Origin of the sequence: Micromonospora arborensis, from assembly GCF_003205615.1 — a bacterium.
GTDB classification, from domain to species: domain Bacteria; phylum Actinomycetota; class Actinomycetes; order Mycobacteriales; family Micromonosporaceae; genus Micromonospora; species Micromonospora arborensis.
The window spans coordinates 1-41,881 of sequence record NZ_PYBV01000047.1; the positions used below are offsets into that span (position 1 = coordinate 1).

Here is a 41,881-nt window from a genome sequence, read left to right on the forward strand (position 1 = left end):
GGAATCGACACACCCGAACCCGCACCACCCAGACCCGGGAACGAACCACCCGACCCCGCACCACCCAGACCCGGGATCGACACACCCCCACCACCCAGACCCGGGAACGACCCGCCGGCACCCGGTAGGCCATCGATCGGTGACGGAATCTCGTCGAAGTCACCGGCCCCGGGAAGCCCGATCGGCGGCTTGGCCGCCTGATTGCCATCACCAGGCCGACCGTTCAGACCACCCAAACCAGGAAGACCACCCAGACCACCACCGAGACCAACCCCGCTATCCCCACCGGGCAACTCGACACCACCACCACCGGTCAGGCCACCAAGGTCGACACCACCGCCTGGCAGCCCACCGGCGCCGACACCACCCCCGGTCAGACCACCGGCGCCGGCACCACCGCCGAGGTCGAGACCAGACGGCAGTCCTCCGGTTGATCCACCGACACCGCCCTCCAGACCACCGCCACCGACAAGGTCCTCCAGACTGGGACTGCCACCACCACCAACGCCGCCACCACCAATGTCGGCCAACCCGGAACTGCCACCACCACCGAGAGCGTCGGCCAGGCTGCCACCACCACCGCCAACGTCGGCCAACCTGGAACTGCCACCATCAATGCCACCGCCACCGAGAACGTCGGCCAGGCCGGAGCTACCACCACCACCACCACCACCACCGGCAACGTCGCTCAGCTTCGGGCCACCACCACCGCCGCCACCGAGCTTGCCGAGAATGTCGTTCAGGTTGGCACCACCACCGTTACCGCCAGCACCCGCGGTCGGCGGCGGAATCGGCACGTACGTCTGCAGATCGACCATATTCGTATAGGAACGCTCAAAGCTTTCCCGCAACTCCTTGAACCGCTCAGCCATCGCAAGATGCAAAGTGGCCGCAGCCTTGGTGAAGGCCGCATGCATCCTCGCGTCAAGCTCCTGCAACGCCGTAGCCGGCTGCTTGAAGTCGTAATCCCTCGACCCAAGACCATCGCCGATATCGATCGGAATATACCAGTTCTGGAGGTTGTCCCAAATGGTCAGATCGCCATTCTTCGCGGCGCTCAGGTTCCAGCCGTCGGTCTTCCTGCTGAGGTCGTCAATAGACGACTCAATATCCTTCATCGCCCGCGCGACCATCGTGTTCGGCTGGTTTTCCGGCCGACTCGCGAAATCTGCCCACACCTGGCGGATCTGCGTCCAGAAACGCTGCGCGGCATCACCGTTGTCATGCAGCATCCGCACCCAGTCGTCGGAGGTCTGAAGATCCTGCCGCAACAGCTTCATCTCGCCGTGCAGATTCTTCAACGCATCAGAAAGCGCCTGCGACGAAGAACCCTGAAACCCCGAACCGTCGGAACCGAGACTGTCAATCTCGGCCTGGATGCGCTGCGCCGAACCGTCCAACCACATCGACAGGTTGTAGAACGACTCCGCCGCCGTGTGGAAACTCTGCGGATCCAACGGCAACGGAGTGGGCGGAGCGTCCAAAATGTCCCGCGAATGGGTCCAGAACTCATTCCAGAAATATTCGTGCGGCGAATAGCCGCCACCCGACTTCGAGAACCAGTCGACCCGCCCCTTGATAATCCAGAACGCCTCATGCTTGACGCCGCCCGTGTTCGACACCGAAGCAGCGGTCTTCCGGTAGAGGGTGAACTCGTTCGCGCCCGGCGTGCCCATCGAGTCGTTCCACGGCTTGTTGCTGGCCTTGATGTAGGTGCCGGCCAGGGTCAAGCTGAGCCAGGCGGGCCGGGTGAACCGCCGACTGTCCATGTCGCCGGCGCCGAGAACCTCGATGAGACCCTGCTCCCAGGCCGGCAGACCCAACGGGTCGGTGCCGGGCAGAGTACTGGGATTCGGCTGAGTCATCGAGGTTCTCCACTCAACGCAATGACATCCGCGTCGCCGTCATGAATGAGGTGCGCCGGATCTCGCTCAGGTAGTGGAGCCGCCCTTACCGCCCGCGCCACCCGCACCGGCGCCACCCGTGCCACCGGTGCCACCCGGGGCACCGGTGGCACCCGGCGCACCTGGGGCACCCGGCGTACCCGGCGCACCCGGCGTACCCGGCGCACCCGGAACCGAGGTCGGACCGCCGAAATACGAGTTGAACGCGGCGTACGAGCCGTTCGCTCGCTCGACGTCGTCGCTCGACGCGATGATGTGGGCAATGCCCTGGGCGTGGCTCGACAACCTCTGGTCGAAGGTGGTCAACTTCTGGTCGGCTTGGCCGCCGACCGTGGTGATCCTCGTCTTCACGTTGTTGCCGGCCGTGAACTTGTCCGAGCCAGCCCGGATCTGCAGGAGGCTGAAGCGCTCGCCGTGCGGATGGCCCGGGTCGAGCGGATTCACGCCGGCCCTGACCTGGGTAACCTGGTTACGAATCGTCATCAGCTTCTCCGCCAGAGCCCGGAGGTAAGGCTCATCGACTTTGATCTTGTCTGGCACGGCAACAGGTCCTTTCGGAGATCCAAGGCGGTATTCGTTGGAGAAGATCGATCGGGCGGCACGAGCGCATCGTCCCGTGCCGCCCGCCGGATGCGCGTCGCGCGCTCATCCTTGATCAAACAGCCAGCCGAGGGGCGGACATTGGACGACCGCTGTCCGCCCCGAAGGTGACAACTCAGCGCTGGAAAAGGCCCGCGCCCCGCTGGTCGGTGTCAATGTAGTTGTTGTTGATCTTGACCAGGTTGCTGGCGTGACCCCGAAGCGCGTTCTGCATCTCCGTCATGCCCTGGCTCCACAACTGCTGGGCCTGGTCGTAACCGTCGATCGCCAGACCGCTGTTCGCGTTCTTGAAGACCGAAGCCCGCTGCTCAAGCTGCTCCAGCGACGCCGCCAGCTTCTCGGTGATGCTCTGGAGGCTGGTTGCGCCGTCATCCATTGATGAGGTACGAACCGAATAGTTAGCCATTACGCTTTCCTCCTCGAATTCCGGGTGAGAATCAGGTCCAGCTCGCGGCCACGGTGGAGACCGGCTGAAGCTGAGCGTGCATGATGTTGTCGTCTTCGGTGCTCTGGGTCAGGTTGGCAAACTCGTTCATGCTGTCCCGAATCGACTCGAGCGCGGCCGACACCTTCTGCAGACCGGCCTTCCACTCGTCGAGGCCGGCGCTGTAGGTGTTCGACGCCTTGCCCTGCCAGCCACTGGCGAGGTCGCCCTGCGTCGCGTTCGCCTGGTTCAGCGCGGTGGCCTGGTCGGAATAAGCGGTACCGAACGCCCTGATGAGCTCGACGGTGGTCGCCTCATCGGTAATCTGCAATCCTGCTGGCATGACACACTCCTAACTGACCGGAAATCACATCAAGCTGAATATGGGATGACTCATTTCCTGGACGGACGGGCATCTGCCTGTCAATCACCCCCTCGCCGAGGACGGATCGAGCAGCGGCCCGGTCGGCAGCATCTCCAACAGCCGACGCGGCACCGGGCGGGCCACCGTGGTTGGAAAGCCGAGCTGGGCCGCCACCGCCGCCGAACCCACCGGATACTTCACCCCGGTGTCCGTCAGCAGGTAGAGACCGGAGCCGGCCGCCTGGCTGGCCCGACCGGCCAGCACGAGACCGCCGAGGCCCGGCGCCACGGCCACCGCGTTGACGGTGCGCGAGTTGAAGGTGACCCCCGCACCGGCCTCCACGTTGCGGGTGGGTGGCACCGGTAGGTCCACCGTCACCTCCACCTGCCCATCCGCGATGGACTGCCGCACGCACCAGGTGCCTTGATCCGGGGTGGCCGCCACCCGCGGCGGGGTCGTCGGGAGGTCCGCCGCGAGCGCGGGTCGGCGGGAGACCGGCAGCGTGGCCAGCGCGCCAGGGCTGAGCTCGCTCGGCTGCACCGGCCGCCCGGCGTACGCCTTCGCGGTCTCGGGATCGGCGGCAGCGACCGTGAACGCGAATGGGGTCAGCTCGGCCAGCCCGTCCTGCTGGAGCAGGTAGTGCCGCTCCGGGTTCCCCGGGGTGTGCGCGGTGAACAGCTCACCGACAAGGGTTTGTCGACCGTCGACCATCGGCCCCGGCTTACCCCGCCCCGGTACGTCAGGTGGCCCGATGTCCGGCCCCACCGGGACCGATTCCAGCCAACCAGCCCAGACCGGGAACGCGCCTCCGTCGAAGCCGAGCACCCGGGTCAGCCAGGGCTGGGTCAGCCGCAGTCGCCGCCCCTGCCACACCAGGAAGGTCTGCTCCTCCGATTTGACCAGGATCGCCTGATTCGAGGTGAGCGGCCGATCGTCGCGCGGCCCGTCACTCGACTCGATGTGCAACGTGGCTACCGAGTAGACGGTGCCGGCCTGGTCCGGTTCGACCACCGCGCAGACCGTCCACACCTGCTGATCGACGGTGCCGGCGGTCGGCAACGCGTCCGGCGCGCCGACGATCCCGAGCGGCTGACCGTGCGCCACCTCCCGCATCGACTTGCGGGACACCGTGACAACCTTCGGCTCCTTGCCGAACAGCATTCGAGCCGAGGTGTAGTTGAGCACCGGCCGGAGCAGCCCGTCGACGTAGACGTACCGGGTGCCGGTCTCCTTCTCCACCACCAGAACGCCGGGCTGTCGCCACGAGCTGGCCCCACCCGGAAACAGCGCGCCGACGACAGTGAAGCCCACCACGACGAGCGCGGCGACCAGCACCCCGACGATCGTGCCCAGCACCATCCGGCGGTTCGGGTTCTCCAGGCCGTCCGGCTCGGCACCGACCAGGGCACCAGTCAACCTGCCCAGCACGTACGTCTGGGCCTCCACCTGGTCACGACGCGACTGCACGGCTCAGCCCGCCAGCGCCCGGACGGCCTCGTACACGCCGAGGGCGGCGAGCAGCACCGGGACCAGGGCTACCGTGGAGACAAGTTGCAGTATGTCGCCGATCCGTCCCCAGTACGGCATGAGCCGACGCTCCGGCAGCCAGCGGCCCAGGGCGAAGAGCACCAGGCCGCCCAGCAGCGGCACCGCGACGGACAGAGCCAGCCGAACGGGTGTAGCGGCCGACGCCACGCTGATCAGAGCCAACACCACCAGCCCGGTGACCGCCGGCAGGGCGTGCGCGAGGCGGTGCCATCCGCTGGTCATCGGCCGCAGGGCCAGCAGCCGGATCAGGCAGACCAGGGCGAGCACGGTCCACGGCGCCCAGCCGCCGCTGCGGGCGAGCACCACCAGACAGACCCCGACGACCAGCGCCATCCCGGCGTACAGGCCACTCATGTAGCGGTCAGCCACCGCGGTCCGCGCCAGCAACTGCTCGCTCGGCTCCGGGTCGATGTCCTCCTGCAGGTGTTCCGGCTCCGTCGGCAACGGCGGCAGGTAGATGCGGGCGAGTCGGAAGGCGAGCAGCGGCACCCGGATCGTCGCCACGGTGGCGACCACCGCGATCACCGCCGCGGCCTGCCCCGCGTTGAGCGAGACGAACGCCGCCAGGGCCGACCCGAGAGCGCTGAGGAGCCCGGCCGAGATGATCGCGGCAAAGAACGGTCCCGCCCAGCCGACCAGCATCGCGGTCAGCGCAGCCGTGGTCACCACGGCCACCGAGGCGCTGAACAACTGCGGCGAACCGACGACCAGGGCCGAGCTGTCCCGGGTCAGATCGGGAACGATCATGCCGGCCAGCCCCGCGTACCCGATCGCGCCCACCGCCGCCACGATGCCGAACGCCCGGTCCGCCCCGGCCCGGGTGAGCCCGAAGGCGCCGCCCATGCAGAGCAACAGGACGACACCGGCGCAGATCGCCCGGCCCAGGGGCGGGCCGGACAGGGCCAGCACGATGGCGCCGAGCGCCAACACGATCGCGAACAACCCCAGGGCGCTCCAGCGGATCATCTCCGGCCGCCACAGGGCGGAACGGCCGCGTACTCCGGTGGCGAGGCCGTCGGCGAGGTCATCGAAGTCCACCGGCGGAATCTGGTCCGAGCGAGGACGCAGGTAGACGGTCTCGCCGTCCTGAAGCCCGAGCAGGGCAGCCGTGCTCTCCTCGTCCAGCGGTGGACCGCCCAGCCGTTGCAGCACCCAGCCGCCATGATCGAGCCCCGCGTCGGCGAGGTTGCCACCGAGGTGGTGCAGCAGGGCGGGAAGCAGGTCGGCGACCAGCACGTTCGTTGGTACGGCGACATCGATCTGCCGACCCGGTCCAGATACGACGAGTCGGCACATCTCCACAGGCGCGGCGACGCTCACGCCCCCCTGACGGCCCGCACCCGCCGCCGGTTCAAATTTTCCTTCATCAGCTTTCGGAACACTTTGACCCGATCGGGTCTCCGGTACGTCGTAGCAGGGGTGGGCTGGTCAGATCTGACGGCCCGACGTGAGCAGAGGATGCGGGCGTCACACCCGCTACGTGGAAGGCTGCCCCTTGAGTACGGTGCTGTTCCGACGCCCCGCACGACGCAGCGGCCCGGAGATGCCCTCCGGTGAGATCAGTCTCCAGGAGCCCCCGGTCCTACCCGAACCGCAGGGCGGTGGGATGCGGCAGGCGATGATGGTGCTGCCCATGGCCTTGATGTCCGGGGTCATGGTGCTGATGTTCATCAACCGCAGCGGCGGGGCGTTCACCTGGATCATCCTGGGCCTGATGGCCGTGGCGATGCTTGGCATGGTGCTGGCGCAGTTCGCCGTCGGAGGCGTCGAACGCAAGGCGAAGCTGGGCGGTGACCGTCGCGACTACCTGCGGTACCTCGCCCAGAACCGCAAGCGGGTTCGTCAGCACGTGCTGCGCCAACGGGAGGCCACCGGCTGGCAGCACCCGGACCCGCGCTCGCTGTGGTCGCTGGCGATGACGTCGCGGCGGTGGGAGCGGCGGCCCACCCACCCCGACTTCCTCGAAGTCCGGGTCGGCACCGGCGACCAGCGGCTCGCGGTACGGATCACCCCTATGCAGACCAAGCCGATCGAGGACCTGGAGCCGTTGGCGGCGAAGTCGCTACGCCGGTTCATCCGCGCCTACACGACCATCCAGGAGCAGCCGATCGCGCTCTTCCTGCGCGGGTTCGCCCAGATCCGGCTGGCCGGAGAGAAGACGCAGACCCGTCCGGTGGTCCGGGCGCTGATCGCGCAGCTGGTGACCTTCCACGCCCCGGAGGAGGTCCGCCTGGTGCTCTGCGTCGCCGACGACGGGTTGGCCGCCTGGGAGTGGACAAAGTGGTTGCCGCACCTGCAGCATCCCACCAATCAGGACGCCGCGGGTGCCGCACGGCTCGTCGCGGCCACCGTCGAGCAGGTGGAACAGTTGCTCGGCGAGAGCTTCACCACCCGCCCCCGGTACGAGACGGGTGCCACGCCAAGCCGCGACGAGCCGTTCGTGGTCGTACTGCGCGACGGCGGGCGGCTGGGCAACGGCAGCCGGATGGCGACCGCCGGTTACCGCAACACCGTCCTCATCGACCTGGACGACCCGACCCCGGCTGCCGGCAAGGGCGCGCTCTGCCTGGAGGTCGACGGCGACAACCTGCTCATGGTGCGTCAGGACCGGGTCGGCAACGAGGTGCGCAACCGCTTCGCGGCGCCAGACCGAATCGGATCGGCCCACACCACGGTGCTGGCGCGGCTGCTGTCGCCGTACCGATTGGGTGTGGTCACCGAGACCGCCGCCGACAACCTCAAGTCGGACTTCGACCTCAGCGCGATGCTGAGCATTCCCGATCTGCGCCATATCGACCTGGACCGGCTCTGGGCGCCCCGGCCGGTCGCCCAGCGGCTGCGGGTGCCGATCGGCATCAACGCCGAAGGCACCCCCGTCGAGCTGGACCTCAAGGAGTCCGCCCTCGGTGGCATGGGGCCACACGGGATGCTCATCGGCGCCACCGGGTCCGGCAAGAGCGAGTTGCTGCGTACGTTGGTGCTCGCCCTGGCCACCACCCACTCCTCGGAGACGCTGAACTTCGTCCTGGTCGACTTCAAGGGCGGCGCCACCTTCCTCGGTCTCGACCGGCTACCGCACACCTCCGCGGTGATCACCAATCTCGCCGACGAGGCCGCGTTGGTCGGCCGAATGCAGGACGCGCTCCACGGCGAGCTGGTCCGACGCCAGGAACTGCTCCGCCAGGCGGGTGGGTTCAGTTCGGTGCTGGAGTACGAGCGTGCCCGGCTGCAGGGCGCGGTCCTGGACCCGTTGCCCACCCTCTGCGTCGTCGTCGACGAGTTCAGCGAACTGCTCGCCGCCCACCGCGACTTCATGGACCTGTTCGTGATGATCGGCCGACTCGGCCGGTCGCTCGCGGTGCACCTGCTGCTGGCCAGCCAACGCGTTGACGACGGCCGGATCGGTCAGCTCGAGTCGCACCTGTCCTACCGGATCGGACTACGCACCTTCTCCGCCATGGAGTCCCGGTCGGTGATCGGGGTGCCGGACGCGTACGAGTTGCCGCCCGCCCCGGGCAACGGCTACCTGCGTACCGACGTGTCGACGCTGATCCGGTTCAAAGCCGGCTACGTGTCGGGCCCGTACCGCAGCACCACCAACCGGGTACGCCAGGAGGTCGTGCAACAGCAGGTGGTGCCGTACTCGCTCGAACACGTGCCGCACCGGCAGCCGGAGCCGACGGAGCCGGCGGACACCCCGGAGGTGGAGGAGGGCGAGACCGGGCCCTCCGCAGCGCCGAGCGTGCTCCACACGGTGGTGGAGCAGCTCATCGACCACGGACCGCCGGCACACCAGGTGTGGTTGCCTCCGTTGGCTGCCACGCCAACACTGGACCAGCTCCTGCCGAGCCTGGTCCCCGATCCCGACCACGGACTCACCGCGGCCGGATGGCCCGGCAACGGGCGGCTCGCCACACCGGTGGGCTTCGTCGACAAGCCGTTCGAGCAGGTCCGCGACCTGCTGATCGCCGACCTCTCCAGCGTCGGCGGTCACGTCGGCATCGCCGGTGGACCGCGCAGCGGCAAGAGCACCCTGCTCCGTACGCTGATCAGCAGCCTCGCGCTCACCCACAGCCCCTACGAGGTGCAGTTCTACTGCCTCGACTTCGGCGGTGGCGGGCTCGCCGCGATGGCCGACATGCCGCACATCGGCAGTGTCGCCAGCCGGCTCGACACCGACCGGGTCGGCCGCACCATCGCCGAGGTGACCAGCCTGATCAGTCAACGAGAGCGGCGCTTCGGCGACCTCGGCGTGGACGGCATGCCGACGTACCGCCAGATGCGCGCCGACGGACGGATCACCGACGACCCGCTCGGCGACGTGTTCCTCGTGGTGGACGGCTGGTTCACCCTGCGTCAGGAGTTCGAGGCCCTGGAGAGCGCGGTCCGGCAGATCGCCGCGCAGGGCCTCAACCTGGGCATCCACCTGATGCTCACCGCATCCCGGTGGTCGGAGGTCCACCACGCGATGCGCGACCAGATCGGCACCCGGCTCGAACTTCGCCTCGGCGACCCGGTCGACTCCACCATCGACCTGCGGATGGCCGCCACCGTGCCGCAGATTCCCGGCCGTGGCCTCACCGCCGACAAGCTGCACTTCCTGGCAGCGCTGCCGCGGATCGACGGCGTCGCCGACCCGGACAGTCTCACCGACGGGGTACGCGCGCTGGCGGCGATGGTCGGCGACTTCTGGACCGGCCCAGCGGCACCACCGGTGCGTACGCTGCCCGCGCTACTGCCGGCCGAGTCGCTGCCCGAGCCGCACGGCGACGTACGGATCGCCCTGGGTTTGGACGAGGCCGGGATGCAGCCGGTCTGGCACGACTTCGCCGACCTGCCGCACCTGACCGTGCTCGGCGACAGCGAGAGCGGAAAGACGAATCTGCTGCGCCACCTCGCCCAGTCGGTGACGAGCCGGTACACCCCGGAGGAGGCGAGGATCCTGATCGTCGACTACCGCCGGCAACTGTTCGACTCCGTTCCGGAGGCCTACCGCCTGGGGTACTCCGTCTCCGTCGACTCCACCAAGCAGACCATCGCGGACGCGGTCGCCGGTCTCGGGCCCCGGATGCCCGGCTCCGACGTGACCCCGGAACAGCTCCGACGTCGGGACTGGTGGACCGGCCCCCGGCTGTTCATCCTGATCGACGACTACGACCTGCTCGCCGGCCACGACAACCCGCTGCTGCCGCTGGTGCCCTACCTGTCGCAGGGTGCGGACATCGGCTTCCACCTGGTCCTGACCCGCGGCGCGGCCAACGTCATGCGGATGTCGATGGACCCGCTGATCCGCCGGCTCCAGGAGACCAACAGCCCTGACGTGGCGCTCTCCTGCCCGCCCAGCGAAGGTCCGTTGCTCGGCAACACCAAGGCGCGCCACCTACCACCCGGTCGGGCTTTGCTCTGCACCCGCCGAGGCGCCAGGCTCATCCAGACCGCCTGGCGGGAGCCGGCGGCGGCAGCGGCGGAACAGCCCGCATGATGCGGCATTGGGGCCGGACGTACGTCCGGCCCCAATGCCGCCCGACCAGCGGGCCTGAACTGTCGGTAGAGCGCCGCGGCGCTCAGGGGCGCCAGCGGCGGCGCCGACCCCATCTGACCGTCACCATCAGCAGGTACGCGGCAACGGCCACGCCGACCGTGCCGGTGGCCGCCCAAGCGGCGATCCCCTTCGCCGGGTCGGTCGGTGCCGGGGCCCGCATCGGGACGAACGCGGCCTGCTCCATCGGCTGGGGCGTCTCGTCGAGGTCGAGCACGGTCATCGCGCTGTACAGGTCGAGAGTGCCGTACCCGACCTCGGGTGTGGGCCACTTCCCGAGTGGGTGTTCGGCGGTCAACTCCAGCCGACGTCGCACCTCGGCCTCGGAAAGCTGCGGGTAGTAGGCGCGCACCAGCGCGGCGGCACCGGCCGCGTACGCCGCCGCCACCCCCGGGCCGCCGACCGTGTAGTGGCCGGCCCCCCTGGGCGCGACGGTGACCGCACCGGCGGCCGGGGCGAGCAGGTCCACTCCGGAAGCTTCCACGGACTTCTCAGTCGGTACGCCCTTCATGTCGATCCCGCCGACCGCGAGGACGTTCGGGTCGGAGGCCGGGTACCACGGCGGAGGATTCTGCCCGACCACCGAGGGCTTCGCATCGGAGACGGAGGCGACCAGCACGATGTCCCGGGCGAGGGCCGCACGTACCGCCGACCGCAGATCCGCGTCCGGCGTGGGGGTGCCGACGCCGAGCAGGACGACGTCCGCTCCGGCCGCAGTCGCCGACCGGATCCCGTCGGCGATCGCTCCCGGCGCAATCTCGCCCTTGCGGTCCACGATCCGGATGGGCAGGACGGACACACCGGGGGCGACCCCGACGAACACGCTTCCGGTGACCGGTCGCGCCGCCACGATGCCGGCCAGCGCGGTCCCCCGACCGAGGCAGTCCTGATCGGCCCGGCCGCCGCCGACCACGTCGGTGCCGCGCTGGACCGCCCCGGTCAGCCCGGTGGCCGCAGCGCTGACCCCGGTGTCGACCACCGCGACCACGACGCCGTTTCCCCTGCTCAACGGCCAGACGTCGGCCGGGGCCATCCGGCCGACCGCCCACGGTGTGGTCTTGGCCGCGACCGGTGACTCGCCCACACAGGCGCCGTTGCTGACCTGCGGCAGATCGGGTGGCTGCGGCTCCGGCGCGTACCGGGCCATCCCGGCCTCGTGCGCCGCACCGAACGCGCCTGCGCTGGCCCAGGCCGGCTGCGCCGGCAGCGCGCCGCCACCACCGATCAGCAATAGTGCCGCGACGGTCACCCGCACCTTCGCCCTCACCGGTGCCCACCTCCGCTTTCCTGACACACCCCGACTCGCCGCATCCCCGACCCACACAGCGACACTCGTCCCGACGACGCTGGCGACCGTCCTCCGGTTCAAATTCGGCGCCGGAAAGTGGCGCTCCGCCCGGTGCGGGCGCCGTCGTCAACCGCTACTCGGTCACCAACATCGACCAGCGGCCCCGCAGCACCTCGCCGACCAGCACCGGCACCACCCGGTGCCGGGTACGGGCAGCCAGTCCCCGTGCGGCGGCCAACTCGGCACCCCGCAGCCCCCCGCTGAACAGCACTCCTGGTTCGCCCAGGAGCGCGATGTCGTGGTCGTCGACCGGGTACGCCTCCAGCCGCCGATAGCCGGACGGCAGGTCGGCGCCGAGCGCGTCCCCGACGACGGTCACCACCACTCCGGCCTTGCTGAGCTGCTCCGCGAAGGCCAGGGCCTCCCGGCGGGCGGCCGTTGGCGTACCGGTGACGGTGAAGATGCCAGGTGCGGCGCCGAGGTCGACGAAGAACCGCCACTCGTCCTGCCGGCCAAGCACCACCGGCATCGTCGCCGCCGGGAGCGGCTCGTCCCCGAGCCAGGCGTACGGGGTTCCGGAGGTTTCGGAGTTCATCCCGAGGAGTCGTACGTTGAGCCGGTCCGGCAGATCTCCGGCCAGCGGTCGGAGGTCCACCACCACCCGGCCTGACGTGTCCAACGTCGGTCGTCCGGGTGTCACCGGACCGCTCTCCGCCGGGCTACTGGGTGCCGGCTCGGCCGCACCCGACGCCGGAGCATCCGGTGCCGAAGCGTCTGACGCCGGAGCGTCTGACGCCGAAGCGGCCGGCGCCGAAGCGGCCGGTGCCGAAGCGGCCGGTGCCGGATGGGCCGGCCGGGCCGCAGGCTCGACGGCCGTCCCGGCCGGTACCACCGGCTCGCGCTCTACTGGAGTCGCCCGCCCGGCCCCATCCACCGGCGCGGCGGTGTTCCGCGACCGGCGACCGCCGCGGAGCAGCCGCAGCACCAGCGCGATCACCAGCGCCATCACCAGCAGGCCGGCAGCGCCGATCAGGTAGGGAGTGGCCCCGCCGCCCGTCGATCCGGCTCCGCTGTCGTCGGCGGAGCGGTCCGGTTCAGCCGGGGACTGTGACGGCAGCGGGCCGATGCTGACGCCCGGCCCGCTCGCGTCGGGTGGCAGTTGGAGAATCCAGCCCGGCTGCAACGCTGACAACGGATCAGCGAGTTGCCCGCCGTCGGGCTGGCGACGGTCCCGGTTGAGGTCGAACAACTCCCGGAACCGGTTGCCGTCGCCGAGTGTCTGCGCCGCGATCTGGTACAGGTACTCGCGCACACCGTTCTGGGGCTGCCCGACCACGTAATACCGTGGCACTCCGGGGCTGACCGCCGGGCCGGTCACGCTCGGAGTGGGCGTCGGTGCCGGCGCGGCAACTGCCGCCGAGGGTACGAGCATCGGCCCGGCCAGCGGGACGATGCCGAGTAACAACAGAACGAACCCGGACAGCACCCGACGCCTGACGGTGCCGGGCCGCGACCCCCTCCGGCCCCACTCGCCCCGAGAAGGCCGGGTCATGACCCCGCTGCCCATTTCCGCACCATCCTTCGCTGATCCACACCGCCAGTGGTCCGCCCAGACCGTACGCGAGCCGATCCGAGCACCGCCCTTCGGTTCGTCCCCGTACGGTTCCGCCGGCGATACGGATGGGTCAGCCGGGAACCGCCCGCTCGCAACGTGCGGATGGTCAGTCGGGCTGCGGTAGCCTCGTCCCGGCCTCGTCAGCCGCGTGGAGGTGGGTGTGGACGTCTCGTACAGCCTGGTCGGCATCCTCGACGAGGATGGCGCCACCGTCCACTACCGGCGGGTCGAGCTGCCCCTCGACCCCGACACCACGGTCGCGGTCGTGCGGGCCATGTTCCGTCGAATGTTCACCGTCGACCCGACCACCCTTGACCGGTACCGCCTGCCCGACAATCCGTCACCTGACCCCCATCACCCGCACCACAGGATCCCGCCGCGGGTCCAGGCCGACCTGCGCGCCGTCGTCCCCGCCGAGCAGGACAAGTGGCTCTACCTGGTGAACCCCTACACCAACCAGTTCCACGTCTTCGAAGCCGACACCGACCGCGCCTGGCAACACCACGGCACCCACGACCTCTGAGCCGACCGCGGCTCCCACTGCTCAACACAGCTCGGCCGCCAGGCTGAGCCGCAGGTAGGCGTCGACCCATGCGCGGGCCACCTCTTCCCCCCGATCGGGGCCCAACCTCCCGGCGAACCGCTCCACCGCGTCGCCGATCCGGGGCAGGCCAACGGTCGAGAGCGTGTGGGCTGAGCCGCGCAGCCGATCGGTGAAGGTCGTGGGCAGGTGCGCGAACCCCCGATGAGCCACCTCGGCGAGCAGCGCGAGTTGCTCCCGTACGGTGTCCGCCAGCGCGTCGGACCCGCTCGACTCGATCTCCTCGACGGCCGCGCCGCTGTGCGCTGGTGCGAGGTCGGGCACGACCAGCCGACCGTCGACGGCGAACGCGAACGGGTCGACCAGAAGCTCACCACCAGTGCGGCGTACCGCGCCACTGACGTACCGCACCGGGCCGTGCGCACCACGCAGTGTCGCCGCGATCGTGTCCAACCGGCCGGGCGTCACCGCCGCGTGGGTAGCGGTGATCGTGGCGGTGTTACCCGCCTGGTCCGCCACCACCGCGTCGAGCCGCTGCTGTCCGGGCGAGTAGCGCAGCGACCGGATCTCGGCGATCTGGACGGCGCGCACCAGCTCCGCCTCCACCCGGGGACGCACCACCGCCGGGGGCAGTGCGGTGAGTTCCGCGGAGAGGACGGCGAGATTGGTCACCGTCACGGCCCGGGGGAGGCTGCCCCACAGGCCCGGCGAGGGGCCGACCGTGGTCTGCGCGACCCGGCTGGTCGCCAACCGGATGGTCCGGTTGGCGCTGCGGATCGCTGACTCGGTCACCACGACCCCGTTGCCGAGGGCGCCGAGGGTGGCACCGCCGACGCGCCGATTGGCCAGTGTCGGTCCGTCGACAGCTCCGGTCCAGGCCCGGCGCAGCACCAGGACGGTCGCGCTGTCGGCGTGCGCGAAGAAGACCTCGGCCACCCGTTCGTCGCCGATCGCGCGGACACGGCAGCCGAGGCTGTCCAGTCGGACCCGACGCAGGGGCGTTTCGGCCGGCTCCTCGGTGCCGAGCACCCGACTGCGTGGGCTGGCCCCAGCATTGGCCACGGCCCGGTGCCGGGCGTGCAGTTCGGCGAGCAGCCCGGCCACCGCGTCCGGACGGTAGCGGGTGCTGCGGTCGTGATACGCCGCCAACTGCCCGGCGAGATCGTCGACCGCCAGCAGCGGCCACCGCAGGCCGGCCGCGTCGAGTTGGCGGCGTACGTCGGCGATGACGGCCGAGATGCCCGGGCCCAGGTGCACCGCGCCGTCGCGCAGCACAGCGTCGGCGAGTTCCAGCGCGGGTTCCAGGCCGGTGCGGCGCATCCCGGCGACGGTTACGCCGCCGACCTCGACCTGCGCCTCGGGCACACCGGGAACGGTTGCGTCGGCGACCCGGAACGCCCAGACGGCAAGAGCGATCACGTCGTCGCGCGCGCCGGCCACCACATCGGTGTGCACGAACCCGAGGTCGTGCGGTACGAGGAAGCGCACCGTCGCGGTGCTCAACTCCACCTGTGGCACCGGATCGGTGGCGCTGGCACGCCGTACCCGGGCCACGTATCCGGCGTGTTCGGCCCGCCGGGCAGCAGCGAGCAGCCGCGTGCCGATCCGGGTGGCGAGCATCTCGTCGGTGAACGAACCCGGCGACCAGTCGGCCACCGCCGCGGCAGGCTCGCCGGCGTCCTCAGCAGGCGCGGCGACGGTTGGATCGGCGTCGTCACCGGCGCGGGCGTCGCTGCCCTGCCGCTGGTAGGCGAGCACGAGCGCGACCAGGTGACGACAGGTTCCGTTGGCGCCGCAGCTGCAGCTGCCCGCGTCGAGCCCGCCGGTGGGCAGGCTGGTGACGATGGCGTCGGCGAAACGACCGCGCACGGTGCCGTCCGGGTCCAGCTCCACCGCCGGTGGCACCTGGTCGACTTCCTTCGCCGCCCGCTTGACGAGCCCTCGGTTGGTGAGCGCGGCAAGCGCCTCCGGGGTCAGGGCCAGCAGGTCGGCGCGCGAGCGGGCAACCGCCTCCGGGCTCATCCGCCGACCGTCTCGGCGACGAAGTTGGCCAGCTCCCCCGGGGTCATCGCACCCACCGACGCACCGACGTCAGCCAGCCGCTGGGCGGTCTCCCGGTCGTATGACGGGTTCGCCTGCTCGTCGAGCGCGGCCAGGCCGAGGACCCTGGTGCCCTGGGAGACCAGGTCGCGGACGACGCGCACCAACCCTGCGTCGTCACCGCCCTCGTAGAAATCCGTGATCAGTACGACGATGCAGCGGCGGGGTTGTTCGATCAGCTGGGCGGCGTAGTGCACCGCCCGGGCGATGTCGGTGCCCCCGCCGAGCTGCACCTTCATCAGCAGCTCGACCGGGTCGTCGATGTCGCTGGTCAGGTCGACGACATCGGTGTCGAAGGCCACCAGATGCGTCCGCACACCGGGCAGACCCCAGAGGCAGGCCGCGGTGACCGCGGAATGGATCACCGAGGCGGTCATCGAACCGGACTGGTCGACCAGGAGAACGACCTGCCACTGGTCCAGGTGCCGGCGGGCCCGCGAGATGAAGTACGGCGACTCGATGAACAGTCGCCGCTCCTCGGGCCGGTAGTGGCCGAGGTTCTTCCGGATCGTCCTGGTCACGTCGAAATTGCGGGCCTGCTTGAAGCGGCTCGAGCGGCGTAGGCGCGTACCGGAGAAGGCCTGTCGCACCTCGGTGGCGAGCTTCTCCACGAGCTGCCGTACCACCGTCTCGACCAACTGCCGGGCCAGTGCCAGCACCTCGGGATTCATCAGGTGCTTAGTACGCAGCACGGCCCGCAGTAGCGCCGGGTTCGGCTCGACCCGACGCAGCACGTCCGGGTCGGTGACCACATCGAAAATCTCGTACCGTTCGACAGCGTCGCGCTGCAGCCGCTCGATGGTCTCCTTTGGAAAGAGCCGGTTGATCTCGTCAAGCCAGTCGACCGTGGCCACCTCGGACGGGCCGGCCTCGCCGGTGCGAATCTCCCGCCGATCGAGATCCTCGTCCCGGCCGTAGAGCCAGTCGAGGGCGGCATCCCGGGCTCTGGCTTCGGCGCTCATCCGCTGACCGCCGAGGCACGACGACCCCGGAGCGCCGAGGACCAGCCGCCACCGTTCCAGAGTCGGGTCCAGCGCACCGGGCGGACCACCGGAACCTGGCCCGCCTGCGTGTTCGCGGATCGGTTCGGAAGGGGTGGGCGAGGGATCCACTGCCCGGTCGGTCACGGGGTGAGCAGTCCTTCCCGAGTCAGCGCGGCATCCACCCGCGCGTCGAGTTCGAGCCCCGCGGCGACCAGGACGGCGGCCGCCGGAAGGCGCAACAGACTGCGCCCCGAACCGGCCATGCCACGTCGAGCGAGCAACCTGCCGGCGATGGTCTCCCGCTCGCGGGGCGGAAAGAACTCGAACGCCTGCCGCAGTGCCGGCAACGCCACCGCGAAGTCCCGGTCGTCGAGCGTGCCCAACTGGTCGTCGAGCACCTCGAGAATGCCCGGCTGCCCCAGCACCTCTTCCCGGGCAAGGGCGAACAGCCCGGCCAGCCAGTCGCCGACCGACGACGGTACGAAAGCGCCGCGAACCGCGCGTACCGGATCGCCCATGTCGTCGGGGTTGAGTGACCAACAGAAGCCGAACGCGGCACCGCGCAGGTCCGGGGGAACCTCGGGATCCACGGCGAGTCGTCCGGCGACCGCCAACGCGGCGTCCCGATCGAGGTCGACCGCGGTGGTGGCGTGCACGATCGCGTCACGCACCGCCACCAGCGCGGCGATCCGCGGCAGGTCGGCTGGTGCGGCGCCACCCCGGATGCCCTCGGCCAGCCAGAGTGCTCGGGTCACCCCGACCTTGATGACCACGCCCAGCGTGTCGCTGCGCGCCGTGCCGAGCAGCCGGTCATGGCGCCAGAGCGCGAGCATCACGGCCAACATCCGGCCGATCGGCCCGATCTCGGGGGCGGTGGTGATGGCCCGGCCGACCTCGTTCAGGACCTGGGACGACAATTCCGCCACCCCGGCCAGTGCCGCGTCGAAGAGCACCTCGGCCAACTGGTCCACGTCGCCGCCCGCGGTGACGACCCGCTCGCCGAGGAATGCGCCGGTCGCCTCGATCAGAGTCGGACCGTAGCCACCGGCCTCGATCAGAGCCGGCAGCCGGGTCTCGTCGTCTCGTACCGTCCATTCCTCCACCCGGACCGGGTCGATGCCGGTGGCCGGGCCGCTGTGCCGGACGAAGCCGGGAATGCCGAGCACGCGCAGTCGGTGCAGCGTGTAGCTGCGCGTACGGTCCGGGTCCTGGCCCAGGGTCAGCTGCAGCTTGCCGGGCTGGTCCAAGCCCTGTCGCCGCAACTCGGTGGCGACCGCGTGCACCAGTGGTGGTGTCGGGGTGGACGGGTGCAGCCGACCGACCCGGGAGCCGCTGAGCGCGGCGACCATCTCGACCACCACCGGATGCGTGCCGGCGCGTAGGGTGCCCCGCCCGGCCCACGGCAGGGGCACGTCGAGTGCCTCACCGACCAGCGCGGTGGCCAGCCCGTCCAGCACGTCGGTGCGGGCGGGATGCTGGTGGCCGCGCACTCGGGACAGACCTTCCGCCGAGGCCCGGGCGGCGATCAGGCTGGCGGTGGAGACCGGTTGCCGACGCTCGCGTAGTCGGCCCACCACTGCTGCCATCAGGTAATGGGCGGCGTGCTCCGGGCCCGCCTCCCACAGGTGTCGGTAGTACTCCGGGGAGGGCAGGCCCGACTGGTAGCCGTCGAACGCGTCCATCCGACGAAACGAGTACGGCACCAGGTAGCTGCCACCGGTCGCCAGGTCGGGACGGGGCGGCACCGCCGGCCAACCATCGTTGGCCTCCCCGTTCCCGGCCGCCCCGGTCTCGTTTCCGGGCGCTCCGATTTCGGGTTGCGAGGCAAGCCGGACCAGTGCCGGCCGGTGGAAGCCACCTGTCACGACCACTACCGGCCGTTGCCCGGCGGCGACGACCGCGGCCCGGATCCATCGGGCCATGTACGCCTCGCGCTCGGCGTCCTCCGCACCAACGTCCAGATCACCCCGGACCAGGTCGAAGTAGGTGGCGAGCCGTTCGGCCAGCCGGTCATCGGGTTCGATCTCGAAGAGGTGATCCCAGAGGGTGTCGATGTTGTCGACCGCGAAGGTAGCGCAGAGGCGTTCGATGACATCCAGGTAGCGCCGCTCGGCATCGGCGTACCGATTGCGCCTCCCGGCGAGCGCCGGATGCCAGCCGGGTAGGTCGATGAAACGCAGCTCGGCGCCGACCGACCGTCCGGTGGTCAGCGCCAACCACTCCGGCGAGTAGCCGCAGAACGGCGCCCACGAGGCGTGCTGCCGATCCGCGTCCCGGTAGCTGGTGAAGACCGCCACCGGCAGCTCGTGGTCGAGCAACAGTTCGTCGAGCCGGCCATTCATGTCCGCTGGCCCCTCGATGAGCACGTACGCCGGACGTAGGGCCTCGATCGTCCGCTCGACCAGCCGGGCACAGGCGGGGCTGTGGTGCCGTACTCCGATGAAGGTCGCCGTCACGGCTCAGCCCGGCAGCAGGTGCCGGGAGTGGTGCAGCGCCTGCCACTGCTCGCCCTGGCGTGTCCGAGCCTGTTGCTCAAGGTAACGCCGCAGTTTGGCGAGATCCTCCGGGCTGTCCTTGGCGGCCGTGCCGGCCAGGCAGGAGACCAGATCGGCGGCGGTGCCCGGCTCACCGCGCAAAAACCAGCCGCGCAGGCCGATCGCGTGCGCGACCGAGACCGCCTCGGCGGTGCTCATCACCGACGAGAGCCGCTCCATCGTGTCGCCCCGTGCCGTCTGCCCGGTCCGCAACTCCCGGAAGGTGGTGACCAGCACCTCCAGCACGTCCCGGCGTGGCTCGACGCCGACACCCGAGCGTTGCAGCAGCGCCGTCGCCTCGGCCGTCACCAACGAGAGTTCGGTGTCGAAATCCTCGATCGGGAAGACGGTCTCGAAGTTGAAGCGCCGCTTGAGCGCCGAACTCATCTCGTTCACACCCCGGTCGCGGGTGTTCGCGGTCGCGATGACGTTGAAACCGTCCCGGGCGAACCGCATGCTCTCACCCCCGGTCAGCTCGGGTATCGCGATGACCCGGTCGGAGAGTGGGGACAGCAGACAGTCCTGGACCTCCAGCGGGCAGCGGGTGATCTCCTCGAACCGGACCACCCGCCCCTCGGACATGCCGCGCAGCAGCGGCGCGGGCACCAGCGAGCGGGTCGACGGCCCTTCCGCCACCAGCAGCGCGTAGTTCCAGGAGTACTTGATCTGATCCTCGGTGGTGGCCGCGCCACCCTGGATGGTCAGCGTGGAGTCACCGCTGACCGCAGCGGCGAGCAGCTCGGACAGGAGCGACTTCGCGGTGCCCGGCTCACCGACGAGCATCAGCCCACGGCTGGTCGCGAGGGTGACCAGGGCGCGGTCGACCAACGACGGGTCGCCGACGAACTTGCGCCGAATTCCGAGGGATTCGTCGCCGAGAACGAACCGCCGCGCCGCGCGTAGGCTCAACGCCCAGCCGGGTGGCCGGTCACCGGTGTCGTCAGCGCGCAGCCGGGCCAGCTCGTCGGCGAAGCGCACCTCTGCGGGGGGTCGCTGCGCCTGGCCGGTCTGGGCGGGTCGGCCACCGTCCGGCCCGCTCATTGGGTGACCTCCCGGAGTTCCCGGATGATCTCGGAGATGGTGACCTGATCGAGGTCGCCGATGCGGAGCTCTGGCTTCGTACGCCAGTAGCTGTCCCGGGTACGGCTCACCCAGATCATGTTGAGTGTCTGCTCGGGGAAGACGTCGATCGCGCCGACCGCAATGCCGGGATCGAGGTCGATGACCATCTCCCGGCCGTCGGGAAGCCCTCGCAGCAACCATCCCTGGTGGCCACCGTCCTCGGGGGCACTGCGCCGCCAGCCCCGTCGTTCCAGCCCGAGCAGCTTGCCGGTGGGCATCGTGCACCCCTCGAACCGGGCGAGCCTCGGCTGGTCGCGTTCGGCCTCGGCGAGTGCGAAAACCTCCCGGCCGAGCTGCGGGAACGGTTGCAGGATCTCGTAGTCGGCGAGGAGTTCGGCCCAGCCGGGCAGGCTCTGGCCCAGGTGGATCGGATGGGCGACCCCGACCACGGCATCGTCGCTCAGGTCGAGCGGGTCGTCGTTCAGGTCGGCGAAGGTCCGGTCCTCGGCCACCCGCAGCGCCCCGATGAAGGTGCCAGACTCGTCGTAGCGGCCCCAGACCAGCCGCCGGACGATGTGCCAGAGCAACGGATGAGCGAGGAAGTACTGCCGGAACTCGGCCACCGGCCAGCGTCGTCCCAGCACCATCGCCTGTTCGAGTCGACGGATCTGGTCGGCCGCGATCGTGCGGACATCCTTCTTCAGCGCGGCGAAGCGCTGGTACGCCGCCGGCGCCAGCTCCGGATCGTCGTTGACGCCCGGCTTCGGCAGCTCCTTGCGCCGCTTTCCGTCCTGGTCTGAGACGTACGGCTTGAGCTGCTCGTCGAAGCCGACCACGAAGCGGCGCGGCCCGTAGTCGAGGGTGGCGCTGCCGGAGGCGTCGAGCCCGCAGTCGGGCACCAACCGGTCGGCGAGCTGGTCCGGGGTCAGTTCCAACGAGGCGGCGACCGAGAGCACCTTCTCCTCGGCCCGCTCCTTCAACCCCCGGAACTTCACCTTCTGCGCGATGGCGTTCAGATGCATCAGCGCGAGGTCGGAGCCGATCGCGGCGAGCACGTCCAAACCGCTCACCGCCCGGGTGTGCCCGCCCTCACCCGGCCAGGCCCGGATGAGCGGCGCGAGGCGGCGCACCGTCTCGTCGTCACCGACCTGCGCGAGCGCCTGGAACGCCCAGCCGTTCTTCGACGGTGCACCGGCATCGAGCCAGCGCTGGAAGAGCGACCAGCCGAACTCGGCCAGACTGGCTGGCTCGCAGACCTCCCGCACCAGTGCGAGACCCGGGTACGCCGCGTCCGGTGCGGAGATGGCGAACATGGTGAGCAGGTGTCGGACCGCTGTCTCGGGCAGGGCACCCGAGCCGTCGCGGAGCAGGACCGGGGCAAGCACCTTCGGCTCGGCCCACTCCGGCAGGGTTGGCATCCGGGCCGGCAGCACCTCAAGCGGATCGGTCGCGAGCAGGGTTTCGATCGCCTCGGCCGCCGCCGCGCCGTACCCTTCGGCAGCCGTGGTCACCTCGCGCTGGTGGCCCGCCGTGGCGAGCGCGAGGAGGGACTGCTCGGCCTCTCGGCGTGCGGTGCCGGCGGGACCGAGCGCGAGCGGGACGAGCGCCCGCGACGCGGCCGCCGGATGCCGGGTCAGCCAGGCCAGCGCGACCGACCGGACCGATTTGAGCCGGCTGAACCAGCTCGCCATGAGCGTCGCGATCTCCGGGCTGGCGTACGGCAGCAGTGCGTCGGCGGCGGCGGCCGGCGTCCGCCGAGCGGCGTCGATCACCATGCCCAGCCCGTCCAGCTCGAAGCGGCCGGCGATGATGCGCGCCACCGACCCGCTCTCCCAGGTGTCCTCCAGGCGCCACGCCGCGACCAGCGGGCGGGCGAGCTCGTCCGGTGCATTGGTGAAGAAGGAGGTCTGATCGAAGGAGCGCAACTCGCCGACGGCCTGTCGTTTGGCGAGTTGGTCCCAGCGCTTGTCGAGGTGCAGCCAGCGGGCCATCGCCTCCGGAGCGGCCCAGGACTCCCGTTCCCCGGGCTCCCACCCGATCGTCGGCTGGTCGGGGCAGCTGAGCCCGGCGACGACAACCGGCTTGCGGGTTGTCCGCTTGCGGCTCCACGGTGGGTCGACCAGCAGCCGGGGCAACCCCTCGACCGGCGCCTCGACCACGGCCGACTGCTCCAACAGGCTCCGGACCCGCTGCGCGGCGTCATCAGGCAGTGATGGCAGTAGCTGCCGTGCCACCTCGGGCTGCGCCGCGACGTGGGTGCGCAGCAGCTCCGCGCACGCCCGGTTGCCCGCGCCGGCCGCGAGCAGGCGGATCGCCCGGACCGGGAACCGGCCGGCCGCGTCGAGGATCGCCGCCGGGGTGAACTTCGCATCGGCACGGTCCAGCAGCACCTGGAACGCCTCGTCGGTGGGGAGCACGGCGAGGATGGCAAGCATCCGCCGCTGTTCCTCGACGTACGGCTGGTCGAGCCAATCGGCCAACACCTCGGCCGCCGCCGGGCCGACCCCTTCCACGAGGGTGTAGAGGATGGTGGCCGAGGCCACGACCTCGTGCGGCGCGACATGCGCGCGCAGCAGCGCGAGTTGTTCCGGGGTGCTGACGGAGCTCAGCAGCCTGGTCGCGAGTGTCTTGTCGGCCAGAGCGGCGACCGCCGCGCAGTCCTCGTCCACCCACTCGGTCCGGGTGGGAGCGAGGAACGAGGTGACCACCCGGTGTTGGATCCCGTGCTCGCGGTAGCCGGCGAGGATCTCGACGGTTGCGGCGTACTGATCGTCGGGGGCGCCAGCGAGCACCGCCCTGATCCGGTCGGCCAGCCCGGTCTCGGGGTGGTATCCGTGCGTGCGGGCGAGTCGTGCCGGGGTACGGCGCAGGGGGCCGATGGTGATCTTCCCGTTCGGGCCATGCTCCGGACCGCCGCACGACAGGGTGAGGAACTCCATCAACGCGCGGACCGCGAACTCCAGGCCATGATCCCTGATCCACGCGTCGCGCAACACTTTCAGCGCGTCGTGACTCCGCCAGTCCCAGGCGAGGTGCGCGTAGAGGGCGGTGGCGACGACGGCGGCGCCGAGCGGGGTGCGCTCCGGGGTGTCCGCGAGGAACGACTTGCCCGCCGTGGTCAGCTCCGGCTCGCTCTGCGGATCGGTCAACGCGATCGCGATGTCGTCCCGGTGCTGCGACAGCAGAGCTTCGGCCTGCACGCTGGACGAGGGGTCGAGGCGCGCCGCCGTCACCCCCGGACCGCCCCGACGCGGATGCCGGCTGCGGTACCAGCTCGGTGGCACGACAAAGGTCTGCTCGTCGAGCGGTGGCTGGGCCTCATCGCGGGTAGCCGAGGCGGTTCGCGCCGCGGGCGCGACCTCGCCGGCAGTACCGTCGAACTTCCGGTCGGTAGCCGCACTGCCGGCTGGTGCGGCGGACTCGGCGTATCCCTTCTTCACCTTCTCCGCGATGAGCTTGTCCACGTGGGCGGCGGCAGCCTGCTCGGAGCCGAAGGTCTTGCGCTGGGTCTGGCCGACGGTCCCCAACCGTCCGAATCTGACGGTCACCTCCACGCCATCCAGGTTGACCTCCCAGAACTTCGCCGAGTTAGCGCCGACCAACTCGAAGCTGCGCACAGCGGCCACGTCACATCCTTTGGGGTTGAGGGGTTGGCTGAGCTGGGTCCCGGCGGCGACAGGTCGTGCTGCTCCCCGGCCTGACCGGAACAGCCGACACGCTAACGAGTAGCCCCGACAGTTCCGGCGCCATCGCTAGTGGCGGCCTGATTCACCCGTTTCGAACGTCGAACCGGCCGGCGGCCGTCATCGTCCGCATCGGGTCGCTCGGGACCTCAGTCAGCTGGAGCACACCCAGGAGACTCGGCGGGAGCGCGCGGGCGGCCAGGGCGGTCAGATCCCGTATCGGCGTGCCAGCGAGGTCCTGGTCGCGGGACTTCTCATACAGTTCGGTGAATCCGCGGCCGAATCTCAGTTGCCGTTCGACGATCAGGTTGTAGTGGAATCGCAGTTCGTTAAAGGCCTGCGGAACTCGCCCGCGAGGGGCCAGCACCGCGCCGATGCCCTGCGTCGCGTCCCGGCAATAGGCCTCCCGCTCCTGCTCGTTGAGCCGTCGGCAGGACAACTCCTGCACTCGCAACAGGCTGTACACGACGATGGTGTAGACGGCTGTCGAATGCAGCGGATCCTGCTGTTGAAATGTTGAGGCGTCACGCCGTTTCGCCCACCCGAACTTCCGCGACGGCTCAGGACCGCGGGCCAGCCGGAACCACTGTTCGTCATCGCCGAACACGCCAGCCATGGCCAGTTCGAGCAACTCTTCGACGGCGTTGGCACGGCGTCCACCGCGGGCTGCGCGCGCGATCGACGCGGCAACCGGCTCATACGCGAAAAGCGTCATGGCCGCCGCCCAGATGCCGCCCAGAACCGGCAGTCGCAAGGCGTTCAATTCCTTGATGACCGATGACCCGGCCCGGTGGGTACCCACCGGTGACTCATCCGGATACGGCAACAAGGGATGCGACTGGCTGCGCAATTTGATCCTCCGGTCGGGACGTTGACTCCTTCTCGACGCGATGAGGCTGAGGAAAGTTCAGAACGGTGATGTCGGAAACATCACAGGTCAGGCGACCGGGGCCACGAGGGCTCTGTTGCAATGCCGGATTGCAGGCCACGCCGAGCCGCGCCAATCACCTCAGGCGGAAGCCGGAACTTGGCGAACGCCGACGGCGGCGGGGACTGCTCGCGCAGCGTTGACGCACTCCGCCCCTCGGCTACAGGTGACCGGTGTCGTTGAAGCTGACCAAGGTCGGCGGACGAGCGGAATCCCACTGCACGACGGTGATCGCGCAGTTGTGCTGGTTGAGGCCGATCCACCGCCACTCCGGGGCGTCCAGGACGTGCCGGACGAACCATCCGATCACGAAGTTGTGGGTGATCAGCAGTTCGTTCCGGTCCTGCTCGCCGGTCACACCGAAGTGTTCGACAGCGGCTCGCAGGGCGACCGCGTCCTCGTCTCGCTCGTCCGTGGGCACGCCGTCCAGCCAGGAATGCCACCGGTCCGGGTACCGGCCGCGATGCCCGGTGGCCGGCACCGGCGTGCGATCCACCACGAAGTCGCAGGCATGTCTGGGCACCTGTGCGAGGTGGCCACCGACGATGTCGGCGGTCTGGGCCGCTCGGGTGATCGGGCTGTGGTGGATCGCCGAGAAGGGCACCGTGCGCAGCCGTCTGCCCAGCTGATCCGCCTGCTCCCGGCCGAGGGGCGAAAGACCTCCGGCGGAGGCGTGGTCGGTGGTCTGGTCCTGCTCTCCGTGACGAACGAGGTACAGCTTCGTACGAGCCATCGACCCACACCTTCAATCAGCGTTCGGCGAAGATCACCATAGACCGTGCGGAGGCAATCGTGGCCGTGGCGAGACTAGGCGAAGGTGAGGCCACCGGACCGGGCTCGTTTGAGTTCGGAGAAGGACCGGCAGCCGGCGAGCAGGCGGGCGCCGTCGAAGACGCGCAGGGCCTCCTCCCCACGGGGAATCGAGGTCAGCACGGGGCCGAAGAAGGCCACGTCGTCGACGACGACCGTCGGGGTGCCCAGGTCCTCCCCCACGAGTTGCTGTGCGCGGGCAGTGCTCGCCCGCATCTGCGGGTCGACGTCGCTGCGATGGGCGGCGTCGGCCAGGTCGACGGGGAGGCCGGCTTCGGCCAGGGCCTGCGGGACGACGGTGTCGAAGTCCTTGTCGCCGTCGTCGTGGATCCGGCGGCCGAGCGCCGGGTACAGACGCGCGAGGGCGGCGGGGCCGTGTTGTGCGGCTGCCGCCACGCACACCCTGGCCGGGCCCCACGCCCGGTCGTTGAACTCGCGGTGCCAGGGCTCCAGGTCGCGATGCTCGTTGATCACCGCGAGGCTCATCACCTCGAACCGCAGCCTCCGAGCGAGTTCGGACTCCTCTGGCTGACCGCCGCCGAAACACCCAAACTGCGGGCGTTCGTGAAGCTCCTCCTCACCGTCGGGCGATGATCCGCGCCCATCGTTCAGCGCCAACCAGGGAACCGTCACCGGCCCCCTGGCGCTAGGGTCTGCTCATGTCAGCTGACACCGGCGCGCGCCAATTGGGCGGCGAGTCCGTGAGTCGCCGAGGCCCGCTCTCCATGGGCATCATCACAATGATCGTCTATGGGCTGCTCTGGCTGATCGTGGGCGTGACCGGCCTACCGGTGCCCAACGGCGTCCGGCTCGCCCTCGACCTGGCCGCCGTGGTCGGCGCCGGCGCTCTCCTGGTGACGTGCCGGCGGCTGCAGGCACGCGGTCCAGCCCGCGTCCGCCGCGTCCACCCGCATTCGATGCGCTGGTTCCACCTGGTCAACCTCGCTCAGACCGCATTGATCCTTGCCGCCGTCTTCGGGCTGGTCCGGGCCGGTTCACCAGGGCTGATCGTGGTGGCCGTCTGCCTGGTCGTCGGCTTGCACTTCCTGCCGCTGGCTCGGATCTTCGACGTCCCCGGCTACTGGTGGACCGGCGCGCTGCTGATCCTGGTGGCTGCGGCCGGCGCGACAGCGTACGAGCTTGGTACGGGCAACGAGACCGTACGCGCGGTGGTCGGCCTGCCGGCCGCCGTCGCGCTCTGGTCCACCGCGCTGGACGTATCCCGGCGCGGCTGAGTTAGGGCCAGACGCCGGCTGGATCTCGCCGCCGTTCATCCACTGCGGTGGCTCGTTCAGAGGGCGCGGGTTTCCTCGAGGATGACCCGGCCGCCGACCTCGACGGTGTCGTTCGGGCCTGGTCGAGTCAGGATCTGCGATCCCTTGCCCTGCATGATGTCCAGCGCCCGGTGCAGTTCCGCGGTGAGCACGATCGCGGACGCTCCGGTGGCTTCATCCTCGACGATGGCGTCGCCTCGGCGGGGAAATCCCCTGGTGCGCACCCGGCCAGCGGCCTGGTCCTGCCACGCCCACGCGTACAGCCACCCATCACCTGGTGGCGGAGACGGCAGCGCGTCTACTTCCTCGGCTGAGGCGTACTGCTGCATGCGCCGGTCGGGCGCCCACTGCGCGCGACCCCTGATCCAGGTGAACTCGCCGTCCTGCCAGGTCGGCACCGAGCCCGCCGGCGGTTGCAGGAGCTCCGGCCGGGCTCGGAGCCGACCCAGCAGCCAGGCCGTGCCCACCAGGGGATGCCCGGCAAACGGCAGCCGCACGCTCGGCGTGTAGATGTCGACGACCCCGGTGCCGGCATCGTCGACGAAGACGGTTTCGCTGTAGCCGAGCCGCGCGGCCACGGCTTGGCGGTCCTGCCCAGCGGCCACGGCATCGCCGTCGAGCACAACGCCGAGCTGGTTTCCGTACCTCCCACCGGGACCGCAGAACACACGAAGTACATGGAGATCTGCCACAAAAGCGATGCTATCCACAGCCGCAGCGCAACCTGCGATCGGCGGCAGGAGCGGGAGTCCCCGCGGCTCAGTCGCACTCGAGGGACCTACCTGGCGGGGACGCGCGCCGACCATACGATGGGCCCGTTGACGATGCGGCGACTGACTGGAGGTGGCCTTGCGCTTGCGATTCGAGCATCGTGACACCGAGACAGACGCGAGCATCGTCAACCGTGTGTGGCGCACCCGCAGCGATGCCGAAGACACGATGACATCCGCGGCGCGCACGTGCTGCCAACTGATATTCACGCGGATGCAGGGGCATCTGTTCGCCAGCCTGCGCGGGCCGGAGACCAGGGCGACTACTGCTCCGGTCCCGCGGGACGCCGAGTTCCTCGGGATCCGGCTCACGCTCGGCACCGTTCTTCGGCCGCATCCTGCGGCCTCGATCGTCGACGGGCTCGTGCCCTTCCCGGTGACGGACTCGGGCCGGGTGGTCATCGGCGGCGAGGAGTGGGAAACGCCGACGTACGAGAATGTCGAACAGTTCGTCCGGCGCCTGCGGGACGGAGGTCTGCTGGCGCGATCACGCCTGAAGGTGGAAGAGCACGTCGCCGGGCACCCCGACGGCCATCCCTCCAAGCGCACCATTCAGCGGCAATATCGCGCGATCACTGGCCTCTCGCAAACCGCCGTGACGCAGATCGACCGCGTGAACGCCGCGGCCACGATGCTGCGCGATGGGCTCGACTGGCGCACCGTCGTCGAGGAGTTGGGGTACTTCGACCAAGCTCACCTGGCACATGCGCTGCGGCGCTACGTCGGGCGCACCGCGCGGGGGCTGCAGGCGGGCGACGACGCAGCGGTGTCGTTCCTGTACAAGAACGGCCCGCGTCCCGGCAGCTAACCTCCGTTTGCCAGCCGCCCCGACGGCTGTCTGTGATCCGGAATTCGGAGGAGAACCGTGCTGCTCAGCGTCAACGTCTTCGTCAGCCTCGACGGAATCATGCAAGGGCCGGGAGCCCCCGACGAGGACCGCTCGGGCGGCTTCGACCGCGGCGGGTGGCTGGTCCCGCACGCATCCGTGCACACCAGTGAGGTCGTCGAGGGCTGGTTCCGCGAGGCGGACGCATTCCTCTTCGGCCGCACGAGCTACGGCCTGCTCGGCGGGTACTGGCCGAAGGTCACCGCACCTGACGACCTGATCGCCACCAAGCTGAATACGCTGCCGAAGTACGTCGTCAGCAAGACGCTTACGGACGAGGACGCCGACTGGAGCCCCACGACGGTCCTCCGCACCGGCATCGTCGACGACGTGCGCCGGCTCAAGGGGCTTCCCGGCAGGGAGCTCCAGGTTCACGGCAGTTGGAAGCTCGTGCAGGCGCTGCACCAGGCCGGACTTGTCGACCTCTACCGGCTGCTCCAGTACCCGGTCGTCCTCGGAACCGGGAAACGCCTGTTTCCGGACGGATCCACGCCTGCGACATTCGCAACCCCCGAGGGGAGCGCGCGTGTGCTGCCGGGCGGCGTTGTCTCGCTGACGCTGACCCCCACGACCCTCGGTGCGATCTCTGCGGGTGCGTACACCGTGGACAGGGGGCACTCGACGCCGGTCCCCCACTGACGCCGGCACCTGACCGATGTCGGAAGCTTCCCAGGCCGACGACGTATCTCGACCCGGACGGCGGTGAACCCCGAGAGGTCTACCGCCGTCCGGCTGTCGCCGACCCGACCGGTTGTCACAAGGTCACCGGCGGGGCCCGGCGCGGAGAGTGGTCCTCCACGCCGGGCCGCGGCATCGGGTGGGGTCAGCTGGCCGCGCAGGTGGCCGTCGCACTCGGGCCGGTGCCGGTGCCCTGGAAGCCGAAGTTGGTCGACTGCCCGGCGCCGACCTGCCCGTTGTAGCCCACGTTGGTGTATCGGACGGTTCCGCTGGTGCCGCTGGCCTGGGCGTTCCAGACGCCGGTGACCGCCGCCCCGCTGGGCAGCGCGACAGTCACGGTCCAGCCGTTGATCCCCGCAGCGCCGGCGGTGACCGTCACGCTCGCGGTGAAGCCACCGGACCACTGGTTGACCGCCACCGAGGCGGAGCAGCCGTTACCGGTCGGCGGCGGCGTGGTGGGGGGAGCCGTGGTCGGCGGCGCGGTGGTGGGCGGAGCCGTGGTCGGCGGCGCGGTCGTGGGCGGGGTCGTGGTCGGGGGAACCGTGGTCGGCGGCGCGGTGGTGGGCGGGTTGGGCACGCCGTTGGCCAGGCTGTAGGCCAGGTCGGGCTGGAACGAACCAGCCGTGTAGCGGCAACCGTCCGCCTCCCCCGGCGGCTTCACCCAGAGGTACGCGTCGATGCTACTGTCGCCGGTGTTGGTCGTCGGGTACTGCCCGATGCGCCGGTCGGTGTTGTCGTCGCCGCACCAGTCGCCGCTGGCGCCGCCGTTGCGGCTGGTGTCGATGACCTGGCGCTTGCCCGAGATGCCCATGCCGTTGAGGTTGGAGATGACCGCGCGGCCGAAGTTCGCCTCGTTGGAGGTGGAGTTGTAGTTCGACACGTTGGTGAAGAAGCCGTCGGCGTACTGCACGCCGGCCGCCCGGAGCCGGTTGGCCGTCTCACCCGCGCTGTTCCAGGTGGAGTGGCCACCGTCGAGGTACACCTTGGCGTTGGGGTTGCCCGACTTGATGGTCTGAGTGGCCGTCGAGATCGCCTGGTTGCGCGCGTTGATCTCGGCGCTGCTCAGGCATGTCAGCAGGGCGAGCGAGTCGGTTTCCAGGATGATGATGACGGTCTGGTTGCCCAGTCCCCTGGCGAAGTTGGACACCCACGTCTGGTACTGGTTGAGGTCCGGCGCACCTCCGGCGCTGGCCCCGCCGCAGTCCCGGTTGGTGATCTCGTAGACCGCCAGCACCGGGATCTGTTGCGCCGCGTTGGCGGCGCCGATGAACCCGGAGACCTCGGACTGCACGGTCGACGGGTTGAAGTTGGCGAACCAGCGGGCCTGCGGCTGACTCGCGATCTTGTCGCGGATGACGGCGGTACGGGAGTCGCCGGGGTTGGCGGCGACCCAGCGGACGACGGCCGAACTGGGGTCGCGGTAGAGCGAGCCGGACAGTGTGCCGGCGGAGGCGCTGCCCACGGCGAGGCAGACGCCGATGGCGGTGGCGCCCGCGACGGCGGCCACGCTGATGGCCGCCGATCTGCGGCGGAGCGAGGAGAGGATAGGCACGACGTATTACCTCCAGATGACATAGATGTATCCAAGTTTATGGGAGCGTTCCCATGGACGGTAGCGGAGGCACGCGCCGCTGCCAAGATGTGGATACTCGTCGATGAGGTGTCGGCCGGGGTGCCAATTACGATCGAGGCTCTGGCCAGGGCTCGCACCCCAGGCCAGAGCCTCGATCACACGACGACTTGTCCAGGCGTCAGCAGCTGGTGTTCAGGCCGGCCCAGTCGGCGCGGTCGTTGTAACCGCCGTCGCCGCCGTCGCCGACCAGCAGGTCGAGCACCCGGACGCCGGTCAGGTCGACGTCGACCTGACGGATGTCGGCACGGGTCAGTACGCCACTGTCGAACAGGACCCGACCGTCGCCGACCACCTGGAAGGTCGAGGTGGCTCCCTCGGGACCGACGTTGCGTACCGCGTCGTCCAGGCCGACGGTTGCGGTCAGCCGGTCGCACTTGTCGCCCAGGTAGTAACGGACCGTGGAGGGTGAGGCGACGCCGAGGCCGGTCGGGTACACCTGGCCGATCATGCTGATCGGCGACCCGCCGCCGACACTCTGGTCGACCGTCGGGGTCATCCAACCGCTGGTGGCGCTGATCCACGAGTGGTGGGACAGCACGACGTCAGCGGTCGGCGGCGCCGGAGCGACCACCACCGTCGACACCGACGTCTGGCGCGACTTGCCGCGCCCGACCACCTCGTACGAGGTGGTGGCGGTCAACGCGGCATCCCCGGGAGCGGCGGTGGCCGGCAGGGTCACCGTGAAGGCGAAGGTGATGGACTGACCTGGGGCGAGCACGATCGAGGCCGCACTGAGCGCCCGGACCGTCCAACCGGCCGGGGCGGCGAGACCAACCTGCGGCGTGAGGACGGGCAGCAGGCCGTCGTTGCGTACGACAACCTCGACCCGCGCCTGGTCACCGCCGCCGACCACGGGTGCGGTCCCCTCCGGCGTGGCGGAGTTGCCGACCTTCGTGACCTGCGGCAGGCCGGCGGTCACGTGCGGAGCACCGGGCAGACCGCGCGCCGGGGCGACCCGGAGCAGTGCGGCACCGTGCGCCGGAACCGCGGCGCTGAGGGTGCCCGCGCTCTCGGTGACCTGGTTGGTCCACGCGTTCTGCACGGTGAAGCGGGCTCCGGACAGGCCGACGGACGAGGCCTTCGTGGTGATGATCTTCGAGCTCTCACCGCGGTTGAGTAGCACGACGGCCCGGTCACCGTCGGCCAGGCGCTTGACCCAGGTCTCGGTCGTGCCGGCGGGGCCGACGCGGACGGCCTGGACACCGGCGGGGTCCTGGTTGATCGCCAGGACCTCGGGGTCGGTGAGCGTGTCGATCGAGGCCTGGCTGAGCTTACGGATGTCGCTGCCGATCACCAGCGGCGCGGCGGCCGCGGACCAGAGCGTCATCTGCGTGCGGAACTCCTCCTCGGACATGCCGAGCCCGGGAGCCAGGTAGTCCGGGTCGTTGAAGTGCCCCGGCCCGGCGACCTCGGGGTGCCGCGCGTTCGCGTCGTAGTTGCGCAGCACGTCCTTGAACTTGATGTCACCGACAAAACCCACGTCGGTGTAGGTCCGCCAGGACTGCGCGATCTGCGGGGCATAGGTCCAGGAGTACGTGGACTGCTGCTCCTCCGGGTAGTTGCCCCAGTCCGGGGAGGTCACCGGGTTGCACAGGTTGAAGATGATCGGCCGCTTGCTGGCGTTGTTCCGCAGCGCCTGGGCGAACTCGGTGTAGGCGGTCTTCGGGTCCAGGTCGGCGGCGATCCCGCAGAGGAAGTCCACCTTCACCGCGTCGAACTCCAGGGCGGCGAAGTGGTCCGCGTCGCGCTGGTAGTAGCCGCCGCCGCTGCCGAGCCCGCACTTGCCGGGGATGTACGGACCGGCGTCGGTGTAGATGCCCGCCTTCAGGCCCTTGGAGTGGATGTAGTCGACCAGCGGCTTGAGCCCGTTCGGGAAACGAGCCCGGTCGGCCTGCAGGTCACCGGCGGCCGTACGCGGTTCCGGGTCCTGCCAGCCGCCGTCCAGCCAGACGATGTCGTAGCCGGCCCTGGCCAGGCCGCGGCTGACGATCGAGTCGGCAACCTCCCGTACGGACTCCTCGGAGAAGTTGCCGCCGAGGCCGAAGTAGGTGTTCCAGCCCTGGTAGGGCGTGGGGCTGAGCACCTGCTGGGGTGCCGGTTTGGTGGTAGCCGCAGCGTCTTTCGTGGGCGCGGCGTGGGCCGGGGCGGGCACGATCAGCAGGCCGGCCGTGACGGCGGTCAGGGCGGTGAACAGATGTCGTCTCACGCGGGGGTTCCTTCACAGCGGTGGGGCAGACCCGTACTCCTGGGTTGTTTCGACCGATCTTGCGATCCGTTACGCGCGGATGTCAATATTATTTAATAAATTATGTTCGGAACGTGCACGGGCCGTCCGTGCGCGACGGGTGCGGTGAGCCGCCGGGCCGCCCGACGGCTGATCCCGAGCTCCTCCGGATTACTTTGATCAGCGTCGTAGGATGGATGGGTTGCGATGCGCCCGTTCCAAGGAGTTGCCGTGCCCCGCCCCCTCACTGCCGCCCGGACCGTGGAGCACCCCGACGTGTCCGAGGTTTCCCTGCAGCAGGTCATGGAGGCGCTGGCGGATCCGGTGCGGCGGGCGGTGGTGTCCCAGTTGGCCGGCCGGGGCGAGGACATGACCTGCGGCTCGTTCGTGACACCCGTGTCGGTTTCGACGCTTACACACCACTTCAATACGCTGCGCGAGGCTGGCGTGATCCGCCAGTACTACGTGGGGACAGCCAAGATGAACGCGCTGCGGGCGGACGAGATCGAGGGCCGCTTTCCCGGCCTGCTCTCGGCGGTGGTGGCCGCCGCGGGCACCGAGACGCGGGCAGGTACGACCTGAGTTCGCGGCCACCTATTCCGACACTGGTCGAAGTTTGGCGGCGGTCGAACTTCGGGTTAGCGTGTGGGGCGATGCCGAGCCCCTCGGTGTCGTCACCGTGATCCCTAGTGCAAGGACTCATGCACCGTGGCAAAGCTCGTACAGTTCGACCGGCTCGGCGGCCCCGAGGTTCTGACCCTGCGCGACGTCGAGGTGGCCACTCCGGGCGCGGGTGAGGTCCGGATCCGCGTCGATGCCATTGGCCTGAACCGGGCCGAGATCATGTACCGCGAGGGCGTCTATTTCGACCAGCCCGTGTTCCCCTCCACGCTCGGCTACGAGGCCGCCGGCGTGATCGAGGCGGTCGGTCCGGGCGTGGACGGCCTCGCCGAGGGTGACACGGTCGCGGTCGTGCCGGCGTTCCTGCAGAGCAGGTACGGCACGTACGGCACCAACATCATCGTCCCGGCCTCGGCCGTCGTGCCTCGCCCCGCCCAGGTCGACCCCGCCCAGGCGGCAGCCATGTGGATGGCCTACATCACCGCCTACGGGGCCCTCATCGAGTCCGGCAAGGTGCGTCCCGGCGACCACGTGCTGATCACGGCAGCCTCCAGCAGCGTCGGCCTGGCCGCCATCCAGCTCACCAACCACATCGGTGCGATCCCGATCGCCACCACCCGTGGTGCCGACAAGAAGCAGCGCCTGCTGGACGCCGGCGCAGCCCATGTCATCGTCACCGACGACGAGGACGTCCCGGCCCGGGTCAAGGAAATCACCGGCGGCGAAGGCGTCCGCCTGGCCTTCGACCCGATCGCCGGCCCCGGCGTCGAGACCCTCGCCCTCGGCATCGCCCCCGACGGTTTCCTGGTGGTCTACGGAGCCCTCGACCCGCGCACCACCCCGCTGCCCAACGCGCAGTCCTACCCAGCGTTGAACAGCAGCACCTACACCCTCTTCGAGATCACCATGAACCCGGAGCGCCTGCGCCGCGCCGTCGCGTTCGTCAACGCCGGGCTCGCCTCGGGTTCCTTCGCCCCGGTCGTCGACCGCACCTTCGACCTCACCGAAATCTCCGAAGCCCACCGCTACATGGCGGCCAACGGCCACGTCGGCAAGATCGTCGTCACCGTCACCCACGACGACACGGTCTGATGGCATAGGCAGGTGAAGGCCTCCGGTCGCCGAGTGGAGCTGTCCACTCCGGCAACCGGAGGCCTTCGTCGTCCCACGCGAACGCCGCCGAGATCCGGCCCTCAACCACCGGCACCGTAAACGCCGGCGCCCATCGGCTTGTCGATTTCCAGATCCGTTGCTGCGGCGACCCGGGCGATCATCATGTACTGCCCGATCACCATCAGGAGTTCGACCACCTCACGCGGGGAGAGCAGCCCCGTCAGCGCGGTGGCGGTTTCGTCGGAGGGGCGGACGTCGCGGACGACCTCGGTCGTGAACTGCAGGACGATCCGCTGGTCTGGCGAGAAACAGTCGGCCTCGATCTCGTCGCGCCCAAGCGCGTGGACCATCTCGTCCGTGGCGCCGACGGAGCGGGCGATCGGCGCATGCTGGACCCACTCGTACCTGACGTCACTCAGCCGGGCAACTCGCAGGATCGCGATCTCGCGGAGCAGCGGGTCGAGGGCCAGGTCCTTGAGCAGCGTGCCTCCCCAGCGCATCCAGTCCGGAAACGCCGTCTCGGCGTTGGCCATGACGCGGAAGAAATTCAGGGGAAGCGCGGCCTGTAGCGCTTCGCGCACCGGCGCTGGGGCGTCGGCAGGGTTCACGCATGGTAGGCGACTCATAATTTCCCCTCATACTTGGCAAGTCGGGCGCAACGGACCATATCCGATCCCAGTTGCGCTCGCCGCCGATCCGCGCGGGGAGACCGGCGGCGGGGCAGCGACGAGCACGTACGTCCCCTCATCTCCCTTGACCTGCGATCCGTAACAGGCCCGAAACTACCGGTTGAAAAACCTGGAACTTTCTGCCAGCCTGAGATCCATCGATCAGTGTGAACGTTAACAAGATCCTCCCACCCCCAGAGGATCAGCATGACTTCCCGGATTCGTCCCGCCGGGCGCACCCGCCTCCGCGAACACTCGCTCTTTCCGGAACGGCCGCGATAATTCTGGCTCGCAGGATGTCACTACCGCCCACTGTGGACCAGGCCCGCCCCGCACCCACCCACCACCAGGAGGTACCGACAGTGCGAGGACACGGACACCACCCCCCACCCTCGGGGAATACCCCTGCTGCTCGAACGTCCCGCTTTCGGGGACGGCTGTTCAAGCTCGCCGCCGCCGGGCTCGCAGCCGCGGTCGGGTTGTTCACCCTGACGGTGACGACCGGGTCGGCGTCGGCCGCCGACAACCCGTACCAGCGGGGCCCGGACCCCACCCGGACCAGCGTCACCGCCGTGAACGGCCCCTTCGCCAACACGTCGGTCAGCGTCCCGACCGGGTACGGCTTCAACGGCGGCAGGATCTACTACCCAACCGACACCAGCCAGGGCACCTTCGGGGCCATCGCGATCTCGCCGGGTTACACCGCGTTGTTCTCCGCCGAACTGGCCTGGATGGGGCCGTGGCTGGCCTCCCACGGCTTTGTCGTGATCGGCATCGAAACCAACAGCCGTAACGACTTCGACACGGCCCGAGGCACCCAGTTGCTCGCCGCACTGGACTACCTGACACAGCAGAGCCCGGTACGCGACCGGGTCGACCCCAACCGGCTGGCGGTCGCCGGTCACTCCATGGGCGGCGGTGGCGCGCTGAGCGCAGCCACTCGGCGCTCGTCGTTGAAGGCAGTGGTCGGCATCGCGCCGTACTCGCCGTCGTCGAACCTGGCCAACGACCGGGTACCCACGATGATCTTCGCTGGGCAGGCGGACACGGTGGTCACCCCGTCCTACGCCACCAACCTCTACAACAGCCTCCCCACCACGACGGAGAGCGTCTACCTGGAGGTTGCCGGTGCCGATCATGGGTTCATGGTCGGCCGGTCGAACCCGGTGATGGTCCGGACCATGCTGCCGTTCGTCAAGATGTTCGTCGACAACGACACCCGGTACAGCCAATTCCTCTGCCCGCTGGCGGACTCCAGCGGCGTGGTCACCTACCGCAGCACCTGCCCATTGCTGCCCTCGACGCCGACCACCCCGACGGCGACCCCCACCAACACGCCGACCCCCACCGCTTCGCCCACCGTCCCACCCGGCTCCGCCAGCCAGATCGTCGGCACGCAGTCCGGCCGGTGCATCGACGTACCCAACGCCTCACACACCAACGGCACCCGGGTGGCCCTCTACGACTGCAACAGACAGTCCAACCAGTCCTGGACCTACACCTCCACCAAACAACTACAGGTGTACGGCACCATGTGCCTGGACGCGGCGGGCTCCGGCAACGGCGCGGCGGTCCAGATCTACGGCTGCCACAGCCAGACCAACCAACAGTGGAACGTCAACTCCAACGGCACCATCAGCAGTGTCCAGTCCGGACGATGCCTGGACGTCTGGAGCACGGCCAACGGCGCTCAGGTCCAGCTGTACGACTGCCACGGACAGACCAACCAGCAATTCCGGCTCGTGTCCCTCGCCCGATAATTTCCACTCCGCTTCGCCGATGTGGCGGTGTCCGCGAGGCCGGATGCCGCCTCATCGGCGACATGGAGTCGATCACGCCCGAGTCCCCCAACTTTCCGGAATCTGTAAACAACCCTTGATATTAAACTTCACGAACGTCAATATGTGGAGGTCGCGGGTCGGTCGATGCCTCGGGAGTGAACCATGAGAAGCCGTCGGATTTTCGCAGTGGTGGCCGGGGCGGCGATGACTGTCACGGCCGCCGTCGCCTTCGTCCCCAGCAGCATCGCGGCCGTGTCCTCGGCCAAAGCCGTCCCGATGGTCGCCTGCACCGCCCCGGCCTGGGCCGAGGGCAGCACCTACCAGGCAGGCGCCCAGGTCACCTACGGCGGCCGGCTCTACCAGGCTCTGGTCACCCACACCGCGCACCCCGGCGCCGGCTGGAACCCCGCCGCGACCCCGTCGCTGTGGCGTGACCTGGGCGCGTGCTCGGGAACCACCCCGTCGCCCACCACGCCACCACCGACGACGCCGCCGCCCACCACGCCGCCACCGAGCACACCTCCACCCACCACGCCGCCGCCGACCGGTGGGACCTGCGCGGTGAAGTCACGGCCCACCGGCAAGGTGCTGCAGGGCTACTGGGAGAACTGGGACGGCGCCTCCAACGGCGTACACCCCGGCCTCGGCTGGATTCCGATCACCGACAGCCGGCTCAACCAGCACGGCTACAACGTCATCAACGCGGCGTTCCCGGTGATCCGCTCGGACGGCACCGTCCTCTGGGAGAACGGCATGGACGCCGGCGTGAAGGTGGCCACCCCGGCCGAGATGTGCCAGGCCAAAGCGGCCGGCGCCACCATCCTGATGTCGATCGGCGGGGCCGCCGCGGGCATCGACCTGAGCTCCACCGCGGTCGCCGACCGGTTCATCGCCACGATCGTGCCGATCCTGACGGCCTACCACTTCGACGGCATCGACATCGACATCGAGACCGGCCTGACCGGCAGCGGCAACATCAACACCCTGTCGACGTCGCAGGCCAACCTGATCCGGATCATCGACGGTGTGCTGGCCCGGATGCCGTCGAACTTCGGCCTGACCATGGCGCCGGAGACGGCCTACGTCACCGGCGGCAGCGTGGTCTACGGCTCGATCTGGGGCTCGTACCTGCCGATCATCAAGAAGTACGTGGACAACGGCCGGCTCTGGTGGCTGAACATGCAGTACTACAACGGCAGCATGTACGGCTGCGCCGGCGACTCCTACCCGGCGGGCACCGTGCAGGGCTTCACGGTGCAGACGCAGTGCCTGAACAACGGCCTCACCATCCAGGGCACCACCATCCGCGTGCCGTACGACAAGCAGGTCCCGGGCCTGCCGGCACAGAACGGGGCGGGCGGCGGCTACCTGTCGACGTCGTTGGTCACGCAGGCCTGGAACTCCGTGCCCGGCCTCAAGGGGCTGATGACCTGGTCGGCGAACTGGGACGGGTCGAAGGGGTGGACCTTCGGCGACAACGTGAAGCGCCTGCAGGGCCGCTGACGGGTGCTGGCGCCGGGCGTACCGTCAGCCGGCCTCCCGGCGGGCGCGGGTCCGCCGCAGCGCCCTCACCGACCGCGCGATGCCGTGACCGACGAGCCACTCGGCCTCGACCAGCGGGTGCCAAGCATCAACGCTCGTCATCCAGGCGGGGGCCAGGGGGTGCCTTCGGACGACGTCTCGTCTCGCCAGTTCTCGGCGCGAGGTGATGTCGAGCTTGCGGAAAATCACCACCAAACGGGCTCGTTCCTGCCGAAGAGCAGGCTGGTACGCGTCAGCGTGACGGCGAGGCCTCCTCCAGTGGACGTCCGTAGGCTCGGGCCGTGTCAGAGACGGCGACGCCGAGCAGGACCGCGACAGCTGCTGCAGCGACCCCGAGGGGCGGTAGGCCGACCATGATCGGCGCGAGGGCCGCAAGGACGAGGATCCCGATCGGCCGTGGCCGGGACACCCGCGCGAAGGCCACGTACTCGAATACCGAACGCCCGGCGAGGTAGAGCGCAGGCCCACCGAGGATGGCCCCGACCCACGCGGCTTTGGCGTCTCCGGATGGATCTGAGAGGACGAGTTCGGAGCCGGCTGAGCTGGCGAGGATGCCGGACACCATGAGCAGGTGTGCGAACTCGGCCAATCGACCGAGCCGGCCGGGGTCGGCGGATGCCGCGATGGCCTCGCCCAGGATTTGGCCGGCTCGGTAGAAGTAGATCCGCCACAGCAACACCGTGGTGAGGAACGACAAGGTGAGGGCCATCGTTCGTGGCGCCACGATCGGACCGCGGAGAAGGCTCGACCCGGAGGTCAGGATCGTCTCACCGAGCGCGACAATGACAAGCTGCCAGTAGCGTTCGGCGAGGTGCTCGCCCGCCACGGCCCACGGAGACACCCGTGAGCGACCCAGCCCCGGCACCGGCCAGCCGAGTCTGGCCCCCAGGTAGTCAATCGCCAGGGCCACCGTCCACAGCGTATTGCGTGTCACCTCGGGTGCGAGCGCTCCGGCGAGCCACGGCACGGCCGACGCGCAGAACCAGACGAGCGCCAGCAGGTTGACGCGGCGCAGATTGTGACCCCGCACGATGAATACGAAGAAAAGGGTCCGGCCCACCTGAATGGCGACATAGGTGCTCGCGAAGAGCAGGCCCGTCTCGGCGAGAGCCCCCGAAATCGCGACCGCCAGGAGCAGGCTCCCATACATCGTCGCAAGGACAACGAACTGGATCGGCGGCTGGAACGGATCGAACCTGCTCGTCACCCATGCCGTCTGGGTCCAGATCCACCAGAGGGCCAGAAGCAGCAGCAGAGTCTCGCCGTTCTCCGCAAGGGAGGTGGTCAACCTTTCCGCGACGTGACCCCTGGTGTAGTCCAGGACCAACTCGTGCACAATTCGGGTGAGCGCGAAGACGTACACGAGGTCGAAGAACAGCTCCAGGAACGTCGGCCGCTGCGGACTGTCCCGCCTGCGCAGCAGATTGGCCACTCTGTTCCTCGTCACCCGGCCCGCCCGCTTCGTCGGCTTGTCGCTCAAGCAGTCGTACCACGTCGCCGCGCCGCCCACGGATAAGACGCACCCCGATGACCAGAGAGGCTGACGACCGACGACGGCTGCCGGCCCGCCAGCACCGCCCTCTCTCGAAAAGCCGACGACCGGCTGACCGACGTGCTATGCGGTCCGCACGCACGTCGTGCCGGCTCGCGAAGGGTGTTCGTGAGCAGGTCAGCACCTTTATCGGGCCTTCACAGTTTTGGTGCGGGCTGTTCGGTCGGTCGGCGCCGCCCTTGAGTCACTCGCGGCGTTCGTGGCGCCCTGCCTACCGGTGCCGTCCCCGCGCAGCGCCAACGACCGTCTCACCCGCCGCCGGGGTGGTTCATCCCTCAGCAGTGGGTCGACTGCGCACCACCAGCTCGTCGATCTCCAACCGGCCGACGCGCAGCTCCCGCACGACCGCCCGGCGGATCGCCAGCCGCCCGATGGCCAACGCCCCGACGGCCACGGCCCCCACGGCCAGCGCCCCCACGGCGAGGGCACCGAGCGACGCCGCCCCCGCAGCCCGCGCGCCGGTAGCCACCGCGCCCGTCGCCACCGCGCCGTCAGCGCGCGTCCCGGTCAACCGCATCAGGCGTACCTCTCGCTTCATCACCCCATTGTCGGCGTACCGCCGGCCGCCCGCTCCCCACAGATCCCGGATGTCACATCTTGTGGGACGAGCCGAGTGATGGACCGCTGCCCTTCTTCCGGCCCGCCAATCTGCTGAGTCAGCCGATCCAGGCCGCTCTTGATCAACTGCCCGTACTGGTCGTCGCCGAGCACGCCGATCCCCGCCTGTGCGCGCTGGAGGTACTCACGGGCACGGTCGAGATCGCCGAGCTTGCGGTAGCACTCGGCCAGGCTGAGGTGCAACGACGGATACAGACCTGCCACCGACATCGGCACCCCGGCCTGCGCCAATCGGGCATCGGTGAGCAGGTCGGCCGACGCCAGCGCGCGTTGATCCCAGATCAACTCGTGCTCGACGTCGTCCTGCACGTCGGCCATCGAGTGCGCGAGAACGCACACATGCAAAGGATCGCCCCGTTCCCCGCCGATCTCGTCCCAGATCTGCGTGAACAAGTCACGGGCAGCCTCACGCTGGCCCTGACCATGATGCAGCTGCACACCTTGGTTGATGCGGGCAAGCGTCACATCGGCGGTCAACGGCTGCTCCTGCACAGCTTCATCTCGCGACGAGGACATGGATCGTATTCTGCCCCAACGCCACCTAGACGAGTAGGTCCTAACCCTGGCCCGGACTGTGGGCGCAGCCGGCAGCCGGCGG

General features: G+C 69.6%; 31 protein-coding genes and 1 pseudogene. 9 read left to right on the forward strand and 23 right to left on the reverse strand.

What is annotated here, in order from left to right; genetic code table 11:
• From C7C45_RS29210 to eccD, 6 genes and pseudogenes are all read right to left on the reverse strand, one after another.
• Window positions 1–1,865, reverse strand: a pseudogene (locus tag C7C45_RS29210) (hypothetical protein); the annotation flags it as partial.
• A gap of 66 nt (window positions 1,866–1,931) precedes the next feature.
• On the reverse strand, window positions 1,932–2,387 hold the full coding sequence (locus tag C7C45_RS34265; protein WP_167454868.1) for a hypothetical protein: 456 nt from the start codon (window positions 2,385–2,387) through the stop codon (window positions 1,932–1,934).
• A gap of 232 nt (window positions 2,388–2,619) precedes the next feature.
• A complete protein-coding gene (locus C7C45_RS29220; RefSeq protein WP_110567460.1) occupies window positions 2,620–2,910 on the reverse strand; it encodes a WXG100 family type VII secretion target in 291 nt (96 codons plus the stop codon).
• Window positions 2,911–2,941: 31 nt separating this feature from the next.
• The gene (locus C7C45_RS29225) at window positions 2,942–3,271 is read right to left on the reverse strand and encodes a WXG100 family type VII secretion target (RefSeq protein WP_110567462.1); all 330 of its coding nucleotides are present in this window, start codon (window positions 3,269–3,271) and stop codon (window positions 2,942–2,944) included.
• Between the two features lie 84 nt (window positions 3,272–3,355).
• Window positions 3,356–4,759, reverse strand: a complete 1,404-nt coding sequence (eccB, locus tag C7C45_RS29230) for a type VII secretion protein EccB (protein WP_110567464.1) — start codon at window positions 4,757–4,759, stop codon at window positions 3,356–3,358.
• A gap of 3 nt (window positions 4,760–4,762) precedes the next feature.
• Complete coding sequence (gene eccD / locus C7C45_RS29235; protein WP_146247437.1) at window positions 4,763–6,160, reverse strand: type VII secretion integral membrane protein EccD; 1,398 nt, start codon at window positions 6,158–6,160, stop codon at window positions 4,763–4,765.
• A gap of 175 nt (window positions 6,161–6,335) precedes the next feature.
• Here eccD and eccCa point away from each other — a divergent pair, with 175 nt between their 5' ends.
• Window positions 6,336–10,322, forward strand: coding sequence for a type VII secretion protein EccCa (gene eccCa / locus C7C45_RS29240; RefSeq protein ID WP_110567468.1), 3,987 nt, complete (start codon window positions 6,336–6,338; stop codon window positions 10,320–10,322).
• A gap of 82 nt (window positions 10,323–10,404) precedes the next feature.
• Here the strand turns inward: eccCa and C7C45_RS29245 are convergent, their stop codons facing one another.
• Window positions 10,405–11,646 carry a S8 family serine peptidase gene (locus C7C45_RS29245; protein WP_146247438.1) on the reverse strand — a complete coding sequence of 414 codons (1,242 nt, stop codon included), beginning with the start codon at window positions 11,644–11,646 and terminating at the stop codon, window positions 10,405–10,407.
• A 154-nt stretch (window positions 11,647–11,800) separates the two neighbouring features.
• A complete protein-coding gene (locus C7C45_RS29250; protein ID WP_146247439.1) occupies window positions 11,801–13,153 on the reverse strand; it encodes a LysM peptidoglycan-binding domain-containing protein in 1,353 nt (450 codons plus the stop codon).
• 289 nt (window positions 13,154–13,442) lie between these two features.
• Here C7C45_RS29250 and C7C45_RS29255 point away from each other — a divergent pair, with 289 nt between their 5' ends.
• Window positions 13,443–13,805, forward strand: coding sequence for a hypothetical protein (locus tag C7C45_RS29255; RefSeq protein WP_146247440.1), 363 nt, complete (start codon window positions 13,443–13,445; stop codon window positions 13,803–13,805).
• Window positions 13,806–13,826: 21 nt separating this feature from the next.
• On the opposite strand, the gene C7C45_RS29260 is transcribed toward C7C45_RS29255, so the two are convergent.
• The 8 genes from C7C45_RS29260 to C7C45_RS29295 all read right to left on the reverse strand — a co-directional run bounded on the left by C7C45_RS29260 (window position 13,827) and on the right by C7C45_RS29295 (window position 26,556).
• Window positions 13,827–15,845, reverse strand: coding sequence for a hypothetical protein (locus C7C45_RS29260; RefSeq protein WP_110567476.1), 2,019 nt, complete (start codon window positions 15,843–15,845; stop codon window positions 13,827–13,829).
• On the reverse strand, window positions 15,842–16,957 hold the full coding sequence (locus C7C45_RS29265; RefSeq protein ID WP_244200636.1) for a VWA domain-containing protein: 1,116 nt from the start codon (window positions 16,955–16,957) through the stop codon (window positions 15,842–15,844). Before C7C45_RS29265 ends, C7C45_RS29260 begins: the two co-directional genes overlap by 4 nt.
• 89 nt (window positions 16,958–17,046) lie before the next feature.
• Complete coding sequence (locus tag C7C45_RS29270; protein WP_110567480.1) at window positions 17,047–19,362, reverse strand: DUF5682 family protein; 2,316 nt, start codon at window positions 19,360–19,362, stop codon at window positions 17,047–17,049.
• A 3-nt stretch (window positions 19,363–19,365) separates the two neighbouring features.
• The gene (locus tag C7C45_RS29275; protein ID WP_110567482.1) at window positions 19,366–20,481 is read right to left on the reverse strand and encodes an ATP-binding protein; all 1,116 of its coding nucleotides are present in this window, start codon (window positions 20,479–20,481) and stop codon (window positions 19,366–19,368) included.
• A complete protein-coding gene (locus C7C45_RS29280) occupies window positions 20,478–24,128 on the reverse strand; it encodes a DUF4132 domain-containing protein (RefSeq protein ID WP_110567484.1) in 3,651 nt (1,216 codons plus the stop codon). Before C7C45_RS29280 ends, C7C45_RS29275 begins: the two co-directional genes overlap by 4 nt.
• Before the next feature lie 142 nt (window positions 24,129–24,270).
• On the reverse strand, window positions 24,271–24,987 hold the full coding sequence (locus C7C45_RS29285; RefSeq protein ID WP_110567487.1) for a hypothetical protein: 717 nt from the start codon (window positions 24,985–24,987) through the stop codon (window positions 24,271–24,273).
• A gap of 286 nt (window positions 24,988–25,273) precedes the next feature.
• Window positions 25,274–25,846, reverse strand: a complete 573-nt coding sequence (locus C7C45_RS29290) for a histidine phosphatase family protein (RefSeq protein WP_110567489.1) — start codon at window positions 25,844–25,846, stop codon at window positions 25,274–25,276.
• Between the two features lie 74 nt (window positions 25,847–25,920).
• Window positions 25,921–26,556, reverse strand: a complete 636-nt coding sequence (locus C7C45_RS29295; protein WP_425271183.1) for a mycothiol-dependent nitroreductase Rv2466c family protein — start codon at window positions 26,554–26,556, stop codon at window positions 25,921–25,923.
• A gap of 26 nt (window positions 26,557–26,582) precedes the next feature.
• Here C7C45_RS29295 and C7C45_RS35270 point away from each other — a divergent pair, with 26 nt between their 5' ends.
• Window positions 26,583–27,158, forward strand: coding sequence for a hypothetical protein (locus C7C45_RS35270; RefSeq protein ID WP_244200627.1), 576 nt, complete (start codon window positions 26,583–26,585; stop codon window positions 27,156–27,158).
• A 56-nt stretch (window positions 27,159–27,214) separates the two neighbouring features.
• On the opposite strand, the gene C7C45_RS29305 is transcribed toward C7C45_RS35270, so the two are convergent.
• The gene (locus C7C45_RS29305; RefSeq protein ID WP_110567491.1) at window positions 27,215–27,889 is read right to left on the reverse strand and encodes a PhzF family phenazine biosynthesis protein; all 675 of its coding nucleotides are present in this window, start codon (window positions 27,887–27,889) and stop codon (window positions 27,215–27,217) included.
• Window positions 27,890–28,052: 163 nt separating this feature from the next.
• Between C7C45_RS29305 and C7C45_RS29310 the strand changes: the two genes are divergently transcribed.
• On the forward strand, window positions 28,053–28,775 hold the full coding sequence (locus C7C45_RS29310) for a helix-turn-helix domain-containing protein (RefSeq protein ID WP_244200628.1): 723 nt from the start codon (window positions 28,053–28,055) through the stop codon (window positions 28,773–28,775).
• 57 nt (window positions 28,776–28,832) lie between these two features.
• Window positions 28,833–29,492, forward strand: coding sequence for a dihydrofolate reductase family protein (locus C7C45_RS29315; protein WP_110567493.1), 660 nt, complete (start codon window positions 28,833–28,835; stop codon window positions 29,490–29,492).
• A gap of 184 nt (window positions 29,493–29,676) precedes the next feature.
• On the opposite strand, the gene C7C45_RS29320 is transcribed toward C7C45_RS29315, so the two are convergent.
• Window positions 29,677–31,083, reverse strand: a complete 1,407-nt coding sequence (locus tag C7C45_RS29320; protein WP_110567495.1) for a glycoside hydrolase family 6 protein — start codon at window positions 31,081–31,083, stop codon at window positions 29,677–29,679.
• 199 nt (window positions 31,084–31,282) lie between these two features.
• Window positions 31,283–33,370, reverse strand: coding sequence for an NPCBM/NEW2 domain-containing protein (locus tag C7C45_RS29325; protein WP_110567497.1), 2,088 nt, complete (start codon window positions 33,368–33,370; stop codon window positions 31,283–31,285).
• Window positions 33,371–33,619: 249 nt separating this feature from the next.
• Here C7C45_RS29325 and C7C45_RS29330 point away from each other — a divergent pair, with 249 nt between their 5' ends.
• Entirely contained in the window at window positions 33,620–33,970 is a 351-nt protein-coding gene (locus tag C7C45_RS29330) for an ArsR/SmtB family transcription factor (protein WP_244200629.1), read from the forward strand.
• Between the two features lie 126 nt (window positions 33,971–34,096).
• Window positions 34,097–35,101, forward strand: a complete 1,005-nt coding sequence (locus C7C45_RS29335) for a zinc-dependent alcohol dehydrogenase family protein (RefSeq protein WP_110567501.1) — start codon at window positions 34,097–34,099, stop codon at window positions 35,099–35,101.
• 101 nt (window positions 35,102–35,202) lie between these two features.
• Here C7C45_RS29335 and C7C45_RS29340 read toward each other — a convergent pair whose 3' ends face one another.
• Window positions 35,203–35,730: a carboxymuconolactone decarboxylase family protein gene (locus C7C45_RS29340; RefSeq protein ID WP_167454869.1), complete on the reverse strand. Its 528-nt coding sequence runs from the start codon at window positions 35,728–35,730 to the stop codon at window positions 35,203–35,205.
• Between the two features lie 554 nt (window positions 35,731–36,284).
• Between C7C45_RS29340 and C7C45_RS29345 the strand changes: the two genes are divergently transcribed.
• Together C7C45_RS29345 and C7C45_RS29350 are read left to right on the forward strand one after the other, a co-directional pair.
• Window positions 36,285–37,550 (forward strand): poly(ethylene terephthalate) hydrolase family protein, encoded by a 1,266-nt coding sequence (locus C7C45_RS29345; RefSeq protein ID WP_425271184.1) that lies wholly within the window; start codon window positions 36,285–36,287, stop codon window positions 37,548–37,550.
• A gap of 183 nt (window positions 37,551–37,733) precedes the next feature.
• The gene (locus tag C7C45_RS29350; protein WP_110567507.1) at window positions 37,734–39,074 is read left to right on the forward strand and encodes a carbohydrate-binding protein; all 1,341 of its coding nucleotides are present in this window, start codon (window positions 37,734–37,736) and stop codon (window positions 39,072–39,074) included.
• 271 nt (window positions 39,075–39,345) lie between these two features.
• Here the strand turns inward: C7C45_RS29350 and C7C45_RS29360 are convergent, their stop codons facing one another.
• The 3 genes from C7C45_RS29360 to C7C45_RS29370 all read right to left on the reverse strand — a co-directional run bounded on the left by C7C45_RS29360 (window position 39,346) and on the right by C7C45_RS29370 (window position 41,775).
• Entirely contained in the window at window positions 39,346–40,545 is a 1,200-nt protein-coding gene (locus C7C45_RS29360) for a low temperature requirement protein A (RefSeq protein ID WP_244200630.1), read from the reverse strand.
• Between the two features lie 388 nt (window positions 40,546–40,933).
• Complete coding sequence (locus C7C45_RS29365) at window positions 40,934–41,203, reverse strand: hypothetical protein (protein ID WP_110567609.1); 270 nt, start codon at window positions 41,201–41,203, stop codon at window positions 40,934–40,936.
• The gene (locus C7C45_RS29370) at window positions 41,203–41,775 is read right to left on the reverse strand and encodes a tetratricopeptide repeat protein (protein ID WP_244200631.1); all 573 of its coding nucleotides are present in this window, start codon (window positions 41,773–41,775) and stop codon (window positions 41,203–41,205) included. The genes C7C45_RS29365 and C7C45_RS29370 overlap by 1 nt, the downstream gene beginning before the upstream one ends.
• Window positions 41,776–41,881: the final 106 nt, after the last annotated feature.

Bases quoted from the DNA above. Each gene is read 5' to 3' on its own strand.
- C7C45_RS29290 (WP_110567489.1), bottom strand. From the start codon at position 25,846: ATGGCTCGTACGAAGCTGTACCTCGTTCGTCACGGAGAGCAGGACCAG.
- C7C45_RS29275 (WP_110567482.1), bottom strand. From the start codon at position 20,481: ATGAGCGGGCCGGACGGTGGCCGACCCGCCCAGACCGGCCAGGCGCAG.
- C7C45_RS35270 (WP_244200627.1), top strand. From the start codon at position 26,583: ATGTCAGCTGACACCGGCGCGCGCCAATTGGGCGGCGAGTCCGTGAGT.
- C7C45_RS29220 (WP_110567460.1), bottom strand. From the start codon at position 2,910: ATGGCTAACTATTCGGTTCGTACCTCATCAATGGATGACGGCGCAACC.
- C7C45_RS29260 (WP_110567476.1), bottom strand. From the start codon at position 15,845: ATGAGCCCGGAGGCGGTTGCCCGCTCGCGCGCCGACCTGCTGGCCCTG.
- C7C45_RS29350 (WP_110567507.1), top strand. From the start codon at position 37,734: ATGAGAAGCCGTCGGATTTTCGCAGTGGTGGCCGGGGCGGCGATGACT.
- C7C45_RS34265 (WP_167454868.1), bottom strand. From the start codon at position 2,387: ATGACGATTCGTAACCAGGTTACCCAGGTCAGGGCCGGCGTGAATCCG.
- C7C45_RS29365 (WP_110567609.1), bottom strand. From the start codon at position 41,203: ATGAAGCGAGAGGTACGCCTGATGCGGTTGACCGGGACGCGCGCTGAC.
- C7C45_RS29225 (WP_110567462.1), bottom strand. From the start codon at position 3,271: ATGCCAGCAGGATTGCAGATTACCGATGAGGCGACCACCGTCGAGCTC.